A 57671-nucleotide genomic window follows, 5' to 3' on the forward strand; every position below is an offset into this window, starting at 1 on the left:
GCATAGCGGCTTTGCCTCGAGCACACGCGACCGCTTTGGCGGGCTCGGTTCCATCATCATGCTGCACCGGGTACGTCCGGATTGTATCAGTCCGCTCGGCGTCACCCGTTCACTGGCGATCACGCCTGTCTTTCTCGATCAAATCATCGTGTCGCTGAAATCCGAGGGCACGGAGATCGTTTCCATGGACGAGATGGCTGAGCGCGTTAAAGCTGGGTCACCCGGCAAACGGCGCTTTGTCGCCATCACGCTCGACGACGGCTATAACGACAACCTCAATCACGCCTATCCGGTTTTCCAGAAGCACAATGCGCCGTTCACAATATATGCTGCTCCTGGCCTGATCGAGGGCGCTGCGGTACTGTGGTGGGAGATCGCCGAAAAACTCATCGCCAAGGCAGATTCCATAAAGATCCCCGGCGGACCGGAATGGCGTTGCGGGACTCTATTTCAAAAACGCACAACTTTTCATTCCTTGATGCGCTATTTTTCGTTCACGCTGACCGAGCTGGAGCAATTGCCGGTCCTTCGTGAAATGTGCGCGCAAGAGGGAATGATCTGTGGCGTGTCCGCCGATCAGGACGTCATGAACTGGAAGGAAATGCGCCATATTGCCAGTGATCCGCTATGCACGATCGGCGCGCATACGATCCATCACTACAATCTGAAGAAATTGACTCCGGATATGGTTGCGCAGGAGATGCGCCTGTCCGCCGATATGCTGGAAGCAGAACTCGGCAAGCGGCCGGCTCATTTCGCCTATCCCTACGGCTCTTCAAAAGCTGCAGGACGACGCGAAGCCGAGATAGCCGCCGCGGAAGGTTTTGTCTCTGCCGTCACGACAAGGCACGGCACCATCCACACCGAACACCGGGCGAATATGTGGGCGCTGCCACGCATCTCTATCAACGGCCGCTTCCAGAAACTGGTCTACGCCAGGACGATGATGAGTGGCGTGACGACGCCAATCGCCAATGCGGGGAGGCGAGTGGTCCAGGCCTAGAGCAAGTTCTAGGGCACATTGTCGGCGCCTCCCCACAGGCGTATCCTCAACCAGCGTAGCTGGGAGAGCGAGATGGATGATCGAACCGTGCGAATGGCGCTGGAGCGCCATTGGGATGCTTCGGACGCAAGCGATTTCAAGGTCGAACATGAAATCTACCGCGAGGACGCCGTGCTCTATTATCCTCAATCGGGAGAACGGATCCGCGGGCGGAAGAACATTCAAGAGAGCCGGTTGGTCCAGCCAAACAAGAAGCGTTTTACGATCCAGCGAATTATCGGTGGCGGCGATCTCTGGGTGACTGAATACGTGCTTACCTACGATGACGTACCGTCTTATGTGGTGAGCATCATGGAATTCCGTGAAGGACTGGTGGCGAACGAAACGCAATATTTCGCCGATCGGTTTGATCCGGCACCCTCGCGCGCATCTGGTTGAGCAAGCATCAAGGTGAATTCTTCTTCGGCGCCTTTTCCATCCAGCTGATGATGAACATTGCGGGTACTACCCAAAGGAATCCTGTTCCGAAGAAGTAGAGCAGGTGAACCCACGGACCGGAATTGCCAAGCAGCGCGACTGCAAAGATCGTTGCGACGATTGCATAGACGCAGACGAGCGCCACGAGCAGAAATGTTCCGATAAGTTTCTTCAGCCTTACAGGCATTGCGCTATCCAGTCCTACAATTTCCGGCCATCCTCTAACGGTAAACAAAACTGCCGGAAAGCAAAAAAGCCATTGCGGTGATAAAAAGCTGGCCATTCCAGGCGGAGCGGCCCGCCTTTTCGTCATTAGAGCAGTTTTACGCCTGAGCAAAATCCTGGCTGATATTGGTAGACCCACTGTGTCTTCGTGGTACTGCTGCTGGACACCCACTGGGTCATGCCCTGCATCGTGTCGAAGATGAGTTTCGAACGTTCCGTCACCTTGGCGGCAAAGGCGCCACCATCGGATTTGACCTTGAAGGAAAGTTCGGCAATGGCAGGCTTTGCGGCAGTACCGACATACCATAGCGTCAGCGAGAAATCCGCGTCCTTTGCGCCAAGGTCGCTATCGACACCGGTATAGGTATGTTCGGTAATATCGAGCTTGCCGACAGGACTCAAAATATCCTTCTTCGGCAGATCGAGTGATTTGATGCCGGGGAAGAGGCCGGTTACATCATCCAGACTGTTCAGTTTTTTCGTCGCGGCGAGCGGTTCTGTCGTCGAGTGCGAAAAGGTTTCCTTTAAAGGCGGCACGATGTCGTCTTCGAGCTTGGTCTTGGCTCCGGAAACGCTACCGCTGACGTCAGTGGCCGCGGCCGTCGATTGACTGGACGAGCGGAATTTGAGCGTGATTTCACTGGCCGCGTCGTCGCCGCGTGTGCGTAGCATGTAGCCCGACGCATTCAGGTGGCAGGTGCCGGGCGAATCATAAAAGCGCACGGTGCGCGTTTCATCTTCGGTGAACTTGCCGTCAACGCTGCGATCGAAATTTACCGTCTTCAGTTGGGCTTTCAGATCAGTCAGAAACTGATTGGCAACTGTTGCGGGTTGCTTGTCGAAGAGGGATGGAGTGAGCAGGATCTTGTATTCCTTGCTCGCCAACACGTCTGCGGCCTGAGCAGCACAGGTGACATAGACGACGGCGGCAGCTGTGCCGGCTGTGATTTTCAACCAATTAAACATCATAACCTCTCAGATTAAAGGGATATTGCCGGGCACGATGCCAGGCGCAATATTGCTCTGGCAGTGTGGCGAATAAGCGATGACGCCTTCGTGACGGCGCAGACCTGGACGCGACGGCGTGTCGCGTGAACCGCGCTTGTCATGCAACCGCTTATGCTGCACCTATCGGCGCAATAAGGAGCGTCTTGCATGGCTGCCAACACACTATCCCAGGGCATGGTCGTCTCGGTTCAGGACCGCGAAGCGCGAAACCGCCAATATATCCGCATCTGGCTTTATCTGGTGCTGATCGTTCTGGCGACCATCGTCCTTGTCGGCGGTGCAACGCGGATGACTGGCTCCGGCCTTTCCATCACCGAATGGAAGCCTATCCATGGCATCATACCGCCGTTCGGCCATGACCAATGGATGGAGGAATTCGATAAATACCGGCAGATCCCGCAATATCAGCAGCTGAACAAGGGCATGAGCCTTGCGGAGTTCCAGCAAATCTTCTGGTGGGAATGGGCGCATCGCTTTCTCGCGCGCGGCGTCGGCTTTCTCGTCGCCGTACCGCTCGCCTTCTTCTGGCTCACCGGCAGGCTGGAGCGCCGGTTGAAGCCGCGCATGATCTTCATTCTGGCGCTCGGCGCTCTGCAAGGTGCCGTAGGCTGGTGGATGGTCGCATCGGGGCTGGTCGATCGGGTCGACGTCAGCCAGTACCGGCTCGCCACGCATCTCACGCTTGCCTGCATCATTTTCGCGGCGGTCATGTATGTGGCGCGCGGCCTTGCTGTCTACTCCGAAGCGCCGGCCAACCGCCAGATTCAGCGTTTTGCTGGCTGGTTCGTGCTCTTTGTCTTCATCCAGATTTACCTTGGAGCGTTGGTCGCTGGCCTTGATGCAGGCCTTTCCTACAATACCTGGCCACTGATGGACGGGTCGATCATTCCCGGCGATCTCTTCCCGATCCAGCCGATCTGGCACAATCTCTTCGAAAGCCCGAAGACAGTGCAATTCGTCCATCGCTGCTTTGCTTATTTCGTGTTGATCGTGGCTATCTGGCAGGCTGTATCGACAGTCCGGCAAGCCCCCGGCACCACCCATGCGCGCCGCGCCGTGCTTCTTGTCGTTCTGGTAACCCTGCAGGCGGCGATCGGCATCACGACGCTTTTGATGCAGGTGCCGATCGGCCTCGGGCTGCTGCATCAGTTCTTCGCCATCGTCATTCTCGGCTTTTCCGTTGCCCATTGGCGCGGCACCAAGGGCGCTTATCCGCGTGAGACAGAAGTCGTCGCTGGGCGCTAAGTATCGCGTGCCCAAAGCTGGGGCACTTCCTTGTAGGTGTGAATTACACTGTCGGCGTGGACCAATATCAAACCGTCAGATTGCGCCTGCGTTATCAGCATCCGGTCGAAGGGGTCGGGATGCGACCATGCGAGTTGTCCCGCAAGTTCTGCATGATGCGGCGATATGGAGAGCGGCAAAAAGCCATTTCGCTCGATGGCTGCATGGGGCGAGCCGGAAAATCGTAACTTGCCCTTGGCGCTTTTGATGGCAATTTCCCAGATCGACGCTGCGCTGATGTAGATCTGGTTGTCAGGATTGGCAATTGCGTCGCGGGTTACAGAGCCGAGTCTATCGGCGCCCTCATCCCACCAGAGAAGAACATGTGTGTCGAGCAGCAGCTGCATTACAATGTGTCATCATTGAACAGTGTTGCGATCTCCGGATCTAACGCGTCGAAGTCTTCGGCAATATAGGAAATGCCGAGTGCATGAGCAGGCTTGCGCGGTTCCTGCTGTTTCGGCAAAGGGCCGAGTTTTGCGAGCGGGACACCATTCTTCGCAATGATGACCTCTTCGCCGGATGCCGCACGATCCACCAAACTCGAAAGGTTCGTCTTCGCATCATAGAGATTGATCTGGTTCACAATTCTCTCCTTGACCAAGTAGACCAAAGGTACCATGGGCACACCATTTGGTCAACTTGGTCAAGGAGGCTTTAAATGGTCTGGAGCACACGCCGGATTGCCTCTGCCACGCCAAGGCTGCGCTTCGACTCGTCAAAATTTTCGTCCTCGTCATGCCAGGATGCCGACAGGCAGGCATGAGTCATGCCGAAGCCCAGAATGGTTCTGATATCGCGCCCGAACGCTTGCGAGAATTTATGCGCCATCATCCCGATGCGGCTTTCGCTTTGGCGCAGGTCGTCGCGATCCAGCGGGTTATAGAACATATTGGCGGTATCATACATCGGATCGCCGATCAGCCCTTTGGGATCGATGACCAGCCAGCCGCGTTTGCCATGCAGAATATTCTCGTGATGAATGTCGCCATGCAGCAGCTGAATATGGCTGCGATCGCTCAGCAGTCTGTCCGCGATGGGCGCGACCTCAACGAACAGGTTGTCGATGCCCTTCTTCCTGCCCGCTTCCGCCTTCTTGAAGAGACTGGAATATTGCTCGCGCAATGACACGAATTCATGCGGGTTTTCCCCGGCCTCGTATGGCTTGGCGATCAGCTGGCTCATGACATCCACGTAGATCGACGTCGCCGCACCATCGCCATGCTCGTTGAGATGATCGAGCAATGTGCGCTTCCCGCCATATTCGAGCAGCAGATTATTGTCCTGTCGCGCCAGCAGACGCACGCACCCATTGCCGTCGTGCCAATCGAGATAATGCGCGCCGCGCAATTCCTCCTGCATGCCGACTGATGTCAGCTGCTTGACCACCGCTTGCTCACCGTTTTCAAGCCGCACCATGATAATCCGGCTAGTCGGCGTTTCGGTGAATAGTTTGGGCGAGGAGACTTTCCATTCGGGCGGGAAAGTCTCCAGAAGCACGTCAGCCATGGGGAAACCTTGGAGAACTCAGCCTGATGAGGCAGATGGTGTGATTTTCGAGACCCGGAGCGCAGTGGACAATTCGTCCATGAGCACCGGAAGCGTAGAAAATTGCATCAGATGTCCATCGGGGTGAAGTTATCGATGGTTTCCCAGCATCAAGTCGAGATTCTGCACGGCAGCCCCCGACGCACCCTTGCCGAGATTGTCGAGCAGGGCGACAAGATTGACTTGACCGCTGCCTTCCGTGCCAAAGACATAGAGCTTCATGATGTCCGTATCGCGCAGCTCTTCCGGATCGAGGCGGGGCAACATGACGCTTTCGGCCAGCGGCACCACCTGCACGATATTCTGGCCCTCATAATGGGCGCTGAGCGCTGAGTAGATATCCGCCATGGAAGGATTGCCGTTGAGATCGCCGGTAAACAGCGGCACCTGCACGATCATACCTTGCGCAAAACGCCCGACGCTTGGCGAAAAGATCGGTTTGCGATCCAGATGCCCATGCACCTGCAACTCCGGCACGTGCTTGTGCTTCAGCGGCATCGCATAGAGGAAATGGTTTGCGTCGATATGATCAGGCGCATCCGGATTCTCCATCTGTGCGATCAGCTGCTTGCCGCCGCCGGTGTAGCCGGAGACGGCATTGACGGTCACCGGATAGTCGCCGGGCAGGATGCCCGCATCGCGCAAGGGTCGAACCAGCGAAATAGCGCCGGTCGGATAACAGCCGGGATTGGCGACGAGCCGCGCATCGACGATTTTTTGCCGCTGGTCGCGATCAAGCTCGGCAAAGCCGTACGCCCAGTCCGGATGCACGCGGTGCGCGGTCGAGGTGTCGATGATCTTCGTCGAGTTGTGCCCTTCGAGAATCGATACGGCTTCCTTCGACGCGTCGTCGGGCAGGCACAGGATGGCGACGTCCGATTCCTTGAGAAAGTCCGCGCGCATATCCTTGTTGCGCCGCTCGGCTTCCGGAATCGAAAGCACCTCGAGATCGTCGCGGCCCGCAAGCCGGGTGCGGATCTGCAGGCCGGTGGTGCCGTGTTCGCCATCGATGAAGATTTTCGGTTTCATGGGAATGCCTTCGGAAAGTTTTGAATTCAAATGGTTAGCTCAGTTTTTTCTATTGGCCCTGGCGGCTGTGCGTGGTTCGACAAGCTCACCATGAGGGAAGGTGGTTGATTGCAGGGAACTAACCTTGCAACGTTATCACCCTCATTTGGGAGATTGGCGGTTATCTTGCAACCCGCCGTTCTTCCTCATGGTGAGCTTGTCGAACCACGCACAGCAGCATTGCCAGGATCATCATCGTTTTTGCTTGGCCTTTTTCTCCGCCAATATACCCAAATAATACATCGCGATTGTGGCACCTGCGATCGCCGTCACGTCCGCATGGTCATAGGCGGGCGCAACCTCAACCACATCCGCGCCGACAATGTTCAGTTCCGTCAGGTGCCGCAGCACCGAGAGGATCTTCGCCGAAGACGGTCCGCCGGCGACCGGTGTGCCCGTGCCCGGCGCGAAGGCCGGATCGAGGCAATCGATGTCGAAGGTCAGATACACCATCCTGCCAGCTGTCCGGGCAATGATCTGCTTCGCGATGTCCGCTGCGGACATTTCCTCAACCTCGTAGCCATAAACGATCTTCAACCCGCAATCGTCGGGAGCATGGGTGCGAATGCCGACCTGTATCGAATGAGCAGGATCGATGACGCCATCGCGCGCGGCGCGGCCAACGAACGATCCATGATCGATACGCTTGCCGTCGTCGTACCACGTGTCCTGATGCGCATCGAACTGTACCAGTGCCACCGGACCGTGCTTGGCTGCATGCGCCTTGAGGATCGGCCAGGTGACAAAATGGTCGCCGCCGAGCGAGAGGAGGAACGCGCCGGACTTGATGATCTTTGCAGCTTCCCGCTCGATCGTCGCCGGGGTTTTCTGGTGATTGCCGTAGTCGAGCAGGCAATCGCCATAATCTACGACCGCCAGATCGGCAAACAGATCGCGCTGGAACGGATATTGCGGATCATTGTCGAAAATCGCCGAGGCCCGCCGTATCGCCTGTGGACCAAACCGGGCACCCGGCCGGTTGGACACGGCCGCATCGAATGGAATGCCCCAAACGACAGCCTCGGCACCATTCAGGTTCTTCGTATAGCGGCGGCGCATGAAGGAGAGGGCGCCCGCATGGGTCGGATCAGTCGCCGCGCTGGTCAGATTGCGCGCTGTAAACGCATGATCGATGGATTTTGATGGCATGGTCTGGCTCCGGGGGAAATTTCATGCACGACGTTTATCTCCCCCTTGGTGGGGGAGAAAGGATTTTCTTGGATTTAGCCTCTCTGCTAAATCCTTAGAAAATCTAAGAGAGGGGGTAGTGTGAAGATTGCAAATCCCCTCTCTGGCGATTTCTAGCACTTAGCCAAGAAGCTAAGATGCTGAAATCGCTTTCTCTCCCGCAAGGGGAGAGATAACCGGACATCAAATGCTGAGAGACTCTCTTCAGCGCAACAAAAAAGCGGACCCGAAGGCCCGCTTTCTGTTCGTGTCCGTATGAAGCGATATTAGCGCTTCGAGAACTGGAACGAGCGACGGGCTTTCGCCTTGCCGTACTTCTTGCGTTCGACGACGCGGCTGTCGCGTGTCAGGAAGCCGCCTTTTTTCAGAACGCCGCGCAGTGCAGGTTCGAAATAGGTGAGGGCCTTGGAGATGCCGTGACGAACGGCACCAGCCTGACCGGACAGACCACCACCGGCAACGGTAGCGATAACGTCGTACTGGCCGGCGCGGTTGGCAGCAACGATCGGCTGCTGCAGGATCATCTGCAGAACCGGACGGGCGAAATACTTGCCGTATTCCTTTTCGTTGATGACGATCTTGCCGGAACCTGGCTTGATCCAGACGCGGGCAACCGCATCCTTGCGCTTGCCGGTTGCGTAGGCACGGCCCTTGGCATCGAGCTTCTGGACATGAACCGGTGCAGCGGCCTGCGTCGGGGCGACGGCAGAGGTACCGAGTTCTGCGAGCGAGTTGAGCTCAGCCATTCTTATGCGCTCCTTTTGTTCTTGGAATTCAGCGCGCCAACGTCGAGGACTTCAGGTGCCTGAGCTTCATGGGGGTGGTTGGAACCGGCGTAAACGCGCAGGTTCTTCATCTGGCGACGGCCGAGCGGGCCACGGGGAACCATGCGCTCGACAGCCTTCTCAACGACGCGTTCCGGAAAACGGCCTTCGAGCAGCTGACGGGCAGTGCGTTCCTTGATGCCGCCGGGATGGCCGGTGTGCCAGTAATAAACCTTGTCGGTAAACTTCTTACCGGTGAGCGCAACCTTGTCGGCGTTGATGATGATGACATTGTCGCCATCGTCCACGTGCGGGGTGAAGGTTGCTTTGTGCTTGCCGCGCAGGATGTTGGCGACGATGGAAGCAAGACGGCCGACGACGAGACCTTCGGCGTCGATCAGGATCCACTTTTTCGTCACATCTGCCGGCTTCTGTGTGAAGGTAGCCATTGTGTTCGTCCTTGAGATCATCCTTCATAAAAGAAGGCTTTTCTTGTTGCTTGGGTTATGTGGAAGCTTGAATTTCCGCATAACAATGAAAAACGGCGGGAGAACCCACCGCAGTCGAGGGTTTCAATAAAGGGGCGGGGGGCTCGCGTCAAGTGACGATTTTCGCGTCATACCAGAAATAACATAGCAAATACAGGTGCTTATTGAAAAGGTATTATATTACCACATAATTTGGCGCGATTTGACTGCTGGAAGAATGAGAGCTGTAGCGACTAGCAGAAGCCTGACCCGTTTGCAGGTGAGCTGACTCAAGCCTCATTTTTCATGCGGAGCAGGTTCGCAATACTCGATCAGCAATTCGGTGAGGACCCGTATTTTCCGTGCGGGATGCTGACCTGGCGGGCGAATGACATATGCACCTGCCGGAGGCGGTGGATAATGCGTCATGACCGGCACAAGCGTGCCGGAGGCTATATAGTCATGGGTAAGGCAATCGGGCAGGTAAGCGATCCCGAGTCCGGCTGCCGCGGCGGCGACGAGAGCAGTGCCGTTGTCGGCCTTGAAGCGCCCCTGCGGACGAACCGTGATGATCTTGTCGCCATCCATGAGTTGCCAGGCTTCGGTACCCTGCATGAGGGCCTCATGAGCGACGAGCTCCTCCGGCGTTTCGGGCGACCCATGCGCCTCGATGTAGTCCGGGCTCGCGACAAACTTCCCATAGATCGCTCCGACGCGTCTTGCGATCAAGTTGGAGTCCTGAAGATAGCCAAGTCGTATCGCACAATCATAACCCTCTGTGATGAGATCGACGAAGCGATCACTGTAGCAGGTGTGGATGTGGAGCTGGGGGTGGCGTCGCGCCATTTCCGCGAGGATGGGAGCGAAGTGAGTCTGCCCGAAAGAGAGCGGCACAGCAACGCGCAAGCGGCCGCGAAGGTCACCGGCGGGCAGGATCGTTTCCTTGGCCACGTCGATCTCGGCGGAGACTCTTGCTGCATAGTCTCGAAACGTGGCCCCGGCTTCTGTGAGAGCAGCCCCGCGGGTGGTTCGTGCAAGAAGCTGGACGCCAAGTTCCGCTTCAAGCCGGAAGAGCCGACGACTGACGATCGACTTGGAGACGCCGAGCCGGAGCGCCGCGGCCGAAACTCCACCAGCATCAGCAACTTCTACGAATGTCCGTAGTTCTTCGATATCCAATTCAGCGTTCCCCATTTCGCGACACAGCTTGCCACAAATCGACACTACCGCATCGTGTCTGGGAACGGCAATGTCCCTTTCAGGCAACGTCGCCCTTGGCGCATGTCTTCCCGCAAACCAACCTCACTAACAACGACAGCATAGGAAGTAATAATGACCTTTCGTAACGGCCTTGATTCTCTTCTACGTCCCGAAGACTCCGTACTTGTTCTGATCGACCACCAGCCTTACCAGCTTGCGAACCTCAACAGCCACGATCCTCAGGCAGTCGTCAACAATGTGACCGCGCTGGCAAAGCTGGCAAAAGCTTTCAATGTTCCGACGATCCTCACCAGCGTGATAGCGGATCGTGGTGGCAAGCTCTTCAAGCAAATCACTGACGTTTTCCCGGGGCAGGAAGTGATTGATCGGACCTGGGTGAATACCTGGGAGGACGAGAAGGTGGTGGATCTGGTCAAGGCGACCGGCCGCAAGCAATTGATCATCGCAGGTCTGTGGACCGAAGTTTGCGTAGCGATGCCTGCGATTCAGGCAGCCGGCGAAGGCTGGGACGTGACCGTCATTACCGACGCATCGGGCGGAAGTTCAACCGAGTCTCACCAGGTCGCCATACAGCGGATGATCGCGGCCGGCGTTAACATGATGACCTGGATGGCTCTTGCTGGCGAATGGCAGCGTGACTGGGCTCGCACCGAGCACGTCGAAGAGCTGACCGAAGTGCTCATCTCGCACATGAGCGGCAGCGGCATCGCGTATCTTTGGGAGCAGCAGCTGCTCAACACGCCCGTGCCTGGCAACGCGGGCTGATCCGAGCGGGGTGCAGAGGTTTTCGAGCGACGTTGCGAAAAAGCGGATGGCTTCTCGAACCTCGTCACCCCCTCCCGGTAATGGAGCGGCCCCCTTATCGGCCCCGAGACGTCACTTCACAGCGACGACTACCTTCCCCTTCGCGCGACCCGTCTCGACGTACTCCAACGCCTCATTGGTCTTCCCGAACGGGAAGACCCGATCCACTACCGGACGTATGACACCTGTCTCGATCAGGGAGGTGATCTGACCAAGCTGCGTGCCGTTGGCTGTCATGAAGTGGAAGGAATAGCTGATGCCTTGGCGCTTCGATTTTCTCCTGATGCCCAAACTCAAGAGGCGCATGACCAGTCGAAGCGGCCAGCCGAAACCATTTTCTTTTGCGAAATCCGGGTCTGGCGGACCGGAAATCGAAATCAGCTTCCCGCCCGGCTTCAGCACGCCAAGGGATTTCTTCAGCGTGTCTGTGCCGAGGCTGTTCAGTACGACGTCGTAATCCTGCAGGACTTTCTCGAAATTGTCCTTCTTGTAGTCGATAACGACATCTGCGCCGAGACTTTTGACGAGATCGATATTTACCGTGCTTGTGGTCGTCGCCACATATGCCCCGAGATGCTTGGCAAGCTGGATCGCAATCGTGCCCACGCCGCCCGAGCCCGCATGGATCAGGACTTTCTGCCCCTTCTGCAAGTTGGTCCGCTCCACAAGCACCTGCCAAGCTGTCAGGGCGACAAGCGGAATCGATGCGGCCTCTTCCATGGTCAGGTTTTTCGGCTTCATCGCTACATCGGCCTCGTCCATCGCGATATATTCGGCAAATGTCCCGATGCGATCCTGCGCCGGACGTGCATAGACCTCGTCACCGGGCTTGAACCGCCGGACATTGGCACCGACCCGGACCACGACGCCCGCTACATCGTTGCCGAGGACCAGCGGAAGCCGGTATGGCAGGATGAGCTTGAACTCTCCATCCCTGATCTTGGTGTCCAGAACATTCACACTGGCGGCGTGAATCTCCACCATCACATCATTCTCCCGCAGCTCCGGCTCCGGGCTTTCCGTGAAACGAAGGGACCCGCCTTTCACATAGCGATCGATCAGGAATGACTTCATTGGAATTAACTTTCGTTTCGGTGGTCAGCAGGCAAGCTAACAGGGTCACGATCGGTGCTCAGGCAGGAAGCCGACTGAATTTCCGCAAGTTCTTGTCGACGAAGGACTCCGGCAGGAAGCGGCGCATAAACCGGACTTGCGCCGCCGCTTTGCCTGCAGTGTAGCGTCTTTTGGGCGATGCGGCATTGGCGGCCCTGACGACCGTTGCGGCGACCACCTCCGGTGCGTCACCCTTCGCGATGATTTCGCGCATCAGCTTCTCGGCATTGGCACGAATAGTTTCATAGACGGGAAGCGGCTGGTCCGGCCGGGTGATGTTCTCTTCGAAGGATGTGCGGGTCACACCTGGCTCGACAAGCACAACACGGATGCCCTGCGTTCGAACTTCGTGGTCGAGAGATTCCGAATAGCCCTCGATAGCGTGTTTGGTCGATGCATAGAGGGCATTATAAGGAGCGGGGATCAGCCCGAGTATCGAACTCAGGTTGACAATTCGGCCGCTGCGCTGGCGTCTCATCACGGGCAGGACTGCATTTGTCATCCGCAGGACGCCGAACACATTCACGTCGAACACAGCCTTTGCCTGCGCCGCGGACGACTCTTCCGCACCGCCGAGCAGCCCGATCCCGGCATTGTTGACGAGAAGATCGACCCGCCCGGCGCGGCTTAAAACCTCGTCGACGGCCGCCTGTACCGATGCGTCATCGGTTACATCGCAGATCAGCATCGTGATCCCGTCCGGGGTATCGGACATCGGCTTTCGGCTGGTACCGAACACACGGTAGCCATCGCGCCGCAGCGCCTTTGCCGTCACCAGCCCGATGCCGGAGGAAGCGCCCGTTACCAGGGCGACGCGAGGTCCTGTCGTGTTCATTGCTTCTGCCTTCATTTTGTCGTGGAACATTGATGAGTAATCAGTTACTATGAATTTAGTAGTAAGTCACTATCAAAAAGATATCGACATGAAGAATCTGTCAAACCAGCCATGCCTGATTGCCCGGAGCCTCGCGCTTGTGGGGGATGCATGGAGTATGCTGATCATGCGGGATGCCCATGCGGGCCTCACTCGCTTTGATGAATTCCGCAAGAGCCTCGAGATAGCGCCGACGATGTTGACGGCGCGGCTTTCAGCTCTGACTGAGGACGGACTACTGGAGAAACGCCGCTATTCCGACCGTCCGCCACGGGACGAATATGTGCTGACGGAAGCCGGCCGCGACTTTCTGCCGGTCCTGTTTGCCATCGGCGCGTGGGGACGCAAGTATCGTGGAGGGGGCGACGTAACCCGGTTCTTCGACGCCCAGACCGGAACGGAGATCGATCCGGTCACCATCGACCGCGAGACCGGCGCTCCGGTCGGAACGCGTGCCATTCGCACTGTCCTACCCGGTTAGCCAGTTCATGTTAAAAAATGTGCAATTTGGCGCTGTGATTAAACTTTAGACGAATTGTCAATCCGCAACGGGCCGCAGAGATTGGGAGCATTATCCCAAAAGGAATTTGCGCCCGATGAATTTCAGATATTTATTGCTTGTCCCGGTCATTGCTCTTGCCGCTTGCGATGGTTCCGACTCGTCTTCCCCGCCCGCACCGGTTGTGCAGACATCCGACAGCACGTTTGCCGATGCTGCCAATGCGCAGCTTGCTGCCCTTGGCGATAAGGTTGCCACTCTCGACAGCCAGCTTGCCGAATCCCGAGCAAAGCTCGACCAGCTCAACGGCCGAATTGGTTCCACAGATGCCGGGATTGGCCCGGTTACGGCCAAAATCGATGCGCTAGCCGCGCAAGTCAAAGGCCTTGGCGAAACCGCAAACACCGCGAGCGAGATCATCTCACGCTTGAGCGGAGATGGCGCAGGAAATCCCGGCGACATTGCCAAGGCGGCCGACGATGTTGCCAGGCTCATCGGCGACAAGGCAGAACCGGCAACGATTGCCGGGGCGGAAAAGCGGCTCGATGATCTCAAGACCGAGCTCAAGAACGCCACCGAAGGCTTGAGCAGTGCGCAAGGCCAGATGGCGCTGCTAACGGGCGAGGGTACGCCCGAAAAGCCGGGGATCGCCAAACTCGTCTCGCTGCTGTCGGTACTCGATTCGGCTGATGATTCCGGCGCGATCCAGAAGGCCAGAACCAAACTCACCAAGCTGACGGATGATGCCAACAAGATCGCCGGTATCCTGGACGACGCGGAACGCCGGCTGGCAAAACTGAGCGGCGACGGCACCGAAAAGGACCTCGGAGACATCGGCAAAGCCTTGGCGAAACTCAAAACCGTCGAGGACGCGGTCAAGGCGGCCGAGGACAGGCTGGCCGCGCTTTTGGGCAATGGAACCGAACAGAACCCGGGAACGATTGCCAAGGCGCGGGAGGAACTCGCCGCGCTCACGGCCAAGAGCGGCACCTTGCGCGAAACCATCAGGCTGCAGACGGCCCGAGCCGAGGCGGTCGCTCTGAAAGCGCAGGAAAAGTTTGCCGAAGCAGCGCTTGCGTTCAAGGACGCCGGAATGGCCCCGGACGCCGCAGATATGTTCAAAGCAGCCGGAATGCGCGACGAGGCGGCAGATATGTACACCCGCGCAGGCATGGATGAGGAGGCGTATAAGCTTTATGCGCCGGAGAATTATGCGCTGAAGGACGAGACCGCCTATAGCGGAGAGCCTGGCGCATCTCTTCCTGCCGCCGTCGATGAGAAGCCCTCGGTTATGCGCCACAACATGACGCTGGACGGCAAGACGTTCTGGTTTACTGCGTCGGCCGGCCACCTGACCGCCTTTGCCAAGAACCCGGAAAAGCAGGAGCCACAGGCGTCGATCTTCTATACCGCCTATACGCGCGACGATCTGCCGAAGGAGAGCCGTCCCGTCACCTTCTTCTTCAATGGCGGGCCGGGCGCTTCATCCATCTATCTGCATTTGGCGTCCTGGGCGCCCAAACATGTCGTGATCGATGCTCTCAAAGTGCCGGATGCATGGGCCAAGGGCCGCCCACAGGCATTCGACTTCATCGACAGCAAGGAAACGCTGATAGACAGGACCGATCTCGTCTTTGTCGATATCGTTCCGGGCACCGGATTTTCGCAAGGCATTGCCCCGAATACCAACCAGACATTCTGGGATACCAGCAAGGACGTCGATCTTTCCCGCCAGTTCATCACCCGCTATATCAATTTCAACGGCCGGCAGGAATCTCCCAAATACCTTTACGGCGAATCTTATGGCGGCGGCATCCGCGTGCCGAAGCTCACCCAGGCGCTGGTGGACGCAGGCACGAGTGGCTATGAGAGGGTCGGGACAGTCGACAAATCCAAATTCAAGGCGCTCACCGGGGCGGTGTTCCATTCGCCGGCCTTCGACTACAGCAGCATGGATGCGATTGATGGCGACTTTCCCACCTATGCCATGGTCGCTGACGCTCTTGGGAAATCCAGTGCGCGCGCCAAGGGAAACTCGGATGAGGCCTATGCCGAAGAGCTGCGAGGCATCGGGGCGCAATATTCGGCGGACCATAAGTTGATCGCCCAAACCTATACAGGTCTCACGTACCGAATACCTAGCTCACCTCTCTGGGGTGCCGACGGTAAGGTGCAGACAGATGCGAATGGTAGGATACTGTGGGATGAGAACAAACTACACTTCAAATTATTTATGCTGAGCTTGATGCTCGGTTACAATTTCAACGCCTATGATGGGAGAATGTATGTCAAAGCGGATTGGTTGGGTGTCAATGCAATGAAGTACAATTTCGATTTCTTCGAAGAGGACGCCCTTAGTAACCGGATCGCGACGCATCTTCCCGACTATGTGAACTACAAGCCGAAGGCACGCTACATCAATGCATCGTGGCAAACTCCTGATCCGGTTGCGGACAAGGGACCCGAACTGGCCTTCGAGCTCTGGACAGGCAAAACTGGAGCAACCGGTTTGCCAAACATTGTGGCGGCCATCACCAGGGATCCCTCGCTCAAGCTTTTGACCGTGCACGGGTATCACGACACAGTAACGCCGTTCCGCCGCTCCGAACTCGATCTCAAGGGCGTGATCATTGACCCGGCGACAAATCGCACCTTGCTCGACCGGGCTCCGGTGAAGAACTTCGTTGGCGGGCACATGATCTATTACGCGCAAGAATCGCGTGCGCCGTTGATAAAGACGCTCGACGAATTCTACGATGCGCCACCCTACGGCACCGGTCCGACTGTCGCCAAGGCCCAATCCTTCAGTGTCGCCGCGCCGGTGCAGCGTGCGCCAGTCCCTGCCATAGCCCTGCACTAGGAGAACGATCCATGACCATGTCGCGTACCATCATCATCGCGCTTCTCTTCACCGCAATGGCCGGGTCAGTTCATGCCGGCGATCGCATTTGGGATCCGGAACCTGGAGCCAAAACGCAAAAGCAGGATGCGAGGTCGATCCAGAAACAGCTTGATGGGGAGCTGCGGGCCAAATTCGATGCGGCGGCGAAGTCCAGACACCTTTTGACCGCACAAGCAGCAAATGATGCCGGTTGGGGCTTCGCGGCCGATCACTTCACCGAGATCGATCGCGACCATGACGGCTACGCCAGTTTCGATGAGGTGCAGGCCTTCTTCGATGGCCGCTCGCCCCTGCCTGCCGCCAGAGCAAGGGCTGCGGCGAAAGTGCAGATCGTGGAGTAGAAAGTCATGTAGGCGGAAGCCGGGTGAAGACACGCAAGGTTGTTTGGTGAAGAGTAGCTTATTGCGAAGGCGCGGGGCGAGGCGGGATCGAATAGGTTGCCGTTGCATGTGCAACGAGTTCGCTTGTTGAACCGCTTGTCATGGAAATCTCGACAATGGCCAGACGCTTGCCGAGTTTGAGGATTGTCGCTTTGGCATCGACAGGTCCCGATTCCGGTTTGCGCAGGAAATTGATATTGAGGTTCGTTGTCACGGCGAGGGCCACCGGACCGATCTGCGCGAGAATCGCGACATAGGCGGTGATATCGGCCAGCGCGAATAATGTGGGCCCGGAGACCGTCCCGCCCGGTCGCAAATGCCGGTCTGACGGATCGAGCCGCATGGAGGCAAAACCTTCGCCGGCGTCAGTTACCGTGAAGGCCATTCCTTCCGCATTCACCTGTGGAAATTCGCGTTCCAGAAACGAAGTCAACGCCTCTACGTCCATCCCTATAGCCATAACCCGTCCCTTGCTGTTTTCTTTACACTTAACTGTTATTCTTCACGCTCCTATTTCTGCATCGTCTTTTCAAGACGGAGGACGTTATGAAACCGCCTGGATTGGTCGCAGCATGCTGCGTTTTCGCGCTTGCCTATGCGGGAACTATCGCGACACGGACGCCAACGACCCCGATACAGGCTGTTCAGACATTCAGTCTGCCTGAGCGACCGGTGTCCCTGACGGAGGATACGATCAAACGTTTCCTTTTCGGGTTTGCACCCGTGGCTGCGACAGCACGTGAAGTGGACGGCAGGGGGGAGGCCGCGGAGCGAACCGCTATCCTCGATGTGAAAGCAGCGGAATATGGTTTTGCCAACTTCTCGGACTGGGTGGATACAACCAATACGATCATGGTGACCTATCATTGGGCGACCAACCCCGATCCGCGCGCCGAAGTGGATAAAGCGATCGCTGCAATTCCCGCCATGCCAAATCTTTCCGATCAGGAAAAGTCCGATATGATCGCGGGATTGAAAACCGGGCTTGCCAAGGTTGAAAATGCAAAACCCACGCCGGAGAACCTGGCGATTGTCCAGAAGCATTTGCGCACGCTGAAACCATTCTATGAACTTTGGGCGGCGCCGCCCGGATAAACGCAGAACAGGATATGCGTGCTGATGCAGGAACATGACCACTATTCCGACGACTATATCCGCGAGATACTGGCTTCGGTCAAAACCATCGCCTTGACCGGCGCTTCGCCCAATGAAACGCGGCCGAGTTTTTCCGTGATGAGATTTCTTCTCGGCCAAGGATATCACGTCATACCCGTCAATCCGGGACAGGCGGGAAAGACCATTCTTGGCCAACAAGTCTATGCACGGCTCGCCGATATTCCAGAGCCGATCGACATGGTGGATGTCTTCCGCAACTCGTCTGCCGTTCCGGGTGTGGTCGACGAGGCCCTGGCACTCAAACCGCTGCCGCGTGTGATCTGGACGCAGCTCGGTGTTTGGGATGAGGCTGCGGCGCGCAAGGCGGAAGCAGCCGGGATCCAGGTGGTCATGAACCGGTGCCCGGCCATCGAAATTCCCCGGCTCGGCATGCGCGTCTAGGACGGAAATTCCCTCCCGCGCAGATTCATTTTCGTCGAGCGCTGAAAATGAAATGCCTGGGTGTCGTTCCGCCGAATAAGTCGAACGCTTTTAGGCGATTCTCATGCAAGAAGTCGCGATTCCTATGCAAGAAACCCCGAAAACGGCACAGGAATCTCAATCGCCGGCTGTAATTAGATTGCCCTTGGTTGCGAAAATGCGCACTTGGCCCCAACGTCGCAATCCCATAGCCTTGCGGTAAGGTTGGCAACAGGAGGACAAACATGGCGCATCGGGCCCCCGGAATCGAAACATTGGCGGTCCACGCCGGCGCCAGGCCCGACTCGGAAACGGGCGCGCGGGTGACGCCGATCTATCAAACGACGGCGTTTGTCTTCGATGACGCGGAGCATGCGGCGTCCCTGTTTGGCCTGAAGGCCTTCGGCAACATCTACAGCCGAATCACCAATCCAACCAATGCGGTACTGGAAGAACGTGTCGCAGCACTTGAAGGTGGAACGGCCGCACTGGCAGTTGCATCCGGCCACGCGGCACAATTTCTGATATTCCATACATTGATGCAGCCTGGGGATAACTTTGTCTCGTCGGACAAGCTTTACGGCGGGTCCATCAACCAATTCGGCCAGTCGTTCAAGTCCTTCGACTGGCAGGTGCGCTGGGCAGACGGGACTGATCCTGCGGCATTCGAGGCGCAGATCGATGACCGGACCCGCGCCATCTTCGTCGAGAGCATCGCCAACCCCGGCGGCATCATCACCGACATCGAAGCCATCGCAAAAATCGCCCATCGGCATGGCCTCCCGCTGATCGTCGACAACACGCTGGCGTCACCATATCTGATCCGCCCGATCGACTATGGTGCTGATATCATTGTACATTCTGCGACGAAATTCCTCGGCGGCCATGGCAATTCCATGGGTGGTATCATCGTCGATTGCGGAACTTTCGACTGGTCGAAATCCGGAAACTACCCGCTGCTATCGCAGCCGCGTCCCGAATATAATGGGGTGGTATTGCACGAAACCTTTGGCAATTTCGCCTTTGCCATTGCCTGCCGCGTGCTCGGTCTGCGTGATCTCGGACCAGCGCTTTCACCGTTCAATGCCTTCCAGCTTCTGACCGGCATCGAAACCTTGCCGCTGCGCATGCAGCGCCATTGCGACAACGCGCTTGAGGTCGCCAAGTGGTTGAAACAAAATGAGAAAGTAGATTGGGTGAGCTATGCTGGAATAGCGGACGATCCCTATAATGAGCTGCAGCAGAAGTATTCGCCGAGGGGAGCGGGCTCGGTTTTCACCTTCGGTTTGAAGGGCGGGTATGACGCCGGCGTCAAGCTCGTCGAACATCTCGAGCTCTTTTCGCACCTTGCCAATATCGGCGATACGAGATCGCTGGTCATTCACCCTGCCTCGACGACGCACCGGCAACTCAGTGACGATCAGAAGATCGCGGCAGGCGCCGGTCCCGATGTGGTGCGGCTTTCGATCGGCATCGAGAACGTTGCGGATATCATCGCCGATCTTGAACAAGCGCTGGCAAAGGCAGGGTAACACCATGAAAAGCTTTGTTAAAATTGATTTCGACGATATTGATCCTGAACACGGCGCGCCGAAACCAGAACGCGTAATTTCTGGAGATCCGCAGTTCCGCACCTGGAATTGCGAGGAAGCCGAAGGCGGAATCTATGCGGGAATTTGGGAGGCTACCCCCGGCAAATGGCGCATCGCCTATGATGAATGGGAGTTCTGCCACATCCTTTCCGGGCGTTCGATCATCATCGAAGAGGGCGGCGACGAACGGCGTGTCGAGGCGGGTGACAGTTTCGTACTGCGTCCCGGCTTCCGCGGAACTTGGGAAGTGCTTGAGACGACGCGCAAAGAATATGTGATCAGGCTTTGATCCGGTCACCTGTCATAGAGGCTTCATATTGTCCATATATTGGGTGATTATTGTATGGAAAACTGAAGTATTTAAATTATAGATGTTTGGTATGTTCATATAATAAAGTTACCATTTATATTGTATAATATTGCATATTGCGGGATACTATGCGCCATATTATTTATAGATTACTGTTCGCCCTCACTATCTTCTTTTCTGGTTCCTTTGCAAGGGCAGCAGATTGGCCTTCGGAGATTCCTCCCGGCAAACTCCCCGCCAATGCCGGCCACCTTCAGGGGCTGGCGGTCGACGCTGCCAACAAGGTCATATATCGCTCATTTACAAATGCTCTGGTCAAGACCGACCTTGAAGGTAAATCCTAGGAAGCGTGATCGGCCTGACTGGCCATTTGGGCGATATAGCCTTTTATAACGGAAAAATTTATGGATCTTTGGAGTATAAGGAAAAACATGCCTTCTACATTGCAATATTCGATACAAGTTTGATCGACAAACTCAATATGAATGCTGAGTCTTCCGGCGCCATGAAAACCGTTTATCTGAAAGAGGTCGTGAAGGACTTTCTGGAAGACTTGGATAAAGACGAGAGGGTTGACGATAAGGATAATCCCGCTAGCCCCGACCACCGCTATGGATGCAGCGGGATTGATGGTGTTGCCTTTGGGCCGGCATTCGACCGGAAAGACGCTCGAAAGATAGTACTTACAGTTGCCTACGGAATATACAGCAATGTAAAACGCAACGATAACGACCATCAGGTGCTGTTGCAATATGACGTGACGAAATGGGATGACTACGCCCAGCCTCTAAAGCAATCGGCGCCGCATAAGAGCGGACCGGAAAGCGCCGACGGAAAGTACTTCGTCTATACCGGAAATACGGAATTCGGCGTGCAGAACCTCGAATATGACGAAACCGCGAACTATTGGTTCATGGCTGTTTATCAGGGTAAGAAGGCAAAGTTCTCCAACTATAAACTCTTCCTCATCGATGGCGATGCTGTTTCCACTACAGGGGTGGTTGTGGGCCAGCCCAAGGCCAATGGAAAGGAAGAAGAAGGGCAATTGTTGTCATTGGCAGCGCTAGGCCATTACCACAAGGAAACCGGAATCTTCGGCATGGACTCTGATGCAGCCTTCGGCCTTGCCAAATTAGGGGATGGTCGATTCTATGTTGCGTCAAGAAACGACAACACGCCAGTCTTGCGGAAATGGACGGGCAAATGTCCAATTCCGTTCGACGGTTTGGGACGAGCCATACAGTTGCTTCAATAAGACGCCAACAGAATGCTGGGCTGGCGTTGAGTGTCGTCGAGATCGACTTCAGCAGAAGCTGTCATTCGGAAATAGTGTGATCAGGCTCTTGGCCACAGATCAGCTCTGCCTATCCAAAGTAAACGGCAGGGCCAGCGATGGCCCATCTCGGAAACATGCGCTTTAAGACGCCACGCTATGTCCGCAATGTTGGTCAGACAAGGTTCATGTGTTGAACATCTTGCGAAACCGGGTGGCGACGCCCTATGTATCGGTTAGTCTTCCACGAGTCTGGGGTGGTTAAGCCCCTTATTCTCCAAAACGCTGAGGCCCACCGATGAGAGACCCAATCGAAACAGCTATGAATCTCGTGCCAATGGTCGTCGAACAGACCAATCGGGGCGAGCGGGCCTATGATATATTTTCGCGCCTGCTGAAAGAACGCATCATCTTCATAACCGGGCCGATCGAGGACGGCATGGCGACGCTTGTCTGCGCGCAGCTGCTTTTCCTTGAATCGGAGAATCCGAAAAAAGAAATCAACATGTATATCAACTCGCCGGGCGGTGTCGTCACCTCCGGCATGGCGATCTACGATACGATGCAGTTTATCCGCCCAGCCGTGTCGACGCTTTGCTTCGGTCAGGCTGCATCCATGGGATCGCTGCTGCTGACCGCTGGCGAGAAGGACATGCGTTTCGTCCTTCCCAACGCTCGCATCATGCTGCATCAGCCGTCGGGAGGCTTCCAGGGACAGGCGTCAGACATCGAGCGCCATGCCCAGGACATCATCAAGATGAAGCGTCGCCTGAACGAGATTTACGTCAAGCATACCGGCCGCGACTACGAGTCGATTGAACGTACCCTCGATCGCGATCACTTCATGACTGCGCAGGAATCACTCGAGTTCGGCCTGATCGACAAGGTGCTTGAATCGCGTGCTGTGCTCGAAGGTGACACTAAGTAACCGGCTAAATCGCCCATCGGGGTCAAAAATGAAGTTTTTTTGACCCCGATGCGGACTTTCTGCCACACATGCAGCTTGCATAGAGCGGAGCAGACGTTACGTTAAGCCATTGGTGAGTTAGAGAAGCCTATTCTACGAATGACTATTCACTTCCACCTGGAGGAAGTGGCGGACCCGGGAGAGCGGGACCGATACTGAAAGGAAACTGCAATGAGCAAAGTCAGCAACGGCGGCGGCGATTCAAAGAATACGCTTTATTGCTCGTTTTGCGGGAAGAGCCAGCATGAAGTTCGCAAGTTGATTGCGGGCCCGACTGTTTTCATCTGCGATGAATGCGTCGAATTGTGCATGGACATCATCCGCGAGGAAAATAAATCCTCGATGGTGAAATCCCGTGAAGGCGTCCCGACGCCGCAGGAAATCATGGCTGTCCTCGATGACTATGTCATCGGTCAGAACCATGCCAAGCGTGTTCTCTCTGTCGCGGTCCATAACCACTACAAGCGGTTGGCCCACGCATCGAAAAACAATGAAGTCGAACTCGCGAAGTCCAACATCCTTCTCGTTGGCCCAACCGGTTGCGGCAAGACCTATCTGGCACAATCGCTTGCCCGCATCATCGATGTGCCGTTTACGATGGCAGACGCGACGACGCTGACGGAAGCCGGTTATGTCGGCGAGGATGTCGAAAACATCATTCTGAAGCTGCTGCAGTCGGCTGACTACAATGTCGAACGGGCACAGCGCGGCATCGTCTACATCGACGAAGTCGACAAGATCAGCCGTAAATCGGACAATCCGTCCATTACACGCGACGTGTCGGGCGAGGGCGTTCAGCAAGCGCTGTTGAAGATCATGGAAGGCACCGTTGCTTCCGTGCCGCCACAAGGTGGCCGCAAGCATCCCCAGCAGGAGTTCCTGCAGGTGGACACGACCAACATCCTGTTCATCTGCGGTGGCGCTTTCGCCGGCCTCGACAAGATCATCTCGGCCCGCGGTGAAAAGACGTCCATCGGCTTCAGCGCTGCCGTCAAGGCACCGGATGATCGCCGTGTCGGCGCTATTTTCCGCGAACTCGAGCCGGAAGATCTGCTGAAATTCGGTCTTATCCCCGAATTCGTTGGTCGTCTGCCCGTGATCGCGACACTCGAGGATCTCGATGAGGTCGCGCTGGTGCAGATTCTGTCCGAACCGAAGAACGCTCTGGTCAAGCAGTATCAGCGCTTGTTCGACATGGAAAACGTCGAGTTGACGTTCCATGAGGATGCGCTGAAGGCCATTGCCAAGCGGGCAATTGCTCGAAAGACCGGTGCGCGGGGATTGCGATCTATCATGGAGAAGATCCTTCTCGACACGATGTATGAGTTGCCAACGCTTGATGGCGTCCAGGAAGTGGTGATCTCCGGTGACGTCGTGGAAGGCAACTCAAGGCCTCTATATATCTATGCCGAGCGCAAGGAAGAAAAAGGCAATGTTTCCGCGTAAGCTATCGGAAATAGAGCAGTCTAACGGCAAGGCTCCGCGTCTCGCGGAGCTTTTCTGTTTTGTATTTGGGTCGAATTCTGTGCATGGCCTTGCGAGCGATTGCGCTCGGACTGTCGTGAGCGCAGGATAGATTACGATTCTGTGACTAAGCCTGGAGCGTGGGTGCTTGAAACAAGCGGGCCTCCACTCCAAGTAAGTGTTAAGCTGCATAAACGGTAGTACGCCGCTCAATGCATGCGCCGCCAAAGTGGATCTCGATTTTGGATTTGGCCATGCAGCTTAAAGGGTACCCGGACGTGGCGATCTGGCCGAATGGCCTGAGAAAGGACATAAAATGACGGTTGCAAGCAAGAAGACACCGGCGGGTGGCGAGAACGGGCTTTATGCCGTTCTGCCGTTGCGCGATATTGTTGTCTTCCCCCACATGATCGTTCCACTCTTCGTTGGCCGCGAAAAATCCATTCGCGCGCTTGAGGAAGTTATGGGCGTCGACAAGCAAATCCTGCTTGCCACACAGAAGAACGCTGCGGACGACGATCCGCAGGCTGACGCGATCTATACGGTCGGCACTATTGCCAACGTCCTGCAATTGCTGAAATTGCCAGACGGCACGGTCAAGGTGCTGGTTGAAGGCATTGCCCGCGCTGAGATCACCAGTTTCAGCGAACGCGAGGATTATCACGAAGCCTCTGCCGTGACGCTTACAGAACCGGAAGAAGATCCGGTCGAGATCGAGGCTCTTGCTCGCTCGGTCGTGTCGGATTTTGAAAACTACGTCAAACTGAACAAGAAGATTTCGCCTGAAGTTGTCGGCGCTGCCGGACAGATCGAGGATTATTCGAAGCTGGCCGATACAGTCGCGTCGCATCTTGCGATCAAAATTCCTGAAAAGCAGGATATGTTGTCGATCCTTTCCGTGCGTGCGCGGTTGGAGAAGGCCATGTCCTTCATGGAATCGGAAATCTCCGTTCTTCAGGTCGAAAAGCGTATCCGCTCGCGCGTCAAGCGCCAGATGGAGAAGACGCAGCGCGAATATTATCTGAATGAACAGATGAAGGCGATCCAGAAGGAACTTGGCGATGGCGAAGATGGCCGCGACGAGTCCGCCGAACTGGAAGACCGCATCAAAAAGACGAAACTGTCGAAGGAGGCCCGCGAAAAGGCCAATGCGGAGCTGAAGAAGCTGCGTCAGATGAGCCCGATGTCCGCCGAGGCGACCGTCGTTCGCAACTATCTCGACTGGCTGCTGTCCATTCCGTGGGGCAAAAAGTCGAAGATCAAGAACGATCTGAACCTCGCTGACGAAGTTCTGGATACCGAGCACTATGGCCTGGACAAGGTCAAGGACCGCATTGTCGAATATCTGGCGGTGCAGGCCCGGTCGACCAAGATCAAAGGCCCGATCCTCTGCCTCGTTGGTCCTCCCGGCGTCGGCAAGACTTCGCTCGCCCGTTCGATCGCCAAGGCTACCGGCCGCGAATACATTCGCATGTCGCTTGGCGGTGTGCGTGACGAGGCCGAGATCCGCGGCCACCGCCGCACCTATATCGGTTCGATGCCCGGCAAGGTCATTCAGTCGATGAAGAAGGCGAAGAAGTCAAATCCGCTCTTCCTGCTCGATGAGATTGACAAGATGGGCCAGGACTTCCGCGGCGATCCGTCATCAGCTCTGCTGGAGGTGCTCGATCCGGAACAGAACTCCACGTTCATGGATCACTATCTCGAGGTTGAGTATGACCTCTCGAATGTGATGTTCGTGACGACAGCCAATACGCTGAATATTCCAAGTCCCTTGATGGACCGCATGGAGATCATCCGTATTGCCGGTTACACGGAAGATGAGAAGCTGGAAATCGCCAAGCGGCACTTGTTGCCAAAGGCAATCCGCGATCATGCATTGCAGCCGAAGGAGTTCTCTGTCTCCGAAGACGCGATCCGCGCCATCATTCGCAACTACACGCGGGAGGCCGGTGTTCGTAACCTCGAGCGCGAATTGATGAAGCTGGCTCGCAAGGCCGTTACCGAAATCATGAAGACACAGAAGAAGTCGGTGAAGGTGACGGAAGCGAACATCGATGAATATCTCGGGGTTGAGAAGTTCCGATTTGGACAGATCGATGGCGAAGATCAGGTTGGCGTTGTCACAGGCCTCGCCTGGACCGAAGTGGGCGGCGAGTTGCTGACCATTGAAGGTGTCATGATGCCCGGTAAGGGTCGCATGACGGTAACAGGCAATCTGCGCGACGTGATGAAGGAATCGATCTCGGCAGCGGCATCCTATGTCCGCTCGCGTGCCATCGATTTCGGTGTCGAGCCGCCGCTGTTCGATCGTCGTGACATCCACGTGCACGTGCCGGAAGGTGCGACGCCGAAGGATGGTCCATCGGCCGGCGTTGCGATGGTCACAGCCATCGTCTCGATACTGACAGGCATTCCGGTCCGCAAGGATATCGCCATGACCGGCGAGATCACGCTGCGGGGCAGGGTGTTGCCCATCGGTGGTCTGAAGGAGAAGCTGCTCGCCGCGCTGCGCGGTGGCATCAAGACGGTTCTGATCCCGGAAGAAAACGCCAAGGATCTGGTGGAGATTCCGGACAATGTGAAGAACGGCCTTGAGATCATTCCAGTCAGCCACGCCAATGAAGTGCTCAAGCACGCACTGGTGCGCCAGCCGGAGCCAATCGAATGGACAGAACCGGCCCACGTGCCGTCCTCGGTCGTCGAGGATGATGCGGGCGCTCAGATCGCTCACTAAACAGTATTGAAAGAAAAGGCCGGGCAAGAAATTGCCCGGCCTTTTTGATTCGTAAGCAACGAGGCGATCCGATGACGCACACACGCGGCACAATGCCTAAGGTGGCGAGCCTGCGCGTTGGATATCAAAATGTTCATTGGTGAGGGAATGGTGGGCGATGAGAGACTCGAACTCCCGACATCTTCGGTGTAAACGAAGCGCTCTACCAACTGAGCTAATCGCCCTTCGCAAAGGGTGCGTTCCGGAGCGTTTATGCGTTTCCGCCGATATTGGCAAGAGGGGATGCGACACTTTTATGATTTGTCGGATGAGTTTTTCACAATCGCATCTTTCCTCTCCAGTTGTGCTTGACACACCCCCGCGAACCCCTTAAACGACCGCTCACGCCGTACAAATAGTACGGTACGAAAGTGCGCGGGTGTAGCTCAGTTGGTTAGAGTGCCGGCCTGTCACGCCGGAGGTCGCGGGTTCGAGCCCCGTCACTCGCGCCACTTTTCCCTCAGTGATTTCAACTAGATAATTCCCTTTGGGGAACCTTGGCTATTGCAGTGCAAACACCGCGCACGGAGCAGCGATGCCGCGCAGCCTGTGCTCGCCGAGCGGGATCAGCGACTGCGTCGTTTCCGCCGCAAAGGTGCCGGAGAGCAATACCGTGCGGCCAAGCGGCCGGCACAGGCCCTCCAGTCGGCTCACGAGATTCACTGCGGGGCCGATTGCTGTGAAATCCAGCCGGTCGGCAGTGCCAATATTGCCCCAAAGCATCTCGCCGAGATGCAACGCCATACCGAACGACAGAGGCGGCGCGCCTTGTGCAGCGCGGGCCCGATGGAGGTGATCCATGCCGGCGCGGGCAGCGGCGACTGCGCGCAAAGCCGCGTCGCACGCAGCAGGAGCGTCGCGCTCTCCGATCGGGAATATCGCCAGCACGCCGTCGCCAATGAATTTTAGTACCTCGCCGCCGAAGGCGTGGACGGCACCGGCGATGCGGTCGAACCAGGCGTCGAGAGCGGCGATTACCTCCTGCGGGTCGATCGACTCCGACAACTCGGTGAAGCCGCGAAGGTCGGCAAAAAGCAGGGCCGCCCGTATGGTCTCACCGGGCTCGCGCCGCAAACGGCCGGCCAGCACCTGCGCTGCGCTGCGCCGGCCGAGGTAGGTCGTCAGCAGTGCGGCCAGCGTCGAACGCGCGGCCAGCAAGGCAAGCGGTGCAGCGGCAAAGCGTGCAGCCTCGCGCAACAATTCCGATTCGGAAGCGCTGAACGGCCGAGTGCCAGTCCAGGCAAGCACTGCGCCGTCAGAGGGGCCGCCGGCGAAATCTTCCTGCACGGCACCGGTGCCAATGCCGGCCAGCCAGTTGCGAGCGACATGGGTATGCTCGAAATCGAGAGGTCTGGCCAAAGCCAGTGCTTCTATCACGCTTCCTGTGTCGGCTCGCCACAGCCATGTGCGCCGCTCGATGACCGGGTGCGTCGCGGCTTGGGTGAGCGCACCGCCGGACAGCGGCATACCGTCGGCGACGAGTCGTGTGGCGAGCGCAGTCAGAAATGCGTCGCCGTCTGGTGCGTCGATCGCTTCGTCAACCAGAAAGGAAAGAGCGGACGGCAGCTGCATAGTGTCATCATGCAGCCATGTCAGGCACCTGTCACGAGCTTTTGTTTCTTGCGCGAAATCTCGATTGCCTTACATTGCGCCAAAGCTGGAATGACATCGAGCCGCACCGGGAGGAATCGCCGATGACCGAGACGTTTCACAGTGAGATTGAGATCGCAGCCCCGCAAGCAACAGTCTTCGCCTTCCTCACCGATCCCGACAAGATTCTGCGCTGGATGGGCACCAAGGCGACGGTCGAGCCGCATCCGGGCGGCATTTATCTCCTCAGCATGAACGATACTCACACTGCTCGCGGCCATTTCACGGAAGTGATACCAGTCCACCGTCTGGCCTACAGCTTCGGCTGGGAGGACCACGAGAATGTGCCTCCGGGATCAGGCCTGATTGAGATCGACCTCATCGAGAAGGATGGGGGAACACTGGTGCGCTTCACCCATGGCGGACTGCCAGACGAGAAGGAACGGGCCAGCCACGAAAAGGGCTGGAACCACTATTTGCGCAGACTGGCCGTAGCAGCAGCTGGCGGCGACCCAGGACCGGATACCTCTCCCGAAGCATGAGGGCAAAGTCAAATAGGGGATGGCCAAAGAAGCTCCAAGCTTGCTGGTAGTCTCTCCTCCGATGATGGTTTTTTCCATTCAATTGCCATGCAGTTGCTATTATATGTGGCAGACGCAAGCTCGGCCTGACTGGAAGGGAGCGATCAATGGCAACAACTATTAAAGTACGACATGCGGTGTTTGGAATTGGCGCGCTGGTCGCCCTTTCCGGCGTTGCTCATGCTGGAAGCTACGCTGAAATCCTGTTTAAGGAAAAGTTCGAAGTCCATATCCGGGAGATGGTTGCAGACGGCATCACGCGTAGGAATGCCGACTATATCGCCTATGCTGCCTTGGCTCGGGGCTCGTACGAAATGTGCGGCGATCACCTGTTTCCGAAGAGCCTGGTATATAGCAGCTATCGGCAATCGCTTGAAGAGACATCGCTACCGCAAAGGGTAGTTGATCGGCACATCCGCGCTTTTGAAGGCATCATGAATGCAGAGTTGCAGGATAAGCGCGCGCTCATGGAATATTGCGGATCAAAACCATAAGATCGCAGCACTTTTGCGCCCGTAATGGTTCACCTTTTGCCGTTTTTGCCGAACAGAGAATTGCCGTATGTGCTCACGAGATAAAGCAGCACATACGTCAGGCAGAACGACACTAGGCATGGTAGCAAGTAAGGGGTCATGGAGCACCTGGCTGTTAGATTAACATGAGTGTCCATCTGAAGAATGAGGATTTTGCTAAGATCAAAACTAAAACGCATTTCATATCCGATCAGCTAGAACCCGCGTAAATGCATTGCTGCGTTGCACAAAAATCAATTGTGAAACATTTCGACTGTATGCAGCATCGTTCTTCCTCCAGACGCGCGGTCGCCTCATGCCCCTACCGATTCTTGCCCTTGCCATAGCCTCATTCTGTATCGGTACAACCGAGTTCGTGATCATGGGCTTGCTACCGGAAGTAGCGGCCGATCTCGGCGTGTCCATTCCAAGTGCGGGCCTGCTGGTTACCGGATACGCGCTCGGCGTTGTCATCGGAGCCCCGATCATCGCGATCGCCACGGCATCGCTGCCGCGTAAGTCAGTGCTGATCGGATTGGCGATGCTGTTTGTCGTCGGCAATCTCTTCTGTGCGATTGCACCCAACTACTGGACGCTCATGGTTGCACGGGTGGTAACTGCGTTTGGTCATGGTGCCTTTTTCGGAATTGGTTCAGTGGTGGCCGCGAATCTTGTTCCCCGCCATAAGCGGGCCAGCGCTATCGCATTGATGTTTGCAGGCTTGACGCTTGCCAATATCCTCGGCGTGCCGGCAGGAACTGCGCTCGGGGAGGTCTATGGCTGGCGTGCAACTTTCTACGCGGTGGTGGCGATCGGTATTGCTGCTGTAATAGCCATCGTTCTACTTGTCCCCGCGACCAAGGAAGACCAGAAGGGTGGGGGCTTTATAAGTGAAATCAAGGTGCTCGGGAAATTGCAGGTCTGGCTGGCCATGCTTATCTCGGCACTGGCATCCGCCGGCCTCTTTGCCGTGTTCACCTATATAAAGCCGATCCTGACTGACGTCTCAGGGATTTCGACATCGGCGGTCACGTGGGTGCTCTTGCTCTTTGGCGCAGGTATGACGGTTGGCAACATCATCGGCGGAAAACTTGCCGATTGGAAGCTTATGCCGACTGTCATTGGTACGCTCGTCGCGCTCATGTTCATCCACGCAATTTTTGCCGAAGTCAGCGGCAATGCCGTTGCTGCAATCGTTGTTGTCTTCATTTGGGGTGTCCTGACCTTCATCATCGTTCCGCCACTGCAAATGCGGGTGGTCGAGACGGCTGAAGAAGCGCCAAATTTGGCGGCAACGCTCAATCAGGGAGCGTTCAACGTTGGCAATGCGTCGGGCGCGTGGATTGGCGGGGCGGCGCTGACTTGGGGCGTATCTTACCAGAACCTGCCTTTTGTTGGATCGGCGCTCGCCGTGATTGCCGTTCTGGTTGCTGTTGGCTCATGGATTCTGGACCGCAGGGTGGACCAAGCCAAACTCAACTCCGACGAACTGGAACGGCTCAGTCTGGAGCCGCTCGCTGGTCTTTGACGACATGGCTTTGCTCAGCCAAAACGAATGGCGCCGAAGGGAGCGCAATTCACTACTTAAATCGTTTGTAGGACCGAATGTCGCAGTCAGAGGCTCGTGTTGCAGGTCTCTGAACGGCTGTTGCAGATTAATATCGTTCTAAAGAGCAAATCGACGCGATTTTGAAGCGTAATATAGGAAAAAACGCCATATTTTGGCAGTTTGCAGACAAATCAGGTAACCGATGAAGTCAATATACAGGCGTTGTCACGATTTTTGTTGCACTTGCGCGCATGGCACTAACGCGCTAACCCTCGCCCTATCACACCCTCTTCAAGAATGGTGTGATCTGTCGCGTATTTGTGGCAGTCATGTGCATAACATGGCATTCTTGTCAGCCTGAGTTCACAAGGCGGAAAAAGACGGATCATGAACGAGTTGTTAAGTTCCTACCTGCCCATCGTTATCTTTATCGGGGTAGCGCTGGTAATCGGTCTGGCACTGTTGGTTGCGCCTTTTCTGGTCGCATATAGTGCGCCGGACCCCGAGAAATTGTCAGCCTATGAGTGCGGCTTTAACGCCTTCGACGACGCTCGTATGAAGTTCGACGTACGCTTTTATCTCGTTTCGATCTTGTTCATTATCTTCGATCTGGAAGTGGCCTTCCTGTTCCCGTGGGCAATCTCCTTCGGCAAGATTGGCTGGTTCGGTTTCTGGTCGATGATGGCCTTCTTGGGCGTCCTGACGATCGGCTTTATTTATGAGTGGAAAAAGGGAGCGCTGGAATGGGATTGACCGACAGCAACACTACCCTCGTAGCACCACAACCAAGGGGTATTCTGGATCCGAACACCGGCAAGCCGGTTGGGTCCGACGATGCTTTCTTCGGCGAGATCAACAATGAGCTCGCTGATAAGGGATTTCTTGTTACCTCGGCGGATGCACTGGTTACCTGGGCGCGTACCGGTTCACTGATGTGGATGACTTTCGGCCTCGCATGCTGCGCGGTTGAAATGATGCATACCTCCATGCCGCGCTATGACGCGGAGCGTTTTGGTTTTGCGCCACGCGCGTCACCGCGCCAATCGGATGTGATGATCGTGGCCGGCACGCTGACCAACAAGATGGCACCGGCATTGCGCAAGGTCTATGACCAGATGCCCGAGCCGCGTTATGTGATTTCGATGGGTTCTTGCGCCAATGGCGGCGGCTATTACCACTATTCGTATTCTGTGGTGCGGGGCTGCGATCGCGTCGTTCCCGTCGACATCTACGTGCCGGGTTGCCCGCCTACTGCAGAGGCGCTTCTGTATGGCGTGTTGATGTTGCAAAAGAAAATTCGCCGCACCGGCACGATAGAGCGATAGGACACGGCGATGGCTGAAGAAGCATTGAGTGAACTTGGCAACTATCTCAAAGACAGGGCGGGTCTCTCCCTCAAATCAGTCGAGCTTGCCTATGGCGAACTGACTGTTGATGTCGAGGTCAGCGAACTCATCGCGACACTGACTTTCCTGCGTGATGATGCCCAGTGCCAGTTCATCTCGCTGATCGACATCAGTGGCGTCGACTATCCATCGCGCGCCGCGCGGTTCGATGTCGTTTACCATCTGCTTTCGCCGCGTCAGAACTTGCGCATACGCGTCAAGATAGCGACCGACGAGGATACGCCAGTACCATCGGCGACGCCGGTTTATCTGGGTGCGGACTGGTACGAGCGTGAGACCTACGATCTTTACGGCGTATTGTTCTCGGGTCACCCGGACCTTCGCCGTATCCTTACAGATTATGGTTTCGAAGGTCATCCGTTGCGTAAAGACTTTCCGCTTACCGGCTTCGTTGAGGTTCGCTACGACGACGAGGTCAAACGCGTTGTCTATGAACCGGTCGAACTGAGGCAGGAGTTTCGCAATTTTGACTTCCAGTCCCCTTGGGAAGGCACTGATTATGTGCTCCCGGGCGATGAGAAGGCGAAGACAAATTGAGCGTGCCGATAACATTTGACGCAGCCCACCGGGAATTTACCCATGACTGAACACAGCGTCCGCAACTTCAACATCAATTTCGGCCCACAACATCCGGCCGCACATGGCGTTTTGCGTCTTGTGCTTGAACTGGACGGTGAGGTAGTCGAGCGTGTTGATCCACATATCGGCTTGCTCCATCGCGGCACCGAAAAGTTGATGGAAGCCAAGACTTATCTGCAGGCAGTGCCCTATCTCGACCGTCTCGATTATGTCGCGCCGATGAACCAGGAGCACGCGTATGCGCTAGCAGTCGAGCGCCTGCTCGAGATTGAAGTGCCAAAGCGCGGCCAGCTTATCCGCGTTCTGTTTTCGGAAATCGGCCGCATCCTGTCGCATCTTTTGAACGTGACGACACAGGCGTTGGACGTAGGCGCGCTAACGCCGCCGCTGTGGGGCTTCGAGGAACGCGAGAAGCTGATGGTGTTCTACGAGCGCGCTTGCGGTGCTCGTATGCACGCTGCTTATTTTCGTCCGGGCGGCGTTCACCAGGATCTACCGGACCAGCTGATCGAGGACATCGGCAAATGGTGTGATCCATTCTTGCAAACGGTGAAGAATCTCGACGATCTGATTACGCCGAACCGCATTTTCAAGCAGCGCAACGTCGATATTGGTGTCGTGAAGCTGGAAGATGCCTGGGCATGGGGCTTCTCTGGCGTTATGGTTCGCGGTTCCGGCGCCGCATGGGATTTGCGCAAGTCGCAGCCCTATGAGTGCTACTCGGAAATGGAATTCGACATTCCGATCGGCAAGAATGGCGATTGCTACGATCGCTATCTGATCCGCATGGAAGAGATGCGCCAGTCCGTTCGCATCATGCGCCAATGCGTAGAGCAGCTGCTTGGCAAGGAGCGGGTAGGGCCTGTTTCCAATACATCCGCCAAGATCGTGCCGCCAAAACGCAGCGAGATGAAGCGTTCGATGGAATCCTTGATCCATCACTTCAAGCTTTACACAGAAGGCTATCACGTGCCGGCAGGTGAAGTGTATGCCGCTGTTGAAGCACCTAAGGGCGAGTTTGGCGTATTCCTCGTTTCAGATGGTTCCAACAAGCCTTATCGCGTCAAACTACGCGCGCCGGGTTTTGCCCATCTTCAGGCCATGGATTTCATGTGCCGTGGCCACATGCTAGCCGACGTTTCCGCCGTCCTCGGCTCGCTCGATATCGTATTTGGTGAGGTTGATCGTTAATGTCCGTACGCCGTCTCGCAGAAGATAACGTCCAGCCAGCAGCGTTCGCGTTTAATCGCGAAAACAGCGCTTGGGCAAAGCTTGCAATCAAGAAATATCCAAAGGGCCGTGAACAGTCGGCAGTCATTCCACTGTTGATGCGCGCGCAGGAACAGGATGGCTGGGTTACCAAGGCGGCGATTGAACATGTCGCGACCATGCTCGATATGCCGCTGATCCGTGTCCTCGAAGTTGCGACGTTCTATACGCAGTTCCAGTTGAAGCCAGTGGGCACCCGCGCTCATATCCAGGTATGTGGCACGACGCCCTGCATGTTGCGTGGCTCGGAAGATCTTAAAAAGGTCTGCCAGCACAAGATCCATCATGACCAGTTTCAGCTGAACGAGTCCGGCACCCTGTCCTGGGAAGAGGTCGAATGCCTCGGCGCCTGTGTCAACGCCCCGATGATCATGGTGTTCAAGGATACTTACGAGGATCTGACGCCCGAACGGCTCGAGGAAATCATCGATGCGTTCGATGCCGGGAAGGGCGATTCCATACCAGTCGGACCGCAAATCAAGCGTATTTTCTCTGCACCGCAGACTGGCCTGACTTCGCTTAATGACGATGAAAAACCCAAGCGTGCGAAAGCTGCCAATTCGGACAAGGCAAGTGTGCCGCCGTCAAATGCTGGTAAACCTGTTACGCATGATGAAGTAACCAATGCCGCGATCAGATCACCATCCAAGGTGAAGACGAGCAAAGCAGCGGAAGAGGCGACTTCGAAGCCAGCTGCTGCTGCTGCACCTGCCGCGCGGACAATCAAGAATCCCCCATTGGCCGAAGGCTCACTGGGCGAGAAGCCTGCAGTGCAGACGATCAAAGCTCCGGTGAAGCTGGTTTCGCTGGAAGACAGGGATCGTCCTGCCGGTATCGAAAAACCTGCGCTTGTCGATGATCTCAAGATGATCTCTGGCGTCGGTCCGAAGTTCGAAATCCTCCTGCACGAGCTTGGCATCTATACGTTCGCGCAGGTTGCGGCGTGGAAGAAAGCCGAGCGCGACTGGGTCGACAGCTATATGAAGTTCGGCGGTCGCATTGAGCGAGACGACTGGGTCAAGCAAGCCAAGGCCTTGGCCAAGGGCGGCGAGGCCGAGTACATCAAGGTTTTCGGCAAGAAGCCGAGATAAATGGATTGGTGGATGCAGATTTCGCATCCACAAGAATGGACGAAGAGAGTAGGACCGGTGCGAAATGCTTGCTGATAAGGACCGCATCTTCAATAATATTTACGGCATTCACGACAAGTCGTTGAAGGGCGTGATGTCGCGCGGCCACTGGGATGGCACTGCGGGCATTATTGCCAAAGGCCGTGACTGGATCATCAACGAAATGAAGGCCTCGGGCTTGCGCGGGCGCGGTGGCGCCGGCTTTCCGACCGGTCTCAAATGGTCATTCATGCCGAAGGAAAGCGACGGACGTCCGCATTATCTCGTCATCAATGCCGACGAATCCGAGCCAGGCACCTGCAAGGACCGCGATATCATGCGGCACGATCCGCATACGCTGATCGAAGGCTGCCTGATTGCCGGTTTCGCCATGGCTGCCCATACTTGCTACATTTACGTGCGCGGCGAGTATATTCGCGAGCGTGAAGCGCTGCAGATCGCTATCGACGAATGCTACGATGCGGGTCTTATTGGTAAGAACAACAAGAATGGCTGGGACTACGATATTTTCGTCCATCATGGCGCAGGCGCTTATATTTGCGGCGAAGAGACGGCTCTGCTCGAAAGCCTGGAAGGCAAGAAGGGTCAGCCGCGCCTGAAGCCGCCATTCCCGGCCAATATGGGTCTTTATGGCTGCCCGACCACAGTAAACAATGTCGAGTCCATTGCAGTGGCTCCGACGATCCTGCGTCGCGGTGCGGCATGGTTCTCCAGCATTGGTCGTCCGAACAATGTCGGCACCAAGCTGTTCATGGTGTCCGGACACGTCAACAATCCCTGCACAGTCGAAGAAGCCATGGGCATTCCCTTCCGTGAGCTGATCGAGAAGCATGCAGGCGGCATTCGCGGCGGTTGGGACAATCTGCTGGCCGTTATTCCGGGCGGTGCATCCTGCCCCGTGGTAACGGCGGCAGATATCATGGACTGCCCGATGGATTTCGACGGACTGCGCAACGTCAAATCGTCGTTCGGTACAGCCGCTGTCATCGTCATGGATAAATCGACCGATATTGTCCGCGCGATTGCGCGCTTGTCCTACTTCTTCAAGCATGAGAGCTGTGGCCAGTGCACGCCATGCCGTGAAGGAACTGGCTGGATGTGGCGCGTGATGGAACGCATGGTTACGGGCAACGCTCAGAAACGTGAAATCGACATGCTGCTTGACGTTACCAAGCAGATCGAAGGTCACACGATCTGCGCTCTTGGTGATGCTGCTGCATGGCCCATCCAGGGTCTCATCCGCAATTTCCGTCCGGAGATCGAACGCCGAATCGACGAATTTTCACGCAACGCAGCCGCAAGCCCAGTGCTTGTTGCTGCGGAATAGGTGAAGGGACGATGTCAGATACCGAAATCAAGAACTCCAGCGTTGATTGGACAGCATTGATGCCAAAGCATGTGTTGCCAGCGGCGAATTTGCTGACACCTCAGCTTGGCGCAGCGGCAGCGGCTTCTGCGCTTGGCTTTGGTGTCGCCAGCCAGATATGGGGTTTCTGGGCCGGTGCAATGGCAAGTGCATTCGACATGAATACAAGGTTGACCGCTGTACCCGGCCAATCGCGTGTAGCCGAGCCGCAACCTTCGCCTGATATAGATGCGCTGAAGACGATCATCCGCAAGAAAGCTGGGACAATCAAGGAAAAGGCGCCCGTTTCAATTGGAAAAATGCCTGCAAATAAAATGAACATCTCGATCGCAACCAATCCATTGGCTCATGCCGTTGCGACTGCATCAGAGAGCGCAGATGATCTAAAGCGCATTTCCGGCGTAGGTCCCAAGCTTGAACAGGTTCTGAATGGCATGGGTATTCGGACTTATGCTCAAATAGCGGCATGGACGGTCGATGATTTAGCCAAGGTTGACGATCAGCTCAAACTTGGCGGGCGAATTTCTCGTGACGACTGGGTGGGACAGGCAAATGGTCTCGTGATGTCGAACGGAGCAGGTGAGTGATGGAGATGCATGCGACACGTGACGTACTTGATGTGCGCGACGCAAGCGTTGCCAATTCCAAATTTGATGACGTGAATTTGTCGAATACCCGTTTTCACAACGTCAATCTGTCCGCTGCCGTGATTGAAAAGGTGAATTTGAGCAATTCAAAGATTGAGGATGCCAATCTTTCCAATGTGTTGTTCAGAAATGTTAACATGAGCAATGTGAAGATTGAGAGCGCCTTGCTCGCAGGAATGATCATCAATGGCGTTTCTGTGAAAGACCTGTTTGAAGCTTATGAATCGGCCAACCGTGCCGGAGAAGAATAATGGCGAAGATCAAAGTCGACGGTAAAGAAATCGAGGTACCGGATCACTACACGCTTCTGCAGGCTGCGGAAACGGCTGGTTCAGAGGTGCCACGGTTCTGTTTTCATGAGCGCTTGTCGATCGCCGGCAATTGCCGCATGTGCCTGATCGAAGTGAAGGGCGGGCCGCCCAAGCCGGCTGCATCCTGCGCGATGGGCGTGCGCGACCTGCGCCCTGGTCCCAATGGTGAGACGCCGGAGATTTTCACCAATACACCGATGGTCAAGAAGGCCCGTGAGGGCGTGATGGAGTTCCTGCTCATCAATCATCCGCTTGATTGCCCGATCTGCGATCAGGGCGGCGAATGCGATCTGCAGGATCAGGCAATGGCCTTCGGCGTTGATTCATCGCGCTACAAGGAAAACAAGCGCGCCGTTGAAGACAAATACATCGGTCCGCTCGTCAAGACGATCATGACGCGCTGCATTCATTGCACGCGCTGCGTTCGCTTTACAACAGAGGTTGCAGGCATTTCCGAGCTTGGTCTGATCGGTCGCGGCGAGGACGCCGAGATCACCACATATCTCGAGCATGCAATGACGTCCGAATTACAGGGTAACGTAATCGACCTTTGCCCGGTCGGCGCACTGACTTCCAAGCCATACGCATTCCAGGCGCGTCCGTGGGAGCTGAACAAGACCGAGTCCATCGATGTGATGGATGCGGTCGGCTCGGCTATCCGGGTCGATACGCGGGGCCGTGAAGTGATGCGCATCATGCCGCGCGTCAATGAGCAGGTGAACGAGGAATGGATTTCCGACAAGACTCGCTTCATCTGGGACGGTTTGCGTACCCAGCGCCTTGATCGACCCTATGTCCGGAAGGCCGGTCGCCTGGTAGCTGCAAGTTGGCCGGAAGCCTTTGAGGCCATCAAAGCCGCCGTCACCAAGACGAAGGGCAGCAAGATCGGCGCTATCGCCGGTGATCTCGCAACCGTCGAGGAAATGTACGCTCTAAAGCTGCTGATGCAATCGCTTGGATCCGAAAATATTGATGCACGGCAGGATGGTTCTGTCCTCGATACTGCTAATGGACGCGCGTCCTATATATTCAACCCAGCAATCGATGGCATCGAACTCGCTGACGCGATCCTGATTATCGGCTCCAATCCACGTTTCGAAGCTTCATTGCTTAATACTCGCATCCGCAAGCGTTGGCGGGCTGCTGGAACGCCAATTGCGGTGATAGGAGAGCAGGCTGATCTCCGCTACAAATACGAGTACCTTGGGAGCGGTGCCGAGACCCTGGTAGATCTCACCAACGGTTCTCTGAAGTTCCTGTCTGTGCTGAAGAAAGCCCAGAACCCAATGGTGATCATAGGGCAGGGCGCTCTATCCCGTACAGACGGCGCGTCCGTGCTCGGTCTTGCGGCCAAGATTGCCGCCGACACCGGCGCGCTCAGCGCCGAATGGAACGGCTTTGGTGTCATTCATACGGCTGCTAGCCGGGTTGGTGCGCTCGACATCGGGTTTGTGCCGGGGACAAACGGCAAGACAGTCGCGGAGATGAAGGGTGCGCTTGATGTGCTGTTCCTTCTCGGCGCCGACGAACTGAACTGGGAAAAGAGAAGCAAAGCCTTCACAGTTTATATCGGAACTCATGGCGATCAGGGCGCACATAACGCCGACGTAATCCTGCCCGGTGCGGCATATACCGAGAAGTCTGGTACGTATGTCAACACGGAAGGTCGCGTGCAGATGACCAATCGTGCTGGGTTTGCACCGGGTAATGCCAAGGAAGATTGGGCGATCCTGCGGGCGTTGTCGGATGTTCTCGGAAAGAAATTGCCATTCGACTCGCTGACGGCCTTGCGTTCCGTCCTCTACGCGGAGTATCCGCATCTTGCCATGATCGATCACATCGAGGCCGGCGACCCTGCAGATATCAGGAAGCTGGCGAATGCATCTGGTTCTGTTGAGAAAACTGCCTTTGTATCGCCGGTGAAGGATTTCTACTTGACCAATCCAATAGCACGCGCATCAGCCGTCATGGCCGAATGTTCCGCGCTTGCCAAGAGTGGCTTCAAGCAGGCGGCCGAGTAGGCGGAGAAGATAACTGACATGGAAGAAATTTTCGCAACCTATATCCTGCCGCTGCTGATCATCCTCGGAAAATCACTTCTGATGCTGGTCGTGATGCTGCTGATCATAGCCTACCTGCTTTATGCGGATCGCAAAATCTGGGCGGCAGTTCAGCTGCGTCGGGGACCAAACGTTGTTGGGCCATTCGGTCTGCTGCAGTCGTTCGCTGATCTTCTAAAGTTCGTCGTCAAGGAGCCGATCATTCCATCCGGCGCCAACAAGGGGATTTTCCTGCTGGCGCCGCTTGTCTCGTCGGTACTTGCCATGGCAGCGTGGGCGGTTATCCCCGTCAACGAGGGCTGGGCGGTCGCCAATGTTAACGTTGGCATTCTTTATGTCCTCGCCATTTCTTCGCTCGAAGTTTACGGCGTGATCATGGCCGGTTGGGCGTCGAATTCGAAGTATCCTTTTCTCGGCGCTTTGCGTTCTGCAGCGCAGATGGTGTCTTACGAAGTTTCTATCGGCTTCGTCATCGTCACTGTTCTGCTTTGCGTCGGTTCATTGAACCTGACAGATATCGTCAATTCGCAGAGGGATGGTTTAGGCACAATTGTCGGACTGCCAAGCTCATTTCTGGATTGGCACTGGCTCGGTCTGTTCCCGATGTTCATCATCTTCTTCATCTCGGCACTGGCAGAAACCAACCGTCCGCCCTTCGATCTCGTAGAGGCGGAATCGGAACTGGTCGCCGGCCACATGATCGAATATTCGTCTACCGCCTTCCTGTTGTTCTTCCTTGGCGAATACGTTGCGATTACGCTGATGTGCGCGCTGATGACCATCATGTTCTTGGGCGGTTGGCTGCCACCAGTTGATGTGTGGTTCCTTAATTGGGTGCCGGGGGTAGTCTGGTTCCTCCTCAAGCTGTTCTTCTGCTTCTTCATGTTCGCCATGGTAAAAGCATTCGTTCCGCGCTATCGCTACGACCAACTGATGCGTCTTGGTTGGAAGGTATTCCTGCCAATCTCGATCTTCATGGTCATCGCCACTGCGGCCTTCCTTAAAATCACGGGTCTTACGCCATGAGCTCGAATACTGGTTCCTTGGCACAAGCTGCCAAATCGCTCCTGCTTCTGGAATTCGTCGGGGCGTTCTTCCTGTCGATGCGGCAGTTCTTCGCTCCGAAGGCGACCTTGAATTATCCTTACGAGAAGGGTCCGCTCAGCCCGCGCTTTCGCGGTGAGCATGCGCTGCGCCGCTATCCCAATGGCGAAGAGCGTTGCATCGCCTGCAAGCTCTGCGAAGCGATCTGCCCGGCGCAGGCCATAACGATCGAAGCGGGCCCGCGCCGCAACGACGGAACGCGCCGCACCGTGCGTTATGACATTGACATGGTGAAGTGCATCTATTGCGGCTTTTGCCAAGAGGCATGCCCAGTAGATGCCATTGTCGAGGGACCGAACTTCGAGTTCGCCACGGAGAGCCGTGAGGAACTTTACTACGATAAGGACCGGCTGCTTGCTAACGGCGATCGCTGGGAGCGGGAACTGGCGCGCAACATCGCAATGGACGCGCCTTACCGGTAAAAATGCGTGCGCGCTTGTGTCCTTGGGACGATAGCTTCTATCGGACCGGAACATGGGCTAAGAGGCTGCGAACGCGCGGAAATCGCGTGAATCGCATCAGAGCAATCTCGGGGAAGTGGGAACCGGTTTCCCGCCCGGAATTGCTGTAAGACGAAGTTAGAAATGGCAGGAAAGCCCTGCCGGAATGGAAATCGGGGGAACCCATGCTGACAGGTATCGCGGCGGCGTTTTTTTATCTCTTCGCCTTCATAACCGTCGCCAGTGCGTTCATGGTGATTGCGGCTCGCAATCCTGTGCACTCCGTGTTGTTCTTGATCCTCGCATTTTTCAATGCGGCAGGTTTGTTCCTTTTGACCGGCGCCGAGTTCCTGGCGATGATCCTTTTGGTCGTTTATGTTGGGGCGGTCGCGGTTCTGTTCCTCTTCGTTGTCATGATGCTTGATGTCGATTTCGCTGAATTGAAAAGCGGCGCGCTGCAATATGCACCTATCGGCGCACTCGTCGGTCTGATCCTTGCTGCTGAACTGATTATCGTTCTGGGCGGATCGGTCTTTGCACCGAAACTGGGAACAGTGGCATTCCAGCCAACGCCTGACGTAGCGACGCGCACCAATACGGCGGCGCTCGGCGACATTCTCTATACAGACTACGTTTACTTCTTCCAGATTGCTGGTCTCGTCCTTCTCGTTGCGATGATTGGCGCGATTGTATTGACGCTTCGTCACAAACCGAACATCAAACGACAGAACGTTTCAGAGCAGGTCGCACGTACGCCGGCAACGGCCATCGAGGTCAAACAAGTTGAAACAGGCAAGGGCCTGACAGAGGTGTCATGATGGAAATCGGTATCGCACACTATCTGACTGTTTCTGCCCTGCTGTTTACGCTCGGGATCTTCGGCATCTTCCTTAACAGGAAGAACGTCATCATCATTCTGATGTCGGTCGAATTGATCCTGCTTGCAGTTAACCTCAATTTCGTAGCGTTTTCCGCTGCTCTGGGCGATTTGGTCGGCCAGGTGTTTGCACTGTTTGTCTTGACCGTTGCCGCTGCAGAAGCAGCGATCGGTCTTGCTATTCTCGTCGTGTTCTATCGCAATCGCGGGTCGATTGCGGTGGAAGACGTCAACATGATGAAAGGTTGACGAGGGCATGCTGTATCTGGCGATTGTCTTCCTTCCGCTACTTGGCTTTTTGATTGCTGGCCTTTTCGGCTCATCGATCGGTGCGAAGGCGAGCGAATATGTTACGACCGGCTTGTTGATCGTATGCGCGGTCCTGTCCTGGATTGCGTTTGCGACCGTCGCACTTGGTCATGGCGAGGCGTTCAAGATTCCAGTTGCACACTGGGTCGAGTCGGGTTCGTTAAGCTTCGACTGGGCGCTCCGCATCGATACGCTGACCGTGGTAATGCTGGTTGTCGTCAACACTGTCTCGGCGCTGGTCCATACATATTCGATCGGCTACATGCACCATGATCCGGATCGGCCACGCTTCTTCGCCTATCTTTCACTCTTCACCTTCGCCATGTTGATGCTGGTGACCGGCGATAATCTGGTCCAGATGTTCTTCGGTTGGGAAGGTGTCGGCCTTGCTTCCTATCTTTTGATCGGCTTCTGGTTCAAGAAACCTTCGGCAAATGCAGCGGCCATCAAAGCCTTCGTTGTCAACCGCATCGGCGATTTTGGCTTCCTGCTCGGCATATTCTCGCTGTTTGTGCTTTTCGATACGGTTCAGTTCGACACGCTTTTTGCTTCCGCTGCGCAGTATCTTCCGGCAGAGGGTGCCGCTGAGAGTGGTCAGACTGTCCTGAACTTCCTTGGCTATACCCTCGACAAACAGGGTGCGATCACTATTGCCTGCCTGCTGCTCTTTATGGGTGCGATGGGTAAGTCTGCACAGTTCCTCCTGCACACCTGGTTGCCGGACGCCATGGAAGGCCCGACACCGGTCTCTGCGCTCATCCATGCAGCAACCATGGTCACGGCCGGCGTATTCATGGTTGCCCGCCTGTCGCCAATCTTTGAATTGTCGCATACTGCGTTGATTTTTGTGACATTCATCGGCGCAACCACAGCGTTCTTTGCCGCAACTGTTGGCCTCGTGCAGAACGATATCAAGCGCGTGATCGCTTACTCGACCTGTTCGCAGCTCGGGTACATGTTCGTTGCCTTGGGTCTCGGTGCTTACGGTGCCGGCATCTTCCACCTGTTCACACACGCTTTCTTCAAGGCGCTGCTGTTCCTTGGTGCAGGTTCCGTTATTCACGCCGTTTCCGATGAGCAGGACATGCGCCATATGGGCGGTCTTCGCACGTTGATCCCCAAAACCTACTGGATGATGATCGTCGGGACTGTTGCCCTGACAGGATTGGGTATTCCAGGGACACTTATCGGTACGGCAGGGTTCTTCTCGAAGGACATGATTATCGAATCCGCGTTCGCGTCGCACAGCCCTATGGCCAGTTACGCCTTTATCCTTCTTGTCGTCGCGGCGATCTTCACCAGCTTCTATTCATGGCGTCTGATTTTCATGACTTTCCACGGCAAGCCACGCGCCAGCCACGACGTGATGCATCATGTGCATGAGTCACCCTATGTCATGCTGGTTCCGCTGTTCATTCTGGCGGCGGGCGCGCTGTTCGCCGGTGTTATATTCCGTGAGTATTTCTTCGGTCATGAATATGCCGAATTCTGGAAGGGTGCGATCTTCACGGGGCCGGAAAACGAAATCCTCGAAGAGCATCATCACGTGCCATTCCTGGTGGCGATGTCGCCCTTCCTTGCAATGGCGGTAGGGTTCATCGTTGCCTGGTACTTCTATATTCGCTCACCCGAGACACCGAGACGGCTCGCCGCACAGCATCCCGGCCTTTACCAGTTCCTGCTCAACAAGTGGTATTTTGATGAGCTCTACGACTTCCTGTTCGTGCGTCCGACAAAGGCACTTGGCCGATTCCTGTGGAAGCAGGGCGATGGCTGGCTGATCGACGGGCATGGTCCGGACGGAATTTCCGCACGTGTGGTTGACGTCACCAACCGGGTGGTTCGCCTGCAATCCGGTTACCTTTATCATTATGCGTTCGCGATGCTCATCGGGGTCGCCGCACTCGTCACGTGGATGATGCTCGGGAGCAATTTCTGATGACCGACTGGCCAATTCTCTCGACTGTTACCTTCCTGCCATTGGTCGGTGCCTTACTTGTCCTGATGATCCGGGACGATAGCGATGCTGCACGCCGCAACATACGCAATGTGACCCTGTGGACGACGATCATTACGTTCCTGCTCTCATTGCCGATCTGGTACTATTTCGACAATGGCCAAGCCGGCTTTCAGTTTGTCGAGAAGGCTGCTTGGCTCGACTCCGGAATTTCCTATCATATGGGCGTCGACGGCATTTCAATGCTGTTCGTCATCCTCACCACATTCCTGATGCCGCTATGCATTCTGGCTAGCTGGGAAGCGATCCAGACACGCGTCAAGGAGTATATGATCGCGTTTCTGGTTCTCGAAACGCTGATGATTGGCGTGTTCTGTGCGCTCGATATCGTGCTGTTCTACGTGTTTTTCGAAGCTGTTCTCGTGCCGATGTTCATCATTATCGGTGTCTGGGGTGGTAAGAGGCGCGTCTATGCCAGCTTCAAATTCTTCCTTTATACCTTGCTCGGCTCGGTGCTGATGCTGCTTGCTATCATGGCGATGTACTGGCAGGCCGGTACGACAGATATTCCGACCTTGCTTGCCTACAAGTTTCCCGCGTCGATGCAGACCTGGTTATGGTTCGCCTTCTTCGCCTCATTTGCTGTGAAGATGCCAATGTGGCCGGTGCACACTTGGTTGCCGGATGCCCACGTTGAAGCGCCGACGGCGGCGTCCGCCATTCTGGCCGGCATCCTGTTGAAGCTTGGTGGATACGGTTTCATACGTTTCTCCCTTCCCATGTTCCCGAATGCTTCGGCCGATTTTGCACCGCTGATCTATACGCTCTCCGTGGTCGCCATCATTTACACATCGCTCGTTGCGCTGGCGCAGCAAGATATAAAGAAGCTGATTGCCTATTCATCCGTTGCCCACATGGGCTACGTTACGATGGGCATCTTCGCAGCCAACGAGCAGGGCATTCAGGGCGCAATATTCCAGATGCTCTCACACGGCCTGGTATCCAGCGCGCTGTTTCTCTGTGTAGGTATTGTCTACGACAGAACCCATACGCGCGAGATCGCGGCCTATGGCGGCCTTGTAAACAACATGCCGAAATATGCAGTCGTGTTTATGATCTTCACCATGGCCAACGTTGGTCTTCCTGGCACTTCGGGATTTATCGGTGAATTTTTGACACTGCTTGGCGTTTTCCGTGTGAACACCTGGGTTGCCCTGTTTGCAACGAGTGGCGTCATCTTCTCGGCCGCCTACGCGCTTTGGCTCTATCGGCGCGTCATATTCGGAGCATTGGACAAGGAAAGCCTGAAGTCGCTCCTGGATATGTCGCTGCGTGAAAAGGCAGTTATTTACCCGTTGGTAGTTCTCACCATTTTCTACGGTGTATATCCGATGCCTATCTTCGATGCGACGGCCAGTTCCGTACACGCACTGATCAATCAGTATAACAACGCGCTGTCCTCAGCCGCCACACTGGCGTTGAAATAGCAGGAAGAGGCCAAGGCCGATGCAGACCGACATGATTGCCAATCTGACGCTTATGGCTCCTGAGCTCCTGATAACGGTGGGCGCACTGGCGCTACTGATGATCGGGGCGTTCTCTGGGGAGCGGGCCTATTCGCTTGTCAACAGTCTTACGGTAGCCATCTTGCTCGTGGCGCTAGCGCTTGTCGTTCTGTTCCCGCAGGACGGTCACGTCTTCGGGCGCGCTTTCGTCAGCGATCCATTTTCTCGCTTCATGAAGGTCTTGACCCTGGTCGGATCTATAGTGACGCTTGTCATGTCGGTCGGTTTTGCCAAATCAGAGAAGTTCGACAAGTTCGAGTTCCCGATCCTGGCCCTTCTGGCGACGCTCGGCATGCTGCTGATGATTTCGGCCAATGACACGCTATCGCTCTATCTCGGTCTGGAACTACAGTCGCTTGCACTTTATGTCGTCGCTGCCATCAACCGTGACAGCGCGCGCTCGACGGAAGCTGGCCTCAAATATTTCGTTCTCGGTGCGCTCTCTTCGGGCATGCTGCTATACGGCATTTCTCTGGTTTACGGCTTTACAGGCCACACCGGTTTTGAAGCCATTGCACAGGCACTAAGCAGCTCAGAGCGGCAGCTTGGCGTTGTGTTTGGCCTCGTATTCATCTTTGCGGGTCTTGCCTTCAAGATTTCGGCGGTACCGTTCCACATGTGGACACCGGACGTTTATGAGGGGGCGCCTACGCCGGTCACCGCCTTCTTTGCGACTGCACCTAAAATGGCCGCCATGGCTTTGTTTACACGTGTTGCCGTTGAGACCTTCCAGCCTATCACCCATGATTGGCAGCAGATCATCGTGTTTATTGCTATCGCATCTATGGTTCTTGGTGCATTCGCTGCTATTGGCCAGCGCAATATCAAGCGTCTTATGGCCTATTCATCGATCAGCCACATGGGCTATGCGCTTGTCGGGCTCTCCGCCGGTACACTGGTGGGTGTCCGCGGTGTTGCGATCTATATGCTGATCTATCTGGTCACTACACTTGGCACGTTCGCCTTTATTCTTGCCATGCGTCGCAAGGAAGGCAATGTCGAGTTGATCGGCGATCTTGCCGGCTTGTCACGGACGAACCCGATCATGGCGACCATCCTTACGATCCTGATGTTCTCGTTGGCCGGTATTCCCCCGCTCGCTGGGTTCTGGGGCAAATGGTATACCTTCCTTGCAGCCATGCAGGCCAACCTTTATGCGCTGGCTATTATCGGTATCGTGGCATCGGTCGTCGGTGCGTTTTACTATCTGCGCATCATCAAGATCATGTGGTTCGACGAGCCAGTCGGCGCTTTCGTTCCCATGGCGGGCGAGTTGCGCCTCGTTCTTGGTGTATCCGGCCTGCTGGTGCTATTCTACGTCCTGGTCGGCGGACCGGTCAGCACGTTTGCCAACGCCGCCGCCAAGACGTTTTTCTAGGAGCCCGATGGGATTCTCACTTTCGCCTCTGGCAGAGCAAGACGGCTTTCGGCTGGAGGCATTCGATACGATCGGCTCAACCAACGCCGTGGCATTGGAACGTGCGCAGGCAGGCGATCCCGGAAAACTTTGGATCGTCTCCAAACAGCAGGAGAGCGGTCGCGGACGGCGAGGACGTGCCTGGGCGACCTCACATGGCAATCTTGCCGCGTCACTTTTGCTGACGGGCAACTTCGAGCTGAAGACCGCGGCTACATTGGGCTTCGTTGCCGGGCTCTCACTTGCTGATGCGTTGGACGCTGTCTGTCCTGTATCAGCAACATTCAAAGTCGGCATCGATGGAGCGGGACATACCGGACGCGGTAAATCGGCTTTACGGGTTGAGCTGAAATGGCCGAACGATCTTTTGGCAGACGGTGCAAAGCTTGCGGGCATTCTTTTGGAATCGACACAACTGCCAGATAGTCGCTTGGCGATCGTTGTTGGTATCGGGGTCAATGTAGTCGTCTACCCCGACGATGTTCCTTACCCAGCCACTTCGTTGGTGAAGCTCGGCGCAAATTGCGATGCAGAAACGCTTTTTCTAGCCTTGTCAGATGCATGGGAAGAAAACAGCAGACTCTGGAGCGAAGGCCGTGGACTAGCCGAGATTCGCAAGCGCTGGCTTGCACGGGCGGCAGGCGTGGGCAGCGAAGTCGCCGTCCGAGTCGACGGAGCGGTGCTGCGTGGTATATTCGAGACTATTGATGAAGATTGCCGCTTTGTTATTCGCGACAATGAGGGCGAACGGATAAAGATTGCCGCTGGCGATGTTCATTTTGGTGCAGTGGCATCGGCAAGCGCTGAGTAGATTTTAGTTTAGGAGTATAAATGGCCAATTCCGATCAAGCAGAACTTGTTTTCCTGCCCCTAGGTGGTGTCGGCGAGATCGGGATGAACCTGGCAATGTACGGCTATGGTCCTGCGCATAAACGCGAATGGGTTGTAGTCGATATGGGCGTGAGCTTTGCCGGCCCCGACCTTCCAGGCGCTGATCTGGTGTTGCCGGATATTCGTTTCCTGCAAGCGGAACGCCACAATCTCAAGGGCATTGTCATTACGCATGCCCACGAGGATCATTACGGTGCGTTGCTTGACCTTTGGCCCTTACTGAACGTTCCCGTTTATGCGACGCCCTTCGCGGCAGGTCTGCTTGCTGCCAAGCGCCAGTCGGAACCTGGTGCACCGAATATTCCTGTAACGATCTACCGGGCGGGTGAAGCTTTTAACGTGGGTCCATTCGAGTTCGAAGCGATTGCCGTGACGCACTCGATTCCCGAGCCCGTTTCGCTGGCGATCAAGACACCGCTGGGTACGGTCATTCATACTGGCGACTGGAAGATGGATCCGGAACCTTCGCTCGGACCGCTCATCAATGGAGCGCGGTTTCGCGCACTCGGCGACGAGGGCGTGCTCGCGATGATGTGCGATTCTACCAATGCCTTGCGCGATGGTGAGTCCCCATCCGAGCGCGAGGTAGGCGAAAGCTTGCGTGAGATCATAGAAAATGCCCGCGGCCGGGTTGCGATAACAACGTTCTCATCGAATGTCGGGCGCATTCGCTCGATAGCTTTAGCGGCGCGCGATGCCGGCAGGCAAACGCTGGTTCTTGGCCGATCGATGAAGCGCATGATCGATGTGGCGAGCGAGCTTGGCTATCTCGATGGCGTTCCCGAATTCCTGTCCGAGGACGACTACGGCTATATACCGCGCGAAAACATGGTGATCGTCTTGACTGGCAGCCAAGGCGAGCCGCGCGCGGCGCTTGCCAAGCTCGCGCGCGACGAAATGCGCAACGTTGCATTATCGGCAGGCGATACGGTGATCTATTCTTCGCGCCCGATTCCCGGTAACGAAAAACCGATTATCGATACGAAGAATCTGTTGATCGAGCAGGGCATCCACATCATTTCCGACGGCGATCAATTGGTTCACGTCTCCGGTCATCCGCGCCGCAATGAATTGAAGCGCATGTACGAGTGGGTGCGTCCACGCATCCTCGTACCTGTGCATGGCGAGGCCGCACATCTGGTCGGACAGGGTTCGCTGGCGGCGATGGCGGGAATTCCGGAAGTGCCTCAGGTGCGCAATGGCGACGTTTTGCGTCTTGCGCCGGGTAAGGCGGAAATCATTGATCAAGCTCCGATTGGCCGGTGGTACAAGGACGGCAAGCTCATCGGTGATGAGGAAGAGGTCGGCATCGTCGATCGCCGCAAGCTTTCCTATGTCGGACATGTTGCGGTTTCGATGCTGCTTGACGAGAAATTCAACATCATGGAGGACCCTGAGATCGTTCCGATCGGGCTTCCGGAAAATGACGCCGAAGGTGAGCTGCTCGAGGATCTGCTGTACGATGCGGCGGTGAGTGCGGTGCAAAGTATTCCGCGTGAAAAACGCAAGGATATTGCCATGGTGCGCGAAGCAGTGCGCCGGGCAGTTCGCGCCGCGGCCAATGAGGTCTGGGGTAAAAAGCCGGTGGTTACGGTTTTCGTGACCCGCCCATAAGGAAACGCCCATGCTGGGACGTCTCAATCATGTCGCGATCGTCGTGCCTGACCTGGAGGTAGCGTCCGTGATTTATCGCGATACGCTTGGGGCAAAACTGACACAGCCGCAAGCTTTGCCGGAACATGGCGTCACCGTCGTCTTCATCGATGTTGGCAATACCAAGATTGAATTGCTGGAACCGTTGGGCGCGGACTCGCCCATTGCCGCATTTCTGGCCAAAAACCCGTCAGGCGGTATGCACCATGTCTGCTACGAAGTGCCCGATATCCACGCGGCGCGCGATCGGTTAAAAAAGCAGGGTGCGCGCATCCTTGGTGATGGCGAACCGAAGATCGGCGCGCACGGCAAGCCCGTTGTTTTTCTTCACCCGAAGGATTTTAGCGGAACGCTGATTGAACTGGAGCAAGAATAAGAATGCCAATCGCGACAGCAATGGCGGTGTATTTCATATTTTGGTGGCTCACTCTTTTCACAATGCTGCCAATTGGCCTTCGCACGCAGGCCGACGAAGACGATGTGACGCTGGGAACAACACCGAGCGCACCGCACAAGCACCGGATGGGCCGGGTTTTCCTGCTGACGACGATTGTGGCCACAATCATATTTGCCATCTTCTATGTCGTGAATGAGGTGCTGGGCTACGGAGTAAACGATCTGCCGGTTTTTTTCCCGCAACTGGACTGAATTTCGCCAGTTAGAATTACTCGCCACGAAAAAAATCAAATTAGCTTGCTAATGGAATTGGATGCGGCGCGCGCCAGTAATCTCTCACATCGTTCCTACCGCAATTTTATTTACAATGAAGTGTTGGAAGCTGAAGCACCAAGAGGCAAGTTATATGTTACTTCAAGAAAATACAGCAACGTATTGATTCGACAAATTCAGACAAAAAAAATGCAAGGCTTTCACCTTGCATTTTAAAGATCGCGTCTGACCAAATCCACTTGCGTGGCGGCTGCGGAAAACCGCGCCTAGGTCACATCCTCCCAAGACTTTGACCGCGTAGGAAAGCAGAAATATTCTTACTTTCTCCTTATGATTAAAAAAATAGCGGACTGCCTGCGAAATGTCACGAAAAATATTCGTTCTTGTCATTTTTTGCTTACAAATCCAGCAAGGCAGTGAATCTCTTATAAATCCCCACCCGTTTCATTTGGCATTACGGGTTCCCAATCCACCGGGAAGCCGGTAAAGAAACATCACTTTGCACTTGGTTTTGCCTGATTCTTAAAGCACTCAGGCGATGTTCAATTTGGTGATTCTCCATGCGGCTTTCCCGTTACCTTTTACCCATCCTGAAAGAAAACCCCAAGGAGGCGGAAATCGTCTCCCACCGCCTGATGTTGCGGGCAGGTCTTATACGCCAGGAATCGGCGGGCATCTATGCCTGGTTGCCGGCCGGTCTGCGGATTCTGAACAAGGTAAGCGCCATCATTCGCGAGGAGCAGAATCGTTCCGGTGCAATCGAACTCCTCATGCCGACAATCCAGTCCGCTGATCTTTGGCGCGAAAGCGGACGGTATGACGCCTATGGCGACGAGATGTTGCGCATCAAGGATCGTGGTGATCGCGACATGCTCTTTGGTCCGACGAATGAGGAAATGATCACCGAGATTTTCCGCGCCTATGTCAGATCCTACAAAGACTTACCGCTCAATCTTTATCATATCCAGTGGAAGTTTCGCGATGAGCGCCGCCCGCGTTTCGGGGTCATGCGCTCGCGCGAATTCCTGATGAAGGATGCCTATTCCTTCGATCTGGATTTTGAGGGCGCGAAAGCGGCATACAATCGCATGTTCGTTGCCTATCTGCGCACGTTTTCGCGACTGGGTATCAAAGTCATTCCCATGCGGGCCGATACGGGTCCGATCGGAGGCGATCTCAGCCATGAATTCATCATTCTCGCCGATACAGGCGAGAGCCAGGTTTTCTGTGATCGTGCCTATCTCGATCTGCCCGTGCCCGGTCCCGATACCGACTTTAGTGATGATGCGCAGATTGCCGATATCGTTAAGCGCTGGACCACGCCTTATGCTGCCACCGACGAAATGCATGACGAGGCGGCGTGGGAAAAGGTCGATGCTTCGGAGCAACTCGCTGCTCGCGGTATCGAAGTGGGCCACATTTTCCACTTTGGAACGAAATATTCCGAACCAATGGGCGCCAAGGTAACCGGACCAGACGGCAAGGACTACCCGGTTTCAATGGGCTCCTACGGTATTGGGCCGTCGCGTGTAGTCGCTGCAATCATCGAAGCGTCGCATGACGAGGACGGCATTATCTGGCCGAAAGCCGTTGCGCCCTTCGGTGTGGGTATTGTGAATATGAAACCCGGCGACGCAGCCTGCGACGCCGTTGCGGCTAAATTGTACGATGCGTTGACAAATGCTGGCCTTGAACCTCTGCTCGACGATACGGATGACCGCCCAGGGGCGAAATTCGCTACCATGGATCTGATTGGGCTGCCCACACACGTGATAGTCGGCCCGCGCGGCGTTGCTGCCGGTGAGGTAGAGATCAAGGACCGAGCGACCGGCGAGCGCGAGACCTTGAGTATCGAAGCTGCGCTTAACAAGCTCGCGGGCGTTCAGGCAGGAATTTTATGAGCGAAAAGGCAGTCACCGCGCCGAACGGTTCCAAGCCGTTCTCAGCCTATGAACGTATGATCGCCTGGCGCTATTTGCGCGCCCGGCGCAAGGAAACGTTCATTTCCGTGATTGCCGGATTCTCTTTTACCGGGATCATGCTTGGCGTTGCAACGTTGATCATCGTGATGGCAGTGATGAACGGCTTTCGCGCTGAACTCTTGACGCGCATCCTCGGCATCAACGGTCATGTTATCATGCAGCCGATGGATCGGCCTTTCGACGATTACGATGCGGTCATCAAGCGCGTCGACGCTGTCCCTGGTGTTTCCTTTGCTATTCCAGTCGTCGAGGGCCAGGTGCTGGCCAAGGGTAATGTCGGGGCAGGGGCTGGCGCCCTGGTGCGCGGCTTGCGCGAGGAAGACATCGCGAAACTTCAGCTTGTTTCCAAAAATGTGCGCCAAGGTACGTTTCAGGGATTCAACACGGCTGGCGGCGTCGCTATCGGGACGCGTATGGCTGAAAATATGGGTCTCGGTCTCGGTGATAAACTTACCTTGATATCTCCGGATGGGGATGTGACGCCGCTCGGCATGGCTCCGCGTGTCAAATCCTATCCGGTTACGGCCATATTCGAGATTGGCATGTCCGAGTATGACGCATCGATCGTACTTATGCCGCTCGATGAATCGCAGCTCTATTTCAACCAGGAAAACAAGGTTCAATCGATCGAGATATTCGCCGATAATCCGGACAATATCGACGCGTTGAAGAAACCGATCGAGGATGCGGCACAGCGCTCGATCATGCTTACCGACTGGCGTCAGCGCAACCAGACGTTCTTTTCCGCCCTTCAGGTTGAGCGCAATGTCATGTTCATGATTCTGACGCTGATCGTTCTCGTCGCGGCTCTCAATATCATCTCCGGACTTATAATGCTGGTGAAGGACAAGGGGCATGACATTGCCATCCTTCGGACCATGGGGGCGACGCGAAACTCGATCCTGCGCATCTTTCTTATGACTGGTGCTGCGATCGGCGTGACCGGAACGATTGCAGGTGTGGTTCTTGGTGTCGTCGTATGTCTCAACGTTGAAAGAATCAGAGAATTCTTTTCCTGGATTTCCGGCACCACGCTGTTCAATCCTGAACTCTATTTCTTGAGCACCTTACCCGCCAAAATGGATTTCAACGAGACCTTCTCGGTCATTCTCATGGCATTGGTCCTGTCATTTCTGGCAACGTTGTTTCCAGCATGGCGCGCAGCCAAGCTCGATCCCGTTGAAGCCTTGAGGTACGAATAACATGGTGGCAGGGCCAATTTTGCAGCTGATGAATGTCGGCCGCCGTTATGATGAGATTGGCCGTGAGTTGGTCATTCTCAACGACGCCAGCTTTTCGCTTGGCAAAGGCGAGATGGTGGCGCTTGTCGCGCCTTCCGGGGCCGGCAAATCGACACTTTTGCATACGGCTGGATTGCTGGAGCGGCCAGATAGCGGCGATGTCATTCTCGATGGCAGGTCCTGTGGTTCGCTTTCCGATGAAGAGCGTACGGCCATACGGCGAAACGACATCGGCTTTGTCTATCAGTTCCATCATCTTCTCCCGGAATTCACGGCATTGGAGAACGTTATGATGCCGCAACTAATTCGCGGTATGAAGCCAGCTGTGGCGTCCGAGCGCGCCCAGCAGTTGCTCGATTACATGAAGGTTGGCGCACGTGCTTCGCACCGTCCCAGCGAACTCTCCGGCGGTGAGCAACAGCGCGTGGCTATTGCCCGTGCTGTGGCAAATGCACCGTTGGTGCTTCTCGCTGATGAGCCTACAGGCAATCTCGATCCGGTGACATCTTCCTATGTGTTCGAAGCACTTGAAGCGCTTGTTAGACAGTCGGGGCTGTCAGCCATGATAGCCACTCACAATTTTGAGCTGGCGCGCCGCATGGACAGGCGTGTGACGCTCAAGGACGGCAAAATCACCAACCTCTGATCGCGCGATCCATTTTACCTTCCATTAATATTTCGACAACCATAGCGCCAATGGGCGATTTGGTGTACTTGACTTTAGAACAAAAATAGAACAAAACATAGACATACATGAAACGAAGAAGGGTTTTACCGATGAGCGAACTTTTCCAGGACGTTATGTCATTCGTTACAGTCAGCCTGTTCATTGCGACGTTTGCAATGTGGGTCAGCGCAATCTGACGAAGTCGGGATCGCTGCAACTGAACGTTTTGAGTGCTTGTGATCCCGATTCTTGTCCACCGATGAAAATACCTGAAGCCTCAATACTGGTGGACACCTCATCGCGCATGTCCGACTATAAATGCGCGGTGAATCAGTTTCTCCGTTCAGGTTTTCGGAGACAGAATAATTGGCAGATGGACAGATCAACAGCGGTCTAGGCGTCGCGAGCAAACAAGCGTTGCGCTTCGTGCACCTTAGAGTCCATTCTGCGTATTCCTTACTTGAAGGTGCCCTGCAGGTCCCGAAAGTCATTGATCTCGCCGTTGGCAACAAGGCGCCGGCGATTGCGATTACCGACACTAATAATCTTTTTGGGGCTCTTGAATTTGCCCAGAAAGGATCGAAGGCAGGTCTACAGCCTATTATTGGCTGTCAGCTTGATATCGCCTTTCATGACCAGGCGGAGGAAAGCCGCAACGCCAACAGGCGCGAAGCGCTGGGACTGGCGCCGCTCGTGCTCCTTGCTGCCACGGAGGTAGGCTATGCCAATCTCGTGCGCCTCGTCAGCCGCGCGTACCTGGAAACCCCAGCTGGTGATCCTGTGCATATCACATCGGCGTGGCTCAAAGGTCGTACGGACGGTATTATCGCTTTGTCTGGCGGTCCCGAAGGCCCCATCGCCAAATCGATCAAGGACGATCGGATTGATCGTGCGCGGCAGCGGCTGAATTATTTGAAATCGCTGTTCGGTGATCGGGTCTATGTTGAGCTCCAGCGTCATCGCGGTTACGATCGTGTATTGGAGGCGGCCCAGGTTGAACTTGCGTACGAGTTGGAGCTGCCACTCGTTGCCACGAACGATGTGTTTTTTTCCAAAAGTGCTGACTATGAAGCGCACGATGCACTTTTGGCGATTGCCTCCGGCTCTCTTCTGTCGATTGACGATCGCCGCAGGTTGACACCGGATCACTATCTCAAGAGCGAAGACGAGATGGTGGAGTTATTTGCCGATCTGCCTGAGGCAGTGGAGAATACTGTCGAGATAGCACTGCGTTGTTCCTACTACCCGAAGAACCGTGCGCCGATTTTACCGCGCTTTACGGGCGAGAGTGCTGACCCGGAAGCGGCGTTGCAAGCCGAGGCCGATGAGTTGGCGCGTCAGGCGCGGGAAGGCCTTGCGCAGCGGATCCAGACCTTGGGGCTAGCCGGTGGACATACAGCCGAGCAATATTCGGAGCGGCTGGAATACGAGATTTCTATCATCACCCGGATGAAATATCCGGGTTATTTTCTTATCGTTGCCGACTTTATCAAATGGGCCAAAGCTCATGATATCCCAGTCGGTCCCGGACGTGGATCAGGCGCGGGTTCACTTGTCGCCTATGCCCTGACGATCACGGATGTCGATCCCCTTCGTTTCTCCCTGCTCTTCGAGCGCTTTCTTAATCCGGACCGCGTCTCGATGCCGGACTTTGATATCGACTTCTGCCAGGAACGCCGCGATGAGGTTATTCGCTATGTTCAGGGCAAATATGGCCGTGATCAGGTAGCTCAAATCATAACCTTCGGTACGCTCCAGGCTCGCGCCGTATTGCGCGATGTCGGGCGTGTATTGGAAATGCCGTATGGTCAGGTCGACCGTTTGACCAAAATGGTGCCAGCAAACCCGGCTAATCCCGTGACTTTGTCTAAGGCGATCGAAGACGAGCCACGATTGCGGGAGGAACGTGACAAGGAGCCAGTCGTCGAGCGATTGCTCGACATATCCTTGAAGCTGGAGGGGCTTTATCGCCACGCGTCGACTCACGCCGCGGGTATCGTCATCGGTGATCGGCCTTTGTCAGAACTTGTGCCGATGTACCGCGATCCGCGTTCGGATATGCCAGTTACGCAGTTCAACATGAAGATGGTTGAAGAGGCTGGGCTGGTCAAATTCGATTTTCTGGGTCTGAAAACGCTGACAGTTCTGCAGACCGCCGTCAATCTCCTCAAGCGGCGCGGCATCACGGTAGATCTTTCGAATCTGCCCTTCGACGACAAGCCCACTTACGAGATGTTATCGCGCGGCGAGACTGTCGGGGTGTTCCAGGTGGAAAGTACCGGCATGCGCAAGGCGCTGATCGGCATGCGGCCTGACCGGATTGAGGATATCATCGCGCTCGTCGCGCTCTATCGGCCGGGCCCGATGGAGAACATTCCGACCTACAATGCGCGCAAGAACGGCGATGAGGAGATGGCATCGATCCATCCGAAGATCGATCATCTCGTCAAGGAAACTCAAGGCGTCATCATCTATCAGGAACAGGTGATGCAGATCGCGCAGGAAATGTCGGGCTATACGCTCGGCGAGGCCGATCTTCTTCGGCGTGCCATGGGCAAGAAGATCCGCGCCGAGATGGACATGCAGCGGGTCCGATTTGTCGACGGTGCTGTCGAGCGTGGAGTGACCAAGCCGCAAGCCAACTTCATCTTCGACCTGTTGGCCAAGTTCGCGGACTACGGATTCAACAAATCCCATGCCGCCGCCTATGCGATCGTGTCGTTCCAGACGGCCTACATGAAGGCCCACTATCCAGTAGAATTCCTTGCCGCATCAATGACATACGACATGTCCAATACGGACAAGCTCAACGATTTCCGCCGGGAGGCGGTACGGCTTGGCATCGAAGTCGTCACTCCATCGGTCAATACGTCTTATCGTTTGTTCGAGGTAGGCGAGAACCGCATCTTCTATTCGCTGGCGGCCATCAAGGGCGTTGGCGAAGCAGCTGTCGATCATATTGTCGAGAAGCGCGGTGCGACGCCCTACGCCAGCCTCGATGACTTCTGCGAGCGGATTGATCCGCGTGTCGTCAACCGCCGTGTCTTCGAAAGCCTTATAAATGCTGGGGCTTTCGACTGTTTCGGGCGTGAACGACCGGCGCTGATTGCCGGGCTC

The 57671-nt window shown here is 55.7% G+C and carries 57 protein-coding genes and 2 tRNA genes (2 of these 59 running past the window's edge); 44 read left to right on the forward strand and 15 right to left on the reverse strand.

The features are described from left to right. A protein-coding gene (locus LB462_RS03195; RefSeq protein WP_224505916.1) for a polysaccharide deacetylase family protein crosses the window boundary here: on the forward strand, window positions 1–1003 show its 3' portion. 14 nt of this gene lie to the left of the window's left edge; the window shows 1003 of its 1017 coding nt (coding positions 15–1017); the start codon falls outside the window, past its left edge; it ends in the stop codon at window positions 1001–1003. A gap of 72 nt (window positions 1004–1075) precedes the next feature. Further along, window positions 1076–1441 carry a nuclear transport factor 2 family protein gene (locus LB462_RS03200; protein ID WP_224505917.1) on the forward strand — a complete coding sequence of 122 codons (366 nt, stop codon included), beginning with the start codon at window positions 1076–1078 and terminating at the stop codon, window positions 1439–1441. A gap of 7 nt (window positions 1442–1448) precedes the next feature. Here LB462_RS03200 and LB462_RS03205 read toward each other — a convergent pair whose 3' ends face one another. Together LB462_RS03205 and LB462_RS03210 are read right to left on the reverse strand one after the other, a co-directional pair. Then, window positions 1449–1667: a DUF2842 domain-containing protein gene (locus LB462_RS03205; protein WP_112530862.1), complete on the reverse strand. Its 219-nt coding sequence runs from the start codon at window positions 1665–1667 to the stop codon at window positions 1449–1451. A 125-nt stretch (window positions 1668–1792) separates the two neighbouring features. Continuing rightward, on the reverse strand, window positions 1793–2674 hold the full coding sequence (locus LB462_RS03210; protein ID WP_224505918.1) for a hypothetical protein: 882 nt from the start codon (window positions 2672–2674) through the stop codon (window positions 1793–1795). Window positions 2675–2887: 213 nt separating this feature from the next. Here LB462_RS03210 and LB462_RS03215 point away from each other — a divergent pair, with 213 nt between their 5' ends. After that, a complete protein-coding gene (locus tag LB462_RS03215; RefSeq protein ID WP_370637057.1) occupies window positions 2888–3958 on the forward strand; it encodes a COX15/CtaA family protein in 1071 nt (356 codons plus the stop codon). Here the strand turns inward: LB462_RS03215 and LB462_RS03220 are convergent. The 8 genes from LB462_RS03220 to LB462_RS03255 form a co-directional block, all read right to left on the reverse strand. After that, on the reverse strand, window positions 3955–4344 hold the full coding sequence (locus LB462_RS03220) for a type II toxin-antitoxin system VapC family toxin (protein ID WP_114429255.1): 390 nt from the start codon (window positions 4342–4344) through the stop codon (window positions 3955–3957). The two genes, LB462_RS03215 and LB462_RS03220, sit on opposite strands and share 4 nt — an antisense overlap. Continuing rightward, on the reverse strand, window positions 4344–4583 hold the full coding sequence (locus LB462_RS03225; RefSeq protein ID WP_224505920.1) for a type II toxin-antitoxin system Phd/YefM family antitoxin: 240 nt from the start codon (window positions 4581–4583) through the stop codon (window positions 4344–4346). The genes LB462_RS03220 and LB462_RS03225 overlap by 1 nt, the downstream gene beginning before the upstream one ends. A 71-nt stretch (window positions 4584–4654) precedes the next feature. Then, window positions 4655–5506: an aminoglycoside phosphotransferase family protein gene (locus LB462_RS03230; protein ID WP_224505921.1), complete on the reverse strand. Its 852-nt coding sequence runs from the start codon at window positions 5504–5506 to the stop codon at window positions 4655–4657. A 129-nt stretch (window positions 5507–5635) separates the two neighbouring features. Next, window positions 5636–6574, reverse strand: coding sequence for an N-acetyl-gamma-glutamyl-phosphate reductase (gene argC / locus LB462_RS03235; protein WP_224505922.1), 939 nt, complete (start codon window positions 6572–6574; stop codon window positions 5636–5638). A gap of 231 nt (window positions 6575–6805) precedes the next feature. Then, window positions 6806–7762, reverse strand: a complete 957-nt coding sequence (speB, locus tag LB462_RS03240; protein WP_224505923.1) for an agmatinase — start codon at window positions 7760–7762, stop codon at window positions 6806–6808. Between the two features lie 305 nt (window positions 7763–8067). Continuing rightward, window positions 8068–8547: a 30S ribosomal protein S9 gene (rpsI, locus tag LB462_RS03245; RefSeq protein WP_112530868.1), complete on the reverse strand. Its 480-nt coding sequence runs from the start codon at window positions 8545–8547 to the stop codon at window positions 8068–8070. Between the two features lie 2 nt (window positions 8548–8549). After that, a complete protein-coding gene (gene rplM / locus LB462_RS03250; protein ID WP_112551331.1) occupies window positions 8550–9014 on the reverse strand; it encodes a 50S ribosomal protein L13 in 465 nt (154 codons plus the stop codon). Between the two features lie 315 nt (window positions 9015–9329). Beyond that, entirely contained in the window at window positions 9330–10211 is an 882-nt protein-coding gene (locus LB462_RS03255) for a LysR family transcriptional regulator (RefSeq protein WP_224505924.1), read from the reverse strand. Between the two features lie 153 nt (window positions 10212–10364). Here LB462_RS03255 and LB462_RS03260 point away from each other — a divergent pair, with 153 nt between their 5' ends. Continuing rightward, window positions 10365–11018 (forward strand): hydrolase, encoded by a 654-nt coding sequence (locus tag LB462_RS03260; RefSeq protein WP_224505925.1) that lies wholly within the window; start codon window positions 10365–10367, stop codon window positions 11016–11018. Between the two features lie 111 nt (window positions 11019–11129). On the opposite strand, the gene LB462_RS03265 is transcribed toward LB462_RS03260, so the two are convergent. Next, window positions 11130–12131: an NADP-dependent oxidoreductase gene (locus LB462_RS03265; protein ID WP_224505926.1), complete on the reverse strand. Its 1002-nt coding sequence runs from the start codon at window positions 12129–12131 to the stop codon at window positions 11130–11132. 58 nt (window positions 12132–12189) lie between these two features. Then, complete coding sequence (locus LB462_RS03270) at window positions 12190–13005, reverse strand: oxidoreductase (protein WP_224505927.1); 816 nt, start codon at window positions 13003–13005, stop codon at window positions 12190–12192. Window positions 13006–13093: 88 nt separating this feature from the next. Between LB462_RS03270 and LB462_RS03275 the strand changes: the two genes are divergently transcribed. From LB462_RS03275 to LB462_RS03285, 3 genes are all read left to right on the forward strand, one after another. Beyond that, on the forward strand, window positions 13094–13525 hold the full coding sequence (locus LB462_RS03275) for a winged helix-turn-helix transcriptional regulator (RefSeq protein WP_224505928.1): 432 nt from the start codon (window positions 13094–13096) through the stop codon (window positions 13523–13525). Between the two features lie 115 nt (window positions 13526–13640). Beyond that, window positions 13641–16403, forward strand: coding sequence for a S10 family serine carboxypeptidase-like protein (locus LB462_RS03280; protein WP_224505929.1), 2763 nt, complete (start codon window positions 13641–13643; stop codon window positions 16401–16403). An 11-nt stretch (window positions 16404–16414) separates the two neighbouring features. Then, the gene (locus tag LB462_RS03285) at window positions 16415–16786 is read left to right on the forward strand and encodes a hypothetical protein (protein ID WP_224505930.1); all 372 of its coding nucleotides are present in this window, start codon (window positions 16415–16417) and stop codon (window positions 16784–16786) included. A 58-nt stretch (window positions 16787–16844) separates the two neighbouring features. On the opposite strand, the gene LB462_RS03290 is transcribed toward LB462_RS03285, so the two are convergent. Next, the gene (locus tag LB462_RS03290) at window positions 16845–17285 is read right to left on the reverse strand and encodes a PaaI family thioesterase (protein ID WP_224505931.1); all 441 of its coding nucleotides are present in this window, start codon (window positions 17283–17285) and stop codon (window positions 16845–16847) included. Between the two features lie 86 nt (window positions 17286–17371). On the opposite strand from LB462_RS03290, the gene LB462_RS03295 reads away from it, so the two are divergent. From LB462_RS03295 to lon, 9 genes are all read left to right on the forward strand, one after another. Then, the gene (locus LB462_RS03295) at window positions 17372–17920 is read left to right on the forward strand and encodes a hypothetical protein (RefSeq protein ID WP_224505932.1); all 549 of its coding nucleotides are present in this window, start codon (window positions 17372–17374) and stop codon (window positions 17918–17920) included. 24 nt (window positions 17921–17944) lie between these two features. After that, window positions 17945–18382 carry a CoA-binding protein gene (locus tag LB462_RS03300; RefSeq protein WP_224505933.1) on the forward strand — a complete coding sequence of 146 codons (438 nt, stop codon included), beginning with the start codon at window positions 17945–17947 and terminating at the stop codon, window positions 18380–18382. A 263-nt stretch (window positions 18383–18645) separates the two neighbouring features. Continuing rightward, entirely contained in the window at window positions 18646–19932 is a 1287-nt protein-coding gene (locus tag LB462_RS03305) for an O-acetylhomoserine aminocarboxypropyltransferase (RefSeq protein WP_224505934.1), read from the forward strand. A gap of 4 nt (window positions 19933–19936) precedes the next feature. Beyond that, the gene (locus LB462_RS03310; RefSeq protein WP_224505935.1) at window positions 19937–20281 is read left to right on the forward strand and encodes a cupin domain-containing protein; all 345 of its coding nucleotides are present in this window, start codon (window positions 19937–19939) and stop codon (window positions 20279–20281) included. Between the two features lie 149 nt (window positions 20282–20430). Continuing rightward, window positions 20431–20646: a hypothetical protein gene (locus tag LB462_RS03315; RefSeq protein ID WP_224505936.1), complete on the forward strand. Its 216-nt coding sequence runs from the start codon at window positions 20431–20433 to the stop codon at window positions 20644–20646. A 5-nt stretch (window positions 20647–20651) separates the two neighbouring features. After that, window positions 20652–21557 carry a hypothetical protein gene (locus LB462_RS03320; protein WP_224505937.1) on the forward strand — a complete coding sequence of 302 codons (906 nt, stop codon included), beginning with the start codon at window positions 20652–20654 and terminating at the stop codon, window positions 21555–21557. Window positions 21558–21873: 316 nt separating this feature from the next. Then, entirely contained in the window at window positions 21874–22503 is a 630-nt protein-coding gene (locus tag LB462_RS03325) for an ATP-dependent Clp protease proteolytic subunit (RefSeq protein WP_112530883.1), read from the forward strand. Between the two features lie 210 nt (window positions 22504–22713). Further along, on the forward strand, window positions 22714–23988 hold the full coding sequence (clpX, locus tag LB462_RS03330; protein ID WP_008120789.1) for an ATP-dependent Clp protease ATP-binding subunit ClpX: 1275 nt from the start codon (window positions 22714–22716) through the stop codon (window positions 23986–23988). A 334-nt stretch (window positions 23989–24322) separates the two neighbouring features. Continuing rightward, window positions 24323–26743: an endopeptidase La gene (lon, locus tag LB462_RS03335; protein WP_224505938.1), complete on the forward strand. Its 2421-nt coding sequence runs from the start codon at window positions 24323–24325 to the stop codon at window positions 26741–26743. 148 nt (window positions 26744–26891) lie between these two features. On the opposite strand, the gene LB462_RS03340 is transcribed toward lon, so the two are convergent. Beyond that, a tRNA-Val gene (locus LB462_RS03340) sits at window positions 26892–26967 on the reverse strand. Window positions 26968–27157: 190 nt separating this feature from the next. Here LB462_RS03340 and LB462_RS03345 point away from each other — a divergent pair. Then, window positions 27158–27234, forward strand: a tRNA-Asp gene (locus tag LB462_RS03345). Between the two features lie 49 nt (window positions 27235–27283). Here the strand turns inward: LB462_RS03345 and LB462_RS03350 are convergent. Then, window positions 27284–28354 (reverse strand): adenylate/guanylate cyclase domain-containing protein, encoded by a 1071-nt coding sequence (locus LB462_RS03350; RefSeq protein WP_224505939.1) that lies wholly within the window; start codon window positions 28352–28354, stop codon window positions 27284–27286. 122 nt (window positions 28355–28476) lie between these two features. Here LB462_RS03350 and LB462_RS03355 point away from each other — a divergent pair, with 122 nt between their 5' ends. The 27 genes from LB462_RS03355 to dnaE all read left to right on the forward strand — a co-directional run. Next, the gene (locus LB462_RS03355) at window positions 28477–28914 is read left to right on the forward strand and encodes an SRPBCC family protein (RefSeq protein WP_224505940.1); all 438 of its coding nucleotides are present in this window, start codon (window positions 28477–28479) and stop codon (window positions 28912–28914) included. Window positions 28915–29060: 146 nt separating this feature from the next. Then, complete coding sequence (locus LB462_RS03360; protein WP_224505941.1) at window positions 29061–29447, forward strand: hypothetical protein; 387 nt, start codon at window positions 29061–29063, stop codon at window positions 29445–29447. Window positions 29448–29781: 334 nt separating this feature from the next. After that, window positions 29782–30993, forward strand: a complete 1212-nt coding sequence (locus LB462_RS03365; RefSeq protein WP_224505942.1) for an MFS transporter — start codon at window positions 29782–29784, stop codon at window positions 30991–30993. A 408-nt stretch (window positions 30994–31401) separates the two neighbouring features. Beyond that, window positions 31402–31767, forward strand: coding sequence for an NADH-quinone oxidoreductase subunit A (locus LB462_RS03370; RefSeq protein WP_112530887.1), 366 nt, complete (start codon window positions 31402–31404; stop codon window positions 31765–31767). Then, on the forward strand, window positions 31758–32339 hold the full coding sequence (locus tag LB462_RS03375; RefSeq protein WP_224505943.1) for a NuoB/complex I 20 kDa subunit family protein: 582 nt from the start codon (window positions 31758–31760) through the stop codon (window positions 32337–32339). The genes LB462_RS03370 and LB462_RS03375 overlap by 10 nt, the downstream gene beginning before the upstream one ends. 9 nt (window positions 32340–32348) lie before the next feature. Then, on the forward strand, window positions 32349–32957 hold the full coding sequence (locus tag LB462_RS03380) for an NADH-quinone oxidoreductase subunit C (RefSeq protein WP_224505944.1): 609 nt from the start codon (window positions 32349–32351) through the stop codon (window positions 32955–32957). A 42-nt stretch (window positions 32958–32999) separates the two neighbouring features. Further along, on the forward strand, window positions 33000–34190 hold the full coding sequence (locus LB462_RS03385; RefSeq protein ID WP_224505945.1) for an NADH-quinone oxidoreductase subunit D: 1191 nt from the start codon (window positions 33000–33002) through the stop codon (window positions 34188–34190). Next, window positions 34190–35359 (forward strand): NADH-quinone oxidoreductase subunit E, encoded by a 1170-nt coding sequence (locus LB462_RS03390; RefSeq protein ID WP_224505946.1) that lies wholly within the window; start codon window positions 34190–34192, stop codon window positions 35357–35359. The genes LB462_RS03385 and LB462_RS03390 overlap by 1 nt, the downstream gene beginning before the upstream one ends. Before the next feature lie 64 nt (window positions 35360–35423). Then, window positions 35424–36725 carry an NADH-quinone oxidoreductase subunit NuoF gene (gene nuoF, locus LB462_RS03395; protein ID WP_112530892.1) on the forward strand — a complete coding sequence of 434 codons (1302 nt, stop codon included), beginning with the start codon at window positions 35424–35426 and terminating at the stop codon, window positions 36723–36725. 11 nt (window positions 36726–36736) lie between these two features. Then, window positions 36737–37351, forward strand: coding sequence for a helix-hairpin-helix domain-containing protein (locus LB462_RS03400; protein WP_224505947.1), 615 nt, complete (start codon window positions 36737–36739; stop codon window positions 37349–37351). Further along, complete coding sequence (locus LB462_RS03405; RefSeq protein ID WP_224506040.1) at window positions 37351–37662, forward strand: pentapeptide repeat-containing protein; 312 nt, start codon at window positions 37351–37353, stop codon at window positions 37660–37662. Before LB462_RS03400 ends, LB462_RS03405 begins: the two co-directional genes overlap by 1 nt. After that, window positions 37662–39743 carry an NADH-quinone oxidoreductase subunit NuoG gene (gene nuoG / locus LB462_RS03410; RefSeq protein WP_224505948.1) on the forward strand — a complete coding sequence of 694 codons (2082 nt, stop codon included), beginning with the start codon at window positions 37662–37664 and terminating at the stop codon, window positions 39741–39743. The genes LB462_RS03405 and nuoG overlap by 1 nt, the downstream gene beginning before the upstream one ends. 18 nt (window positions 39744–39761) lie before the next feature. Next, the gene (gene nuoH, locus LB462_RS03415; protein ID WP_224505949.1) at window positions 39762–40808 is read left to right on the forward strand and encodes an NADH-quinone oxidoreductase subunit NuoH; all 1047 of its coding nucleotides are present in this window, start codon (window positions 39762–39764) and stop codon (window positions 40806–40808) included. After that, window positions 40805–41308: an NADH-quinone oxidoreductase subunit NuoI gene (nuoI, locus tag LB462_RS03420; protein WP_112530897.1), complete on the forward strand. Its 504-nt coding sequence runs from the start codon at window positions 40805–40807 to the stop codon at window positions 41306–41308. The genes nuoH and nuoI overlap by 4 nt, the downstream gene beginning before the upstream one ends. A 203-nt stretch (window positions 41309–41511) precedes the next feature. Beyond that, complete coding sequence (locus tag LB462_RS03425; RefSeq protein WP_112530898.1) at window positions 41512–42144, forward strand: NADH-quinone oxidoreductase subunit J; 633 nt, start codon at window positions 41512–41514, stop codon at window positions 42142–42144. Then, on the forward strand, window positions 42144–42452 hold the full coding sequence (nuoK, locus tag LB462_RS03430; RefSeq protein WP_112530899.1) for an NADH-quinone oxidoreductase subunit NuoK: 309 nt from the start codon (window positions 42144–42146) through the stop codon (window positions 42450–42452). The genes LB462_RS03425 and nuoK overlap by 1 nt, the downstream gene beginning before the upstream one ends. A 7-nt stretch (window positions 42453–42459) precedes the next feature. Next, a complete protein-coding gene (nuoL, locus tag LB462_RS03435) occupies window positions 42460–44451 on the forward strand; it encodes an NADH-quinone oxidoreductase subunit L (RefSeq protein WP_224505950.1) in 1992 nt (663 codons plus the stop codon). Further along, entirely contained in the window at window positions 44451–45956 is a 1506-nt protein-coding gene (locus tag LB462_RS03440; protein ID WP_224505951.1) for an NADH-quinone oxidoreductase subunit M, read from the forward strand. The genes nuoL and LB462_RS03440 overlap by 1 nt, the downstream gene beginning before the upstream one ends. A gap of 19 nt (window positions 45957–45975) precedes the next feature. Beyond that, complete coding sequence (gene nuoN / locus LB462_RS03445) at window positions 45976–47412, forward strand: NADH-quinone oxidoreductase subunit NuoN (protein WP_224505952.1); 1437 nt, start codon at window positions 45976–45978, stop codon at window positions 47410–47412. A gap of 7 nt (window positions 47413–47419) precedes the next feature. Further along, the gene (locus LB462_RS03450) at window positions 47420–48262 is read left to right on the forward strand and encodes a biotin--[acetyl-CoA-carboxylase] ligase (RefSeq protein ID WP_224505953.1); all 843 of its coding nucleotides are present in this window, start codon (window positions 47420–47422) and stop codon (window positions 48260–48262) included. A 20-nt stretch (window positions 48263–48282) separates the two neighbouring features. Beyond that, entirely contained in the window at window positions 48283–49956 is a 1674-nt protein-coding gene (locus tag LB462_RS03455; protein ID WP_224505954.1) for a ribonuclease J, read from the forward strand. A 10-nt stretch (window positions 49957–49966) separates the two neighbouring features. Then, a complete protein-coding gene (gene mce / locus LB462_RS03460) occupies window positions 49967–50371 on the forward strand; it encodes a methylmalonyl-CoA epimerase (protein WP_224505955.1) in 405 nt (134 codons plus the stop codon). 2 nt (window positions 50372–50373) lie between these two features. Next, entirely contained in the window at window positions 50374–50643 is a 270-nt protein-coding gene (locus LB462_RS03465) for a DUF1467 family protein (RefSeq protein ID WP_112530905.1), read from the forward strand. A gap of 581 nt (window positions 50644–51224) precedes the next feature. Beyond that, window positions 51225–52565 (forward strand): proline--tRNA ligase, encoded by a 1341-nt coding sequence (gene proS / locus LB462_RS03470; protein ID WP_224505956.1) that lies wholly within the window; start codon window positions 51225–51227, stop codon window positions 52563–52565. Further along, window positions 52562–53848 carry a lipoprotein-releasing ABC transporter permease subunit gene (locus LB462_RS03475; RefSeq protein ID WP_112530907.1) on the forward strand — a complete coding sequence of 429 codons (1287 nt, stop codon included), beginning with the start codon at window positions 52562–52564 and terminating at the stop codon, window positions 53846–53848. Before proS ends, LB462_RS03475 begins: the two co-directional genes overlap by 4 nt. 1 nt (window position 53849) lies before the next feature. After that, window positions 53850–54533 (forward strand): ABC transporter ATP-binding protein, encoded by a 684-nt coding sequence (locus tag LB462_RS03480; RefSeq protein WP_114429312.1) that lies wholly within the window; start codon window positions 53850–53852, stop codon window positions 54531–54533. A gap of 402 nt (window positions 54534–54935) precedes the next feature. Further along, a protein-coding gene (gene dnaE / locus LB462_RS03485; RefSeq protein WP_224506041.1) for a DNA polymerase III subunit alpha crosses the window boundary here: on the forward strand, window positions 54936–57671 show its 5' portion. 747 nt of this gene lie beyond the right edge of the window; only the first 2736 of its 3483 coding nucleotides appear in the window; its start codon is at window positions 54936–54938; its stop codon lies beyond the right edge, outside the window.

Origin of the sequence: Phyllobacterium chamaecytisi, from assembly GCF_020164455.1 — a bacterium.
Taxonomy (GTDB): domain Bacteria; phylum Pseudomonadota; class Alphaproteobacteria; order Rhizobiales; family Rhizobiaceae; genus Phyllobacterium; species Phyllobacterium chamaecytisi.

Coding starts and splice junctions, on each gene's coding strand:
- LB462_RS03265 (WP_224505926.1), bottom strand. CDS start 12,131: ATGAAGTCATTCCTGATCGATCGCTATGTGAAAGGCGGGTCCCTTCGT.
- clpX (WP_008120789.1), top strand. CDS start 22,714: ATGAGCAAAGTCAGCAACGGCGGCGGCGATTCAAAGAATACGCTTTAT.
- LB462_RS03200 (WP_224505917.1), top strand. CDS start 1,076: ATGGATGATCGAACCGTGCGAATGGCGCTGGAGCGCCATTGGGATGCT.
- LB462_RS03455 (WP_224505954.1), top strand. CDS start 48,283: ATGGCCAATTCCGATCAAGCAGAACTTGTTTTCCTGCCCCTAGGTGGT.
- LB462_RS03315 (WP_224505936.1), top strand. CDS start 20,431: ATGCGCCATATTATTTATAGATTACTGTTCGCCCTCACTATCTTCTTT.
- LB462_RS03270 (WP_224505927.1), bottom strand. CDS start 13,005: ATGAACACGACAGGACCTCGCGTCGCCCTGGTAACGGGCGCTTCCTCC.
- LB462_RS03280 (WP_224505929.1), top strand. CDS start 13,641: ATGAATTTCAGATATTTATTGCTTGTCCCGGTCATTGCTCTTGCCGCT.
- LB462_RS03450 (WP_224505953.1), top strand. CDS start 47,420: ATGGGATTCTCACTTTCGCCTCTGGCAGAGCAAGACGGCTTTCGGCTG.
- LB462_RS03305 (WP_224505934.1), top strand. CDS start 18,646: ATGGCGCATCGGGCCCCCGGAATCGAAACATTGGCGGTCCACGCCGGC.
- nuoH (WP_224505949.1), top strand. CDS start 39,762: ATGGAAGAAATTTTCGCAACCTATATCCTGCCGCTGCTGATCATCCTC.
- rpsI (WP_112530868.1), bottom strand. CDS start 8,547: ATGGCTGAGCTCAACTCGCTCGCAGAACTCGGTACCTCTGCCGTCGCC.
- nuoF (WP_112530892.1), top strand. CDS start 35,424: ATGCTTGCTGATAAGGACCGCATCTTCAATAATATTTACGGCATTCAC.
- LB462_RS03400 (WP_224505947.1), top strand. CDS start 36,737: ATGTCAGATACCGAAATCAAGAACTCCAGCGTTGATTGGACAGCATTG.
- LB462_RS03275 (WP_224505928.1), top strand. CDS start 13,094: ATGAAGAATCTGTCAAACCAGCCATGCCTGATTGCCCGGAGCCTCGCG.
- LB462_RS03205 (WP_112530862.1), bottom strand. CDS start 1,667: ATGCCTGTAAGGCTGAAGAAACTTATCGGAACATTTCTGCTCGTGGCG.
- nuoI (WP_112530897.1), top strand. CDS start 40,805: ATGAGCTCGAATACTGGTTCCTTGGCACAAGCTGCCAAATCGCTCCTG.
- LB462_RS03300 (WP_224505933.1), top strand. CDS start 17,945: ATGCAGGAACATGACCACTATTCCGACGACTATATCCGCGAGATACTG.
- LB462_RS03355 (WP_224505940.1), top strand. CDS start 28,477: ATGACCGAGACGTTTCACAGTGAGATTGAGATCGCAGCCCCGCAAGCA.
- LB462_RS03475 (WP_112530907.1), top strand. CDS start 52,562: ATGAGCGAAAAGGCAGTCACCGCGCCGAACGGTTCCAAGCCGTTCTCA.
- nuoG (WP_224505948.1), top strand. CDS start 37,662: ATGGCGAAGATCAAAGTCGACGGTAAAGAAATCGAGGTACCGGATCAC.
- LB462_RS03290 (WP_224505931.1), bottom strand. CDS start 17,285: ATGGCTATAGGGATGGACGTAGAGGCGTTGACTTCGTTTCTGGAACGC.
- LB462_RS03350 (WP_224505939.1), bottom strand. CDS start 28,354: ATGCAGCTGCCGTCCGCTCTTTCCTTTCTGGTTGACGAAGCGATCGAC.
- nuoK (WP_112530899.1), top strand. CDS start 42,144: ATGGAAATCGGTATCGCACACTATCTGACTGTTTCTGCCCTGCTGTTT.
- LB462_RS03465 (WP_112530905.1), top strand. CDS start 50,374: ATGCCAATCGCGACAGCAATGGCGGTGTATTTCATATTTTGGTGGCTC.
- proS (WP_224505956.1), top strand. CDS start 51,225: ATGCGGCTTTCCCGTTACCTTTTACCCATCCTGAAAGAAAACCCCAAG.
- LB462_RS03365 (WP_224505942.1), top strand. CDS start 29,782: ATGCCCCTACCGATTCTTGCCCTTGCCATAGCCTCATTCTGTATCGGT.
- LB462_RS03230 (WP_224505921.1), bottom strand. CDS start 5,506: ATGGCTGACGTGCTTCTGGAGACTTTCCCGCCCGAATGGAAAGTCTCC.
- argC (WP_224505922.1), bottom strand. CDS start 6,574: ATGAAACCGAAAATCTTCATCGATGGCGAACACGGCACCACCGGCCTG.
- LB462_RS03425 (WP_112530898.1), top strand. CDS start 41,512: ATGCTGACAGGTATCGCGGCGGCGTTTTTTTATCTCTTCGCCTTCATA.
- mce (WP_224505955.1), top strand. CDS start 49,967: ATGCTGGGACGTCTCAATCATGTCGCGATCGTCGTGCCTGACCTGGAG.
- rplM (WP_112551331.1), bottom strand. CDS start 9,014: ATGGCTACCTTCACACAGAAGCCGGCAGATGTGACGAAAAAGTGGATC.
- LB462_RS03285 (WP_224505930.1), top strand. CDS start 16,415: ATGACCATGTCGCGTACCATCATCATCGCGCTTCTCTTCACCGCAATG.
- LB462_RS03210 (WP_224505918.1), bottom strand. CDS start 2,674: ATGATGTTTAATTGGTTGAAAATCACAGCCGGCACAGCTGCCGCCGTC.
- nuoL (WP_224505950.1), top strand. CDS start 42,460: ATGCTGTATCTGGCGATTGTCTTCCTTCCGCTACTTGGCTTTTTGATT.
- LB462_RS03295 (WP_224505932.1), top strand. CDS start 17,372: ATGAAACCGCCTGGATTGGTCGCAGCATGCTGCGTTTTCGCGCTTGCC.
- LB462_RS03405 (WP_224506040.1), top strand. CDS start 37,351: ATGGAGATGCATGCGACACGTGACGTACTTGATGTGCGCGACGCAAGC.
- LB462_RS03260 (WP_224505925.1), top strand. CDS start 10,365: ATGACCTTTCGTAACGGCCTTGATTCTCTTCTACGTCCCGAAGACTCC.
- LB462_RS03325 (WP_112530883.1), top strand. CDS start 21,874: ATGAGAGACCCAATCGAAACAGCTATGAATCTCGTGCCAATGGTCGTC.
- LB462_RS03380 (WP_224505944.1), top strand. CDS start 32,349: ATGGCTGAAGAAGCATTGAGTGAACTTGGCAACTATCTCAAAGACAGG.
- LB462_RS03375 (WP_224505943.1), top strand. CDS start 31,758: ATGGGATTGACCGACAGCAACACTACCCTCGTAGCACCACAACCAAGG.
- lon (WP_224505938.1), top strand. CDS start 24,323: ATGACGGTTGCAAGCAAGAAGACACCGGCGGGTGGCGAGAACGGGCTT.
- LB462_RS03385 (WP_224505945.1), top strand. CDS start 33,000: ATGACTGAACACAGCGTCCGCAACTTCAACATCAATTTCGGCCCACAA.
- LB462_RS03370 (WP_112530887.1), top strand. CDS start 31,402: ATGAACGAGTTGTTAAGTTCCTACCTGCCCATCGTTATCTTTATCGGG.
- speB (WP_224505923.1), bottom strand. CDS start 7,762: ATGCCATCAAAATCCATCGATCATGCGTTTACAGCGCGCAATCTGACC.
- LB462_RS03310 (WP_224505935.1), top strand. CDS start 19,937: ATGAAAAGCTTTGTTAAAATTGATTTCGACGATATTGATCCTGAACAC.
- LB462_RS03390 (WP_224505946.1), top strand. CDS start 34,190: ATGTCCGTACGCCGTCTCGCAGAAGATAACGTCCAGCCAGCAGCGTTC.
- nuoN (WP_224505952.1), top strand. CDS start 45,976: ATGCAGACCGACATGATTGCCAATCTGACGCTTATGGCTCCTGAGCTC.
- LB462_RS03360 (WP_224505941.1), top strand. CDS start 29,061: ATGGCAACAACTATTAAAGTACGACATGCGGTGTTTGGAATTGGCGCG.
- LB462_RS03480 (WP_114429312.1), top strand. CDS start 53,850: ATGGTGGCAGGGCCAATTTTGCAGCTGATGAATGTCGGCCGCCGTTAT.
- LB462_RS03220 (WP_114429255.1), bottom strand. CDS start 4,344: ATGCAGCTGCTGCTCGACACACATGTTCTTCTCTGGTGGGATGAGGGC.
- LB462_RS03215 (WP_370637057.1), top strand. CDS start 2,888: ATGGTCGTCTCGGTTCAGGACCGCGAAGCGCGAAACCGCCAATATATC.
- LB462_RS03440 (WP_224505951.1), top strand. CDS start 44,451: ATGACCGACTGGCCAATTCTCTCGACTGTTACCTTCCTGCCATTGGTC.